At 70.9% G+C, this 52,245-nt stretch carries 47 protein-coding genes; 33 read left to right on the top strand and 14 right to left on the bottom strand.

What is annotated here, in order from left to right:
- A partial coding sequence (gene pepN, locus ABZV42_RS38445) for an aminopeptidase N (protein ID WP_356056211.1) occupies positions 1-2,663 on the bottom strand: 2,663 nt, incomplete at its 3' end.
- 112 nt (positions 2,664-2,775) lie between these two features.
- On the opposite strand from pepN, the gene ABZV42_RS38440 reads away from it, so the two are divergent.
- Positions 2,776-3,252, top strand: coding sequence for a DUF1203 domain-containing protein (locus ABZV42_RS38440; RefSeq protein ID WP_355984358.1), 477 nt, complete (start codon positions 2,776-2,778; stop codon positions 3,250-3,252).
- 86 nt (positions 3,253-3,338) lie between these two features.
- Here the strand turns inward: ABZV42_RS38440 and ABZV42_RS38435 are convergent, their stop codons facing one another.
- From ABZV42_RS38435 to ABZV42_RS38425, 3 genes are read right to left on the bottom strand one after another with little or no spacing between them, the layout of a single operon-like run.
- Positions 3,339-3,578 (bottom strand): hypothetical protein, encoded by a 240-nt coding sequence (locus ABZV42_RS38435; protein ID WP_355984357.1) that lies wholly within the window; start codon positions 3,576-3,578, stop codon positions 3,339-3,341.
- Between the two features lie 57 nt (positions 3,579-3,635).
- Entirely contained in the window at positions 3,636-5,792 is a 2,157-nt protein-coding gene (malQ, locus tag ABZV42_RS38430) for a 4-alpha-glucanotransferase (protein ID WP_355984356.1), read from the bottom strand.
- Entirely contained in the window at positions 5,792-6,061 is a 270-nt protein-coding gene (locus tag ABZV42_RS38425) for a hypothetical protein (protein WP_356056210.1), read from the bottom strand. Before ABZV42_RS38425 ends, malQ begins: the two co-directional genes overlap by 1 nt.
- A 298-nt stretch (positions 6,062-6,359) precedes the next feature.
- On the opposite strand from ABZV42_RS38425, the gene ABZV42_RS38420 reads away from it, so the two are divergent.
- The 4 genes from ABZV42_RS38420 (at position 6,360) to ABZV42_RS38405 (ending at position 12,363) form a co-directional block, all read left to right on the top strand.
- The gene (locus tag ABZV42_RS38420; protein WP_356056208.1) at positions 6,360-9,596 is read left to right on the top strand and encodes a beta-N-acetylglucosaminidase domain-containing protein; all 3,237 of its coding nucleotides are present in this window, start codon (positions 6,360-6,362) and stop codon (positions 9,594-9,596) included.
- Between the two features lie 183 nt (positions 9,597-9,779).
- Positions 9,780-10,313: a PadR family transcriptional regulator gene (locus ABZV42_RS38415; RefSeq protein WP_355984353.1), complete on the top strand. Its 534-nt coding sequence runs from the start codon at positions 9,780-9,782 to the stop codon at positions 10,311-10,313.
- Complete coding sequence (locus tag ABZV42_RS38410) at positions 10,310-11,038, top strand: ABC transporter ATP-binding protein (protein ID WP_355984352.1); 729 nt, start codon at positions 10,310-10,312, stop codon at positions 11,036-11,038. Before ABZV42_RS38415 ends, ABZV42_RS38410 begins: the two co-directional genes overlap by 4 nt.
- The gene (locus ABZV42_RS38405; protein WP_356056205.1) at positions 11,035-12,363 is read left to right on the top strand and encodes an FtsX-like permease family protein; all 1,329 of its coding nucleotides are present in this window, start codon (positions 11,035-11,037) and stop codon (positions 12,361-12,363) included. The genes ABZV42_RS38410 and ABZV42_RS38405 overlap by 4 nt, the downstream gene beginning before the upstream one ends.
- 198 nt (positions 12,364-12,561) lie before the next feature.
- Here ABZV42_RS38405 and ABZV42_RS38400 read toward each other — a convergent pair whose 3' ends face one another.
- Complete coding sequence (locus tag ABZV42_RS38400) at positions 12,562-13,098, bottom strand: HNH endonuclease (protein WP_037618871.1); 537 nt, start codon at positions 13,096-13,098, stop codon at positions 12,562-12,564.
- A 273-nt stretch (positions 13,099-13,371) separates the two neighbouring features.
- Between ABZV42_RS38400 and ABZV42_RS38395 the strand changes: the two genes are divergently transcribed.
- Positions 13,372-14,481: a mechanosensitive ion channel family protein gene (locus ABZV42_RS38395; RefSeq protein ID WP_355984350.1), complete on the top strand. Its 1,110-nt coding sequence runs from the start codon at positions 13,372-13,374 to the stop codon at positions 14,479-14,481.
- A gap of 230 nt (positions 14,482-14,711) precedes the next feature.
- Positions 14,712-14,867, top strand: a complete 156-nt coding sequence (locus ABZV42_RS38390; RefSeq protein WP_355984349.1) for a hypothetical protein — start codon at positions 14,712-14,714, stop codon at positions 14,865-14,867.
- Between the two features lie 204 nt (positions 14,868-15,071).
- On the opposite strand, the gene ABZV42_RS38385 is transcribed toward ABZV42_RS38390, so the two are convergent.
- Positions 15,072-15,197 (bottom strand): hypothetical protein, encoded by a 126-nt coding sequence (locus ABZV42_RS38385; RefSeq protein WP_355984348.1) that lies wholly within the window; start codon positions 15,195-15,197, stop codon positions 15,072-15,074.
- Between the two features lie 184 nt (positions 15,198-15,381).
- Here ABZV42_RS38385 and ABZV42_RS38380 point away from each other — a divergent pair, with 184 nt between their 5' ends.
- From ABZV42_RS38380 to ABZV42_RS38310, 15 genes are all read left to right on the top strand, one after another.
- On the top strand, positions 15,382-16,221 hold the full coding sequence (locus tag ABZV42_RS38380) for a hypothetical protein (RefSeq protein WP_355984347.1): 840 nt from the start codon (positions 15,382-15,384) through the stop codon (positions 16,219-16,221).
- 331 nt (positions 16,222-16,552) lie between these two features.
- Complete coding sequence (locus ABZV42_RS38375; RefSeq protein WP_355984346.1) at positions 16,553-16,804, top strand: hypothetical protein; 252 nt, start codon at positions 16,553-16,555, stop codon at positions 16,802-16,804.
- 341 nt (positions 16,805-17,145) lie between these two features.
- Positions 17,146-18,357 (top strand): ROK family transcriptional regulator, encoded by a 1,212-nt coding sequence (locus ABZV42_RS38370; protein WP_355984345.1) that lies wholly within the window; start codon positions 17,146-17,148, stop codon positions 18,355-18,357.
- An 86-nt stretch (positions 18,358-18,443) separates the two neighbouring features.
- The gene (locus ABZV42_RS38365; RefSeq protein ID WP_355984344.1) at positions 18,444-19,781 is read left to right on the top strand and encodes an ABC transporter substrate-binding protein; all 1,338 of its coding nucleotides are present in this window, start codon (positions 18,444-18,446) and stop codon (positions 19,779-19,781) included.
- Between the two features lie 10 nt (positions 19,782-19,791).
- Complete coding sequence (locus tag ABZV42_RS38360) at positions 19,792-20,760, top strand: sugar ABC transporter permease (RefSeq protein ID WP_355984343.1); 969 nt, start codon at positions 19,792-19,794, stop codon at positions 20,758-20,760.
- A gap of 3 nt (positions 20,761-20,763) precedes the next feature.
- A complete protein-coding gene (locus tag ABZV42_RS38355) occupies positions 20,764-21,657 on the top strand; it encodes a carbohydrate ABC transporter permease (protein ID WP_355984342.1) in 894 nt (297 codons plus the stop codon).
- 2 nt (positions 21,658-21,659) lie between these two features.
- Positions 21,660-22,925, top strand: coding sequence for a 6-phospho-beta-glucosidase (locus ABZV42_RS38350; RefSeq protein WP_355984341.1), 1,266 nt, complete (start codon positions 21,660-21,662; stop codon positions 22,923-22,925).
- On the top strand, positions 22,922-23,956 hold the full coding sequence (locus ABZV42_RS38345; RefSeq protein WP_356056203.1) for a BadF/BadG/BcrA/BcrD ATPase family protein: 1,035 nt from the start codon (positions 22,922-22,924) through the stop codon (positions 23,954-23,956). Before ABZV42_RS38350 ends, ABZV42_RS38345 begins: the two co-directional genes overlap by 4 nt.
- A gap of 286 nt (positions 23,957-24,242) precedes the next feature.
- Positions 24,243-25,736 (top strand): hypothetical protein, encoded by a 1,494-nt coding sequence (locus tag ABZV42_RS38340; RefSeq protein ID WP_356056201.1) that lies wholly within the window; start codon positions 24,243-24,245, stop codon positions 25,734-25,736.
- Positions 25,737-25,750: 14 nt separating this feature from the next.
- Positions 25,751-26,776, top strand: a complete 1,026-nt coding sequence (locus ABZV42_RS38335) for a glutamate ABC transporter substrate-binding protein (RefSeq protein WP_356056199.1) — start codon at positions 25,751-25,753, stop codon at positions 26,774-26,776.
- Between the two features lie 69 nt (positions 26,777-26,845).
- A complete protein-coding gene (locus ABZV42_RS38330) occupies positions 26,846-28,180 on the top strand; it encodes a hypothetical protein (protein ID WP_355984337.1) in 1,335 nt (444 codons plus the stop codon).
- Between the two features lie 225 nt (positions 28,181-28,405).
- Complete coding sequence (locus tag ABZV42_RS38325; protein ID WP_355984365.1) at positions 28,406-30,931, top strand: tetratricopeptide repeat protein; 2,526 nt, start codon at positions 28,406-28,408, stop codon at positions 30,929-30,931.
- Positions 30,932-32,401, top strand: a complete 1,470-nt coding sequence (locus ABZV42_RS38320; protein ID WP_356056197.1) for a protein phosphatase 2C domain-containing protein — start codon at positions 30,932-30,934, stop codon at positions 32,399-32,401. It begins immediately after the preceding gene.
- Positions 32,402-32,502: 101 nt separating this feature from the next.
- Positions 32,503-33,849, top strand: a complete 1,347-nt coding sequence (locus ABZV42_RS38315) for a VWA domain-containing protein (protein WP_356056195.1) — start codon at positions 32,503-32,505, stop codon at positions 33,847-33,849.
- A 72-nt stretch (positions 33,850-33,921) separates the two neighbouring features.
- On the top strand, positions 33,922-35,274 hold the full coding sequence (locus tag ABZV42_RS38310) for an FHA domain-containing protein (protein ID WP_356056193.1): 1,353 nt from the start codon (positions 33,922-33,924) through the stop codon (positions 35,272-35,274).
- Positions 35,275-35,334: 60 nt separating this feature from the next.
- Here the strand turns inward: ABZV42_RS38310 and ABZV42_RS38305 are convergent, their stop codons facing one another.
- Positions 35,335-36,345 carry a methyltransferase domain-containing protein gene (locus tag ABZV42_RS38305; RefSeq protein WP_355984333.1) on the bottom strand — a complete coding sequence of 337 codons (1,011 nt, stop codon included), beginning with the start codon at positions 36,343-36,345 and terminating at the stop codon, positions 35,335-35,337.
- A gap of 186 nt (positions 36,346-36,531) precedes the next feature.
- On the opposite strand from ABZV42_RS38305, the gene ABZV42_RS38300 reads away from it, so the two are divergent.
- Entirely contained in the window at positions 36,532-36,936 is a 405-nt protein-coding gene (locus ABZV42_RS38300) for a globin (protein ID WP_355984332.1), read from the top strand.
- Positions 36,937-36,996: 60 nt separating this feature from the next.
- On the opposite strand, the gene ABZV42_RS38295 is transcribed toward ABZV42_RS38300, so the two are convergent.
- Genes ABZV42_RS38295 through ettA form a run of 3 tightly spaced genes read right to left on the bottom strand, consistent with a single transcriptional unit; the run spans position 36,997 to position 39,848 of the window.
- Positions 36,997-37,770: a hypothetical protein gene (locus ABZV42_RS38295; RefSeq protein WP_355984331.1), complete on the bottom strand. Its 774-nt coding sequence runs from the start codon at positions 37,768-37,770 to the stop codon at positions 36,997-36,999.
- On the bottom strand, positions 37,767-38,177 hold the full coding sequence (locus ABZV42_RS38290) for a thioesterase family protein (RefSeq protein ID WP_355763110.1): 411 nt from the start codon (positions 38,175-38,177) through the stop codon (positions 37,767-37,769). Before ABZV42_RS38290 ends, ABZV42_RS38295 begins: the two co-directional genes overlap by 4 nt.
- A gap of 6 nt (positions 38,178-38,183) precedes the next feature.
- On the bottom strand, positions 38,184-39,848 hold the full coding sequence (gene ettA, locus ABZV42_RS38285; RefSeq protein WP_355984330.1) for an energy-dependent translational throttle protein EttA: 1,665 nt from the start codon (positions 39,846-39,848) through the stop codon (positions 38,184-38,186).
- A 707-nt stretch (positions 39,849-40,555) separates the two neighbouring features.
- Here ettA and ABZV42_RS38280 point away from each other — a divergent pair.
- The gene (locus ABZV42_RS38280; RefSeq protein WP_356056191.1) at positions 40,556-40,741 is read left to right on the top strand and encodes a hypothetical protein; all 186 of its coding nucleotides are present in this window, start codon (positions 40,556-40,558) and stop codon (positions 40,739-40,741) included.
- A gap of 278 nt (positions 40,742-41,019) precedes the next feature.
- Here ABZV42_RS38280 and ABZV42_RS38275 read toward each other — a convergent pair whose 3' ends face one another.
- Together ABZV42_RS38275 and ABZV42_RS38270 are read right to left on the bottom strand one after the other, a co-directional pair.
- Positions 41,020-41,472, bottom strand: coding sequence for a hypothetical protein (locus tag ABZV42_RS38275; RefSeq protein WP_355984329.1), 453 nt, complete (start codon positions 41,470-41,472; stop codon positions 41,020-41,022).
- Positions 41,473-41,767: 295 nt separating this feature from the next.
- Positions 41,768-42,172, bottom strand: coding sequence for a hypothetical protein (locus ABZV42_RS38270; RefSeq protein ID WP_356056189.1), 405 nt, complete (start codon positions 42,170-42,172; stop codon positions 41,768-41,770).
- Between the two features lie 492 nt (positions 42,173-42,664).
- Between ABZV42_RS38270 and ABZV42_RS38265 the strand changes: the two genes are divergently transcribed.
- The 3 genes from ABZV42_RS38265 to ABZV42_RS38255 all read left to right on the top strand — a co-directional run bounded on the left by ABZV42_RS38265 (position 42,665) and on the right by ABZV42_RS38255 (position 46,232).
- Positions 42,665-43,135 carry a VOC family protein gene (locus tag ABZV42_RS38265; RefSeq protein ID WP_356056187.1) on the top strand — a complete coding sequence of 157 codons (471 nt, stop codon included), beginning with the start codon at positions 42,665-42,667 and terminating at the stop codon, positions 43,133-43,135.
- A gap of 237 nt (positions 43,136-43,372) precedes the next feature.
- Positions 43,373-43,657: a DUF1876 domain-containing protein gene (locus tag ABZV42_RS38260; RefSeq protein WP_326790949.1), complete on the top strand. Its 285-nt coding sequence runs from the start codon at positions 43,373-43,375 to the stop codon at positions 43,655-43,657.
- Positions 43,658-44,186: 529 nt separating this feature from the next.
- The gene (locus ABZV42_RS38255; protein ID WP_356056185.1) at positions 44,187-46,232 is read left to right on the top strand and encodes a TerD family protein; all 2,046 of its coding nucleotides are present in this window, start codon (positions 44,187-44,189) and stop codon (positions 46,230-46,232) included.
- Positions 46,233-46,695: 463 nt separating this feature from the next.
- Here the strand turns inward: ABZV42_RS38255 and ABZV42_RS38250 are convergent, their stop codons facing one another.
- Positions 46,696-46,893: a hypothetical protein gene (locus ABZV42_RS38250; protein WP_355984325.1), complete on the bottom strand. Its 198-nt coding sequence runs from the start codon at positions 46,891-46,893 to the stop codon at positions 46,696-46,698.
- 939 nt (positions 46,894-47,832) lie between these two features.
- The gene (locus ABZV42_RS38245; RefSeq protein ID WP_356056183.1) at positions 47,833-48,588 is read right to left on the bottom strand and encodes a GntR family transcriptional regulator; all 756 of its coding nucleotides are present in this window, start codon (positions 48,586-48,588) and stop codon (positions 47,833-47,835) included.
- A 78-nt stretch (positions 48,589-48,666) separates the two neighbouring features.
- On the opposite strand from ABZV42_RS38245, the gene ABZV42_RS38240 reads away from it, so the two are divergent.
- From ABZV42_RS38240 to ABZV42_RS38215, 6 genes are all read left to right on the top strand, one after another.
- Positions 48,667-48,945: a hypothetical protein gene (locus ABZV42_RS38240; RefSeq protein WP_355984323.1), complete on the top strand. Its 279-nt coding sequence runs from the start codon at positions 48,667-48,669 to the stop codon at positions 48,943-48,945.
- Between the two features lie 183 nt (positions 48,946-49,128).
- The gene (locus ABZV42_RS38235; RefSeq protein ID WP_356056180.1) at positions 49,129-49,272 is read left to right on the top strand and encodes a hypothetical protein; all 144 of its coding nucleotides are present in this window, start codon (positions 49,129-49,131) and stop codon (positions 49,270-49,272) included.
- 199 nt (positions 49,273-49,471) lie between these two features.
- Positions 49,472-49,696 carry a hypothetical protein gene (locus ABZV42_RS38230; RefSeq protein ID WP_356056178.1) on the top strand — a complete coding sequence of 75 codons (225 nt, stop codon included), beginning with the start codon at positions 49,472-49,474 and terminating at the stop codon, positions 49,694-49,696.
- Positions 49,693-50,424, top strand: coding sequence for a GntR family transcriptional regulator (locus ABZV42_RS38225; RefSeq protein WP_356056176.1), 732 nt, complete (start codon positions 49,693-49,695; stop codon positions 50,422-50,424). Before ABZV42_RS38230 ends, ABZV42_RS38225 begins: the two co-directional genes overlap by 4 nt.
- 8 nt (positions 50,425-50,432) lie before the next feature.
- A complete protein-coding gene (locus ABZV42_RS38220; RefSeq protein ID WP_356056174.1) occupies positions 50,433-50,735 on the top strand; it encodes a hypothetical protein in 303 nt (100 codons plus the stop codon).
- A 1,069-nt stretch (positions 50,736-51,804) separates the two neighbouring features.
- Positions 51,805-52,215: a hypothetical protein gene (locus ABZV42_RS38215; RefSeq protein WP_356056172.1), complete on the top strand. Its 411-nt coding sequence runs from the start codon at positions 51,805-51,807 to the stop codon at positions 52,213-52,215.
- Positions 52,216-52,245 lie beyond the last annotated feature (30 nt).

Below are 52,245 nucleotides of genomic sequence, written 5' to 3'. Positions count from 1 at the left end.
CTGCTGGGCGGCCTGATCGCGTTCATCGTCTCCATCGTGATCAATGTGCCGTTCAGGTTCGCCATGCCGACCCCGCAGCCGTACACCCCCGGGGCCGACGCGGCGTCCGCCGCCTGCGCCTTCAGGGCCCGCTCGACGCCCGAGCGGGACTCCGAGACGAGCCGTCGCAGGGCGGCGTTGGGCTCGGCCTCGGCCAGCCACGCGTCCGTCTTGGCGAGGGTCTCCTCGGCGATGTGGATGCCCGGGTAGAGGCCGGTCGCGATCTGCTGCGCGATCTCGTGCGAGCGGGCGTCCCAGATCTCCTTGACCACGGAGAAGTACTTGTCCGTGTACGGGGCGAGCAGCTCACGCTGGCCGGTCTGTACGAAGCCGCCGATGACCGCTTCCTGCACGGCGTTCGGGAGCTTGTCGGACTCGACGACCGAGGCCCACGCCTCCGCCTTCGCCTCCTCGGTGGGACGGGCCGCCCGGGCGGTGGCCGCGTGCCGCTCACCGGCGGCCGTCTTGTCGCGCTCGTACTCGGCGGCGATCTCCGCGTCGTCGAAGCGTCCGACGGCCGCGAGTTGCTGGACGAACGCCCAGCGCAGCTCGGTGTCGACGGCGAGGCCCTCGATGGTCTCGCGGCCTTCGAGCAGCGCCTCCAGGAGGTCGAGCTGCTCCGGCGTGCGCGCGGTACCCGCGAAGGCGCGCGCCCAGGCCAGCTGGTGGTCGCCGCCGGCCTCGGCCGCACGCAGGTGGGCGAGCGTCGCGTCGGTCCAGCGGGTCAGCAGCGCCTCGCGGGCCGTCGGGTCGGCGTACAGCTCGATGGCGAGCTTCACCTGGCGTTGCAGCGACTGGACGACACCGATGTCGGACTCCTTGCCGATGCCGGAAAGCACCAGCGCCAGGTAGTCGCGGGTGGCGAGTTCGGCGTCGCGGGTCATGTCCCAGGCCGAGGCCCAGCACAGGGCGCGCGGCAGGGAGGACTCGAAGTCCCCGAGGTGCTCGGTGACGAAGGCCAGGGAGTCCTCGTCGAGGCGGACCTTGGCGTACGACAGGTCGTCGTCGTTGAGGAGGACGACATCGGGGCGGCGCTTGCCGACGAGCTGCGGTACGGCGGTCAGCTCCCCGTCCACGTCGAGCTCGAGCCGCTCGTCCCGGAGGAGCTTGCCGCTGCCGGCGTCGAGGTCGTAGAGGCCGACCGCGATGCGGTGCGGGCGCAGTGTCGGCTCGCCCTGGGCTCCGGCGGGCAGGGCCGGGGCCTCCTGGCGGATGGCGAAGGAGGTGATGACGCCGTCGGCGTCGGTCTCGATCTCGGGCCGCAGGATGTTGATCCCGGCAGTCTGGAGCCACTTCTGCGACCAGACGCCGAGGTCGCGTCCGGAGGTCTCCTCCAGGGCGCCGAGCAGGTCGGACAGGCGGGTGTTCCCGAACGCGTGGGCCTTGAAGTAGGCCTGGACGCCGCGGAAGAACTCGTCCATGCCGACGTAGGCGACGAGTTGCTTGAGGACGGAGGCGCCCTTGGCGTACGTGATGCCGTCGAAGTTGACGAGCACGTCGTCGAGGTCGCGGATCTCGGCCATGATCGGGTGGGTGGAGGGCAGCTGGTCCTGCCGGTACGCCCACGTCTTCATGGAGTTGGCGAAGGTGGTCCAGGAGTGCGGCCAGCGGCTGTCGGGGTGGTAGGCCTGACAGGCGATGGAGGTGTAGGTGGCGAACGACTCGTTCAGCCAGAGGTCGTTCCACCACTCCATCGTCACGAGGTCGCCGAACCACATGTGGGCGAGCTCGTGCAGGATCGTCTCGGCGCGCAGCTCGTAGGCGGCGTCGGTGACCTTGGAACGGAAGACGTACTGGTCGCGGATGGTGACCGCGCCCGCGTTCTCCATCGCGCCCGCGTTGAACTCGGGCACGAAGAGCTGGTCGTACTTCGTGAACGGGTACGCGTAGTCGAACTTCTCCTGGAACCAGTCGAAGCCCTGCCGGGTGACCTCGAAGATCGCGTCCGAGTCGAGGAACTCGGCGAGCGAGGGGCGACAGTAGATGCCGAGCGGCACGGTCCGGCCGTCCTTCTCGTACACGCTGTGCACAGAGTGGTACGGGCCGACGATCAGCGCGGTGATGTACGTCGAGATCCGCGGCGTCGGCTCGAAGACCCAGACGTCGTCCTTGGGCTCCGGGGTCGGCGAGTTGGAGATGACCGTCCAGCCGGTCGGCGCCTTCACGGTGAACTGGAAGGTGGCCTTGAGGTCGGGCTGCTCGAAGGACGCGAAGACGCGGCGTGCGTCCGGCACCTCGAACTGGGTGTACAGGTAGGCCTGCTCGTCGACGGGGTCGACGAACCGGTGCAGGCCCTCGCCGGTGTTGGTGTAGGCGCAGTCCGCGACGACGCGGACGACGTTGCGTCCCTCAAGAAGACCGGGCAGCGCGATCCGCGAGTCCTTGAAGACCTCGGCGGGGTCGAGCGGGTCGCCGTTGAGAGTGACCTCGTGGACGGCCGGGGCCACCAGGTCGATGAAGGACTCCGCGCCGGTCTCGGCGGAGTCGAAGCGCACCGTGGTCACGGACCGGTAGGTGCCGCCCTCCTGCGCGCCGGAGAGGTCGAGATCGACCTCGTACGAGTCAACGGTGAGCAGCTTCGCCCGCTGCTGCGCCTCTTCGCGGGTCAGGTTTGTGCCAGGCACGCGGTCATCTCCTCGTTATGTGTGGGTTGCGCCATCCTTCCACGGGACCCACGCACAAGGCGATGTCCGTTTCCCGCCGGTGCCCGGGCGTCGCGGGCGTGAGCCTTGAGTCATGACGACTTACACCGCACGGCCCATCGGCGCGGCCGTCCTGAAGGAGCTCCGCGACACCGACGACGCCGGCCGCCGGCCGGTCCCGGGAACCGACGAGGAGGGCGGGTCCCCGCTGCGCTGCTGCCTGCGCCGCAGTGAGCCCGGGGAGCGCGTCGCCCTGGTCTCCTACGCCCCGTTGCGCCGCTGGGCGGCACGGACCGGCGCCGAGCCGGGCCCGTACGACGAGACGGGTCCGGTCTTCATCCACGCGGACGAGTGCGCGGGCCCGGCCACGGACGCCCTGCCGTTCACGGGCGCCCACCGCACGGTCCGCCGCTACTCGGCCGGGGGACACATCCTGGGCGGGCAACTGGTCGGGGCACCGGCCGCGTTCGGCGAGGCCTTCACGGAGGCGTTCGCCGATCCGGAGGTGGCACTGGTCCACGTCCGGGCGGTTGAGTACGGCTGCTTCCTGTACGAGGTGCGCCGGGGCTGAGGGCTCCGGCAACGCGTCGAGGGAGTCCCCGCGCCGGTCGGTGCGGGGACTCCCTCGGCGGAGAGTCGGTGCGGGGCGAGCGGGGCTCAGCCCTGCTTCGGCTGCTTGTGGGACTTGTCCAGGACCATCACCAGGCCGGCGATGACCAGGAACAGCACGAGCGGCGCCACGACGTAGAGGCCGAGCGTCTCGATCACGCTCAGGCCGGAGCCGGGGTCGTCGCCGTCGTCACGGGTCAGCGCGAGCGCGGGGGACGACATGAGCAGCATCATCAGCGTCGTACCGGCCGCCAGGGCACCGGCGCGCAGAGCGTTCTTCTTGTCCACGGTGCAAACGTAGCGAACACCCGACGGGGCCGCGCGCCCGGGGGTGCCGTACGGAGGTCACGGGACGCGGCCCGGGGGTGCCGGGGGGCTCCCGGACGCACCGGCCGGGCCGCTCTCCGCCCGCACCACGTCGATCAGGGCGTGCAGCCGGGGTGAGGCGGCCAGCTCCTCCAGGGTCACCGGCCGGCCCTCGGCGTCGGCGACGGGCAGGCGCCAGTTGGGGTACTCGTCCCAGGTTCCCGGAAGGTTCTGCGGGCGCCGGTCGCCGACGGCGTCGGGGAGCCAGACGCCGATCAGACGGGCCGGGGTGCGCAGCAGGAAGCGGTGTACTGCCTGGATCTCGGCCTCCTCCACCGAAGCGGGGGCGCCGCCGCCCGGAGCGCGCAGCAGCCCGAGCCGGGAGAGCAGCGCCAGCCAGTCCCGGACGTCGGCGGCGGCGGCCGCCCGTTCCTCGGCGAGGGAGCCGGTCAACAGGCCGAGGCGGTCGCGGAGTTCGACGTGCTCGCCGGTGAACCGGGCCGCCGTGGACGGCAGGTCGTGGGTGGTGGCGGTGGCCAGGCAGTCGGCGCGCCAGCCGTCGGGCGGCAGCGGCAGGCCGTCCCCGTCCCAGTCGCGTTCGAACCACAGGACCGAGGTGCCGAGCACTCCGCGTTCCTGAAGCGTCTCGCGCACCCCGGGTTCGACCGTGCCGAGGTCCTCGCCGATCACCAGTGCTCCGGCCCGCGAGGCCTCCAGGACCAGGATCGCGAGCATCGCCTCGGCGTCGTAGCGGACGTACGAGCCCTCGGTGGGCGGCTGTCCGGCGGGGATCCACCAGAGCCGGAACAGGCCCATGACATGGTCGATGCGCAGGGCGCCCGCGTTCCGCAGGAGCGCGCGCAGCAGCCGGCGGTAGGGGGCGTAGCCGCAGGCGGCGAGCCGGTCGGGCCGCCAGGGCGGCAGGCCCCAGTCCTGGCCGCGGGCGTTGAAGGCGTCCGGGGGCGCGCCGACGGACATGCCGGCGGCGAAGTACTCCTGCTGGGCCCAGGCGTCCGCGCCGTCCGGGTGGACGCCGACGGCGAGGTCGTGCACGAGTCCGACGGTCATGCCCGCGTCGCGCGCGGAGCGCTGGGCGCGCGCGAGCTGGGCCTCGGTGAGCCAGGCGAGCCGGCTGTGGAAGTCGACGCGGTCCATCAGCTCGCCGCGTGCCCTGGCGGTGGCGGACGAGCGGGGGTCGCGCAGCGCCACGGGCCAGTTCCGCCAGTCGGATCCGTGGACCTCGGCGAGCGCGCACCAGGTGGCGTGGTCCTCGAGCGCCCGGCCCTCCTCGGCGAGGAAGTCGGCGTACGCGGCCTGCCGTCCGGGCCCGAGCGGCACCGAGCGCACCGCTTCGAGCGCCTCGCGTTTGAGAGCCCACACGGCGTCGCGGTCGATCAGCGCGCCCTTGCGCAGTACGCCGTCGCGCAGCCGTTCGGCCCGCTCCAGCACCGCGGACAGCCGGTCGCGGTCCTCGGCGTACGGGTACTCGGGGACGTCCTCGACGCGCAGGTGCACCGGGTCGGGGAAGCGACGGGACGAGGGCCGGTACGGGGAGGGGTCGGTGGGGTCGCCGGGTACGGCGGCGTGCAGGGGGTTGACCTGGACGAATCCGGCGCCCAGCGCCCGCCCGGCCCAGGCGGTCAGCTCGGCGAGGTCGCCGAGGTCGCCCATGCCCCAGGAACGGCGGGAGAGCAGGGAGTAGAGCTGGACGAGCAGGCCGTGGGCGCGTCCGGGCGGCGCGGGCAGCCGGGTGGGGGCGACGACGACGTGGGTGTCGGCGTCGCGGCCGTCGGGGGCGGTGGCGCGCAGTGTGTGGACGCCGGGCGGCAGCTGGTCGGCGGAGGTCCGGGACTCGCCCTGTTCGGTGGTGATCCGCAGGCGGGTGCCGTCCGGCAGCGCGGCGAGTTCGGCGGGGACGAGGCCGCCCCAGCACACCAGGGTCGGCGGCAGCAGCCGCTTCGCGTTCGCGGCCTCGCGCAGCGCGAGTGCGGCCCCGACGGCTTCCGGGGTGCTCGCGTCGACGCCGAGCGCCGCCAGGACCGCCACGAGCGCGCTGTCCGGGGCCGTGACCGTGCGGCCCGGGGAGGGGCTGTACTCCGGGGCGACACCGTGCAGTTCGGCGAGCCGGGACAAGGGGGGCCGCGGTGCCGGCTCCGAGGCGGTCCGCGGCGGGTCGGCCGGCCCGGTGGGTGCCATCAGACCCCCGACGCGGCGCCGGTCGAGGTGGGTTCGCTCGTCAGATGCGCGGCGTACGCGAGCGGCGGCTCGCTGGTCAGCGGCTCGGCGTCGAGCAGCGGGGGTTCGCTGGTCAGGGGCGCGGCGGAGCAGGCGCCCTCCGAACCGGCCGGACCCGGGTGGGCGCTCTCGGGCTCGGCGGACGCCCGGCTCGCGCGCGGGCCGGGGACGGACGGCTCCGCCGCGCGTTCGGACAGGGCCGTGAGGAGCAGGTGTGCCGATGCGGCCACGGGGGCCTCCTTGTCGAGGTCGGATACGGCGGCCGGGGGCATTCCGGTGGTTCGTGCCGGAAACGGATGCCCCGGGCGGTCACACGCAGCCCTACCCCGTGGGCGCGAGCGCAGACGCACACGGACGGACAACGTGCTTCTGGTCACATTCCGTCGCCGTCCCGCATGTCCGGGCCGCACCTCCAGGCTGGGGTAATCCCGGCACTTCGGCCACTCTCGTTGACACCCTCATCACTCGAATGGTGGGCTCGGGCCACACCGACGCCGCGGCCGGGGTGCCGGGCTACGAGGGGGAACCGTGCGACTCGGGCGTGGAAAAGGAGCGACCGCACTCGCGTTCGCCGTGGTCGCGAGCGCGTTCGTGACGGCCCCCGCGGCCGTGGCGGCGCCGCACGGTCCCGCGGCCTCCGCGGACGATCCCACCGGGAGCGGGGTGCCCGCCGTCTGGCCGCGCCCGCAGTCGCTGCGCGCGAACGGCACCCCGGTCTCCGTCACGGACGAGGTCGTCCTGGTCACCTCGGCGCCGGGCAGGAACTCCGGAGGCGCGCGCTCCGGCTCCGCGGCCGGCGTGTACGCCCCGGGCGTGCCCCTGACTCCGTACGCCCCCGGTGTGAGCGTCGACGCCGACACCCCGGACAGCGACCTCGACCCGTACGCCCTCGAAGCGTTGCGCGCGCTGCTGCGGCAGGCCGGCGCACGCACGATCACGACGGCGCGTGACGGTGACGCGCTCCCGGCGCACGCTCTGGTGGTGCGCCTGGGCACGGATCCGGCGAGCACCGGCGGTCGGGGCGCGGGTTCCTTCGGCGGCACGCCCGCCGCTTCGGGCTCCCTGGAGCGGGCGCTGACGGCGCTCGGTGCCGCGCCCCGCGCCGACCTCCCCTCCGGCGGGTACCGGCTGGCCGTCGGCCGCACCGACGGCCGGGACACCGTCGCCCTCGCGGGAGTCGGCGAGGACGGCCTGTTCCACGCGGTGCAGACACTGCGCCAACTCCTCGGCGCCGACCGCCGGATCGCCGGCGCCGTCGTCCGGGACTGGCCCGGCACCGCCGTGCGGGGTGTCACCGAGGGGTTCTACGGCAGCCCGTGGACCCCCGAACAGCGCCTCGCCCAGCTGGACTTCATGGGCAGGACCAAGCAGAACCGCTATGTCTACGCGCCCGGCGACGACCTGTTCCGCCAGGCCCGCTGGCGTGAGCCGTACCCGGCCGCCGAACGCGCCCGGTTCCGGGACCTCGCGGAACGGGCGCTCCGCAATCACGTCACGCCGACCTGGGCGGTGGCCCCGGGGCAGGCGATGTGCTTCTCCTCGGACGCCGACGTGAAGGCGCTGACGCGCAAGCTCGACGCCATGTGGGCGCTCGGGTTCCGGGCCTTCCAGCTCCAGTTCCAGGACGTCAGCTACACCGAGTGGCACTGCGGGGCGGACGCGGACGCGTTCGGCTCCGGCGCCGAGGCGGCGGCGAAGGCGCAGGCCCGGGTGGCGAACGCCGTGGCCCGGCATCTCGCGGCCCGTCACCCGGACGTGGCCGCGCTGTCCCTGATGCCGACGGAGTACTACGAGGACGGCTCGACCGACTACCGCCGGCGACTGGCCGGCGCGCTGGACAGGAACGTCGAGGTCGCCTGGACGGGTATCGGGGTCGTGCCGAAGACCATCACCGGAGGCGAACTGGCGCGCACCCGAGCGGTGTTCGGCAGCCACCCGCTCGTCACGATGGACAACTACCCGGTCAACGACTACGCGCAGGACCGGGTGTTCCTCGGCCCCTACCAGGGGCGCGAGCCGGCCGTCGCGACGGGTTCGGCGGCTCTGCTGGCGAACGCGATGCCCCAGGCCGAGGCCTCCCGCATCCCGCTGTTCACGGCGGCCGACTACGCGTGGAACCCGCGGGACTACCGGCCCCAGGAGTCCTGGGAGGCCGCGATCGAGGATCTCGCGGGCAAGGACGCCCGGGGCGCGGACGCCCTGCGCGCGCTGGCCGGGAACGAGGCGTCCTCCGTCCTCGGCGGCGAGGAGTCGGCGTATCTGCGCCCGCTCCTGGAGGCCTTCTGGCAGGCGCGGACGACCACGGACCGTGCCGCGGGCGACCGCGCGGCCGAGCGGCTGCGTGCGGCGTTCACGGTGATGCGCGAGACGCCGAAGCGGCTGGCCGGCCGGCCGATCGCCACCGAAGTGCAGCCCTGGACCGAGCAGTTGGCGCGCTACGGCGAGGCCGGTGAGACGGCCGTCGCGCTGCTGGACGCCCAGTCGGACGGTGACGCGACGGCGGCGTGGACGGCGTACCGCGCGCTGAACCGGCTGCGCGCCGAACTCGCGGCGAGCGAGGCGACGGTCGGCGCGGGCGTGCTCGACCCGTTCCTGACGCGGGCCCGCACGGCGTACGAGCAGTGGGCGGGCCTCGGCAACGACTCCTCCACCGGCCACGCCCCGAAGGGCCCGGGAGCGGCGGGGGACGGCGGCAAGGGGACCGGCGACGACACCACGACGGGCACGGGCGGTCCCGGGGCCGACGGCGCGGACGGCGGCGGGACCGCGCAGGGCGACCCCGCCCCGAAGGACGGCACCGGGCAGGACGGCCGCGTCGTCCTGCTCCCGCGCCCCCGCGTCCTCACCGACGTGAGCGTGCTGACCGACCCCGGCGCGACGGGCTTCGTCGAGGGGCACGTCCCGGGCGAGGGCTGGCGGTATCTCGGCGCCCTCTCCGCCGGGGGCGCGACGGAGATCGGCGCGGACCTGCTCGGCACGGCGGGCGTGCGCGTGGACGCGCTGCGGGTCGTCGGTCCCGGGCGTTCCCAGGTCCGCCATCTCGTGCCGTGGTTCGCCGACACCCCTGCCGCGGCACTGGAGCTGGCCCGCTCCACGGCGGACGTGGAGATCGGCGGCACGGAGCGGATCACGGCCCGGCTGACCTCGCTGCGTCCCACCGGTGTCAGCGGTGAACTGACCGCACAGGCCCCGAAGGGGATCCAGGTCAAGGTCTCGCGGCCCTCGCCGACCCTGTCGCGCGGCGCCGTCGTGGACAGCCTGGTCGAGGTCACGGTCCCGCCGGGGACCCCGTCGGGCACGTACGAGGTGACGGTGGCCTTCGGCTCGCAGACCCGCACCCTGACCGTCCGCGCCTTCCCGCGCACGGCGGGCCCCGACCTGGCCCGTACCGGCACGGCCTCCTCGTCCGCCGACGAGACCCCCGACTTCCCGGCCCCGGCGGCCAACGACGGTGATCCGTCGACCCGTTGGTCCTCCCCCGTCGACGACGGTGCCTGGTGGCAGGTGCGGTTCGCCGAGCCGGTACGTCTCGGCCGGCTCGTGCTGAGCTGGCAGGACGCGCACCCGTCGGCCTACCGCGTACAGGTCTCCGCCGACGGTCGCGTCTGGCGCACCGCGACGACCGTGAACGACAGCCGCGGCGGTCGGGAATCCGTCCGCTTCGACGAACGCGACGTCCGCTACGTGCGCGTCCAGGGGGTGCGGCGGGCCACGGCGTACGGGTACTCGCTGTGGTCGGTCGAGGCGTACGCGGTCGCGGACTGACACCCGCCTCGGGTCGGCAGGGTCCAACAGGGCCGCACGGCACGGCTGTTCCGCCGCGGTCCTCGGCGGTCCTCCGCGATTCGCCGCACCCCGGGGCGATTCGCCGCAGCCCTGGGCGATCTTCGGCGGTCGGTCGTCGTCAGCTATTCACTCAGTACATATCTTGAGTGCATACTGATCTCCATGAGCACCCGTCACATCCTGTTGGGGCTGCTCGCCGGAGGGCCCAGCCATGGGTACGACCTCAAGCGACGGCACGACGAACGCTTCCCGCAGGCCCGCCCGCTGGCCTACGGGCAGGTGTACACGACCTTGCAACGGCTGGTCCGCGACGATCTCGCCGCGATCGACGGCACCGACTCGGACGGCGGTCCCGAGCGGACCCTGTACCGCTCGACCGACGAGGGATCGCGTGAACTGACCCGATGGGCGGGCGAGATCGCACCGCCGGCCCCCTTCGTGACGAACGAGATCTTCGCCAAGGTCGTCGTATCGATCCTCGCCTCGGCGGACCCGGCCGGCTATCTGCGGGCGCAGCGCGACGCTCACATGGCACGGATGCGTGAGCTCACGGCGGTGAAGACGGCATCCGGTGCCGGCCTCGCGACCGTCCTGTCGGCCGACTACGCCCTCAACCACCTCGACGCCGACCTCCGCTGGATGACGACCACGGCGGCCCGGCTCACCCCCCTGACCGCGGAGGTCGACACAGCATGAGCACCCCCCTTCTGACCGCCAGGGATCTGGTCAAGGCCCACGGTCCGACCCCGGCACTGCGCGGCGCCTCGCTGGACCTGGCCGCGGGCGAGGTCCTCGCCGTCACCGGAGCCAGCGGCAGCGGTAAATCCACCCTGCTCCACTGCCTGGCGGGCATCGTCAGACCCGACGGCGGAACGGTGGAGTACGCGGGCGAGCGCCTCGACCTGCTCCCCGAGAAGCGGCTCGGCGAGCTGCGCCGCACGGACTTCGGAGTGGTCTTCCAGTTCGGGCAGCTGATCCCCGAACTGACCGCCGCCGACAACGTGGCACTGCCCCTGCTGCTCGCGGGTGTCTCCCGGGCGGCGGCGCGGGAACGGGCGGGCGAGTGGCTCGAACGGTTCGGCGTGCGGGGTCAGGAGGCGCTGCGGCCCGGCGAGATGAGCGGCGGCCAGGCCCAGCGGGTGGCGCTGGCGCGAGCCCTGGTGACCGATCCGAAGGCCGTCTTCGCCGACGAGCCGACCGGCGCGCTCGACTCCCTCGCAGGCGAACAGGTGATGAGCGCCCTGATACACACCGCCAGGGAGGCCGGCACCGCGGTCCTGCTGATCACGCACGACGCCCAGGTGGCGGCGTACGCGGACCGTGAGGTCTCGCTGCGGGACGGGGTCGTGACCGGCTCCGGCATCCTGCCTGCGGCCCCGGCCGTCTCGGCCTCCCCGGCCGCCGGGGAGGTGTCCCGATGAGGACCGACCTTCGGATCGCCCTGCTCCTCACCCGTGGCTCGGACCGGCGCGAGTGGTGGCGCGTCGCGCTCACAGCGGTGGGGGCGGCCCCAGCCACCGGGCTCTGCCTGGCCGCCATCGCCGTCGCCTCGCTCCAAGGGCAGTACTCCATACCCCTGGCCCACGGGCTGCTCGCACAGCCCGGCGAGCGGGCGGGTGTGGTCCTCACCCTGCTGCTCCTGCTGGTGCCCGTGCTCGGGTTCCTCGGGCAGTGCGCCCGGGTCGGAGCCGTGCACCGCGACCGGCGGATGGCCGGACTGCGCCTCACGGGAGCCACCCCGGCGCAGGTACGGCGGATCGCCGCGCTGGAGTCGGGCCTCGCGTGCCTGATCGGCTCGGCCGTCGCCACGGCGCTCTCCGCGCCGGTCCTGCTGCGCCAGTGGCAGAGCCCGCCGGCCGTCGTCTGGGCCGGCTGCGCGGGGGTCGCGCTCGCCGTGCCCGTACTGGGTGCGCTGGTGAGCATGCTGGCCCTGCGCCGGGTGGTCGCCTCGCCGCTCGGCCGGGTGCGCCGGGTGCGCCCGGCTCGCTGGCGGCGCCCGGGCCTCGCCGTCCTCGCGACGGCTCTCGTGACACTTCTCACCGGGCTCGCCCTCGCTCCGCGCGACCAAGACGGGTTCGGGACGGCGCCGATGCTCGTCTTCGGTGTGGTGGTCGTCACCGGGCTCGGGGCCGTCTGGGCCGTGGGCGCGAGCGCCCGGCTGACGGGCCGCGTCCTCGCTGAGCGGACCGGGAACCCGGCGGTCCTGATCGCGGCCGAGCGGCTGCGGGACGACCCGTGGGCGGGCGCCCGCACCCATGCGGCGGTCCTGCTGGTGACCGTCGTCGGGACGGGCTTCGTCGGCGTACGGCGGGTACTGCTCGACGTGCTCACCCAGCGTGACCACGGCAACCTGTCCTTCTACACCACCGGTATCGACCTCACGGGCGCCGCGATCCTGCTCGCCCTCGCGATCACCCTGTCCGGGCTGGCCGTCGGGACCGCCGAATCGCTCGCCACCCGCCGCCGCGGCCTCGTCGCCCAGGCCGCCGCCGGGGTGCCGGTCTCCGTGCTCGGCCGGGCGCTGATCCTGGAGACGGCCCTGCCGCTCGCCCCGGCGGTCGCGCTGGCCGGTGCCGGGGGCGTGGCCATCGGTGGCTGGTACGGGCAGCTCGCGGACAGGGGGTTCATACCAGTGCTGCCGCTGGTCGTGCCCGTCATCGTGTACGCGGCCTGCCTGCTGGCCGCCGCCACCTCGCTGCCCCTGCTGCGCCGCTCGGCGCGCCCCGCGGAGCTGCGTCACCCGTGACCTGCTGCTGTGACCGGCTGCCGTGACGAGCCGGGTCACCTGTGACCGCCCCGGTCCGTGACGCGGTCAGGACCGGGGTGCCCACCCGGGAAGCGCGCGGGCAGGGCGTGGCGGCTGCCGGGAGGTACGGGGGTCCTCCCGGGCAGCCGGAAACGGCGGCTGCCGAGGCCGGCGCCGCCGAAGCGAAAGCCCGGATCGTCAGGCTGAAATGCCGTCGATCCGGGCCATGGCGTCGTCCGCGCCGTACGGTTGCAGGTAGGGCATCCAGCGTGGGTCCCTGTGCCCGGTTCCGATGATGCGCCACGCGAGCCCCGTCGGCGGGGCGGGTTTGTGGCGCAGGCGCCAGCCGATCTCGACCAGGTGGCGGTCGGCCTTGGTGTGGTTGCAGCGGCGGCAGGACGCCACCACGTTGTCCCAGGCGTGCTGACCCCCGCGTGAGCGCGGGATGACGTGGTCGACGCTGGTTGCGACGCCACCGCAGTACATGCACCGGCCGCCGTCGCGGGCGAACAGAGCTCGCCTGGTCAGCGGGACGGGCCCTCGGTAGGGAACCCGTACGAACCTCTTCAGCCGGACCACGCTGGGTGCGGGGACAGTAACGGTCGCGCTGTGCATGAAGGCGCCGGATTCCTCGAGGCAGACTGCCTTGTTCTCGAGGACGAGGACGAGCGCGCGGTGGAGCGGTACGACGCCGAGCGGCTCGTACGACGCGTTGAGGACCAGGACGTGCGGCACGGATGCCTCCTTGTACGCCGGCGGCGCGTGGCTCGCGCCGGGACGATCTGCAGTCAGTCTCCCCTCATGCCTGGTGGTGGCGCCACCATGTCCCGGTAACGGGCTGGGAGTGTTTTCGACCACATCCCCTACATCCCCAGGTGAGCACGGTCTCTCCCCTCAGCATGACAACGATCCACACACGATGCCCCGTTAGTGTGGTGGTTCTGCCCGGACGGCACCCCCTGCTGTGTCCCCGCCGCGGGCAGACCGTTACGCCTGGAGGTACCTGCTGTGTCCTTGCCCGTCCTATCGGCCCTGGCCGCCGGTGCGGAACCGTCGCCGTCTCCCTCGACGTCGACCGGTCCGCTTCCGGTGACCCCCACGCTCCAGGACGCCCAGGAGAAGGCGACCCACGCCGCCAGCTGGGTCGAGGAGAACTGGTCGACCTGGCTGGCCATAGGTCTGCGCGTACTGCTGATCCTGGTGATAGCCGCCGTACTGAGAGTGGCCGTGCGGCGGGCCATCACCAAGCTCATCGACCGGATGAGCCGCACCGCCGAGGGCGTCGACGGCACGACGCTCGGTGGTCTGCTGGTCAACGTGGAGCGCCGCCGTCAGCGCTCCCAGGCCATCGGGTCGGTCCTGCGCTCGGTCGCGTCCTTCCTGATCATGGGCACGGCCGCGCTGATGATCCTCGGCACGTTCGAGATCAATCTGGCCCCGCTGCTCGCCTCGGCGGGTGTGGCCGGTGTCGCGATCGGTTTCGGCGCCCGCAACCTGGTCACCGACTTCCTCTCCGGCGTCTTCATGATCCTCGAGGACCAGTACGGCGTCGGTGACGTGATCGACGCGGGCGTGGCCTCCGGCGAGGTCATAGAGGTGGGCCTGCGCGTGACCAAGCTGCGCGGCGACAACGGCGAGATCTGGTATGTACGCAACGGCGAGGTCAAGCGCATCGGCAACCTCTCCCAGGGCTGGGCCACCGCCGGGGTGGACGTCACGGTCCGTGCCTCGGAGAACCTGGACCACGTCCGGTCCGTCATCGGCGAGGTCGCCGAGACCATCAGCAAGGAAGAGCCCTGGAGCGAGCGGCTGTGGGGCCCGGTCGAGATCCTGGGCCTGGACAGCGTCCTCCTCGACTCCGTGGTGGTCCGGGTCTCGGCCAGGACGATGCCGGGCAAGGCCAGCTCCGTGGAGCGCGAACTCCGCTGGCGGATCAAGCACGCCTTCGACGCCGCCGACATCCGCATCGTGGGCGGCCCGACGGCGCCCGCGGAGGAGGCTCCCCTCGACCCTGCGGCCGTGGTGGCGGCCCCGTCGGCCTTCGCCAACGCCGACTCTCCCCAGTCGGTGGCGACGGCCCCGATCGCCCAGCCCCGGTCGGCGCCTTCGCCGAAGTAGTCCGGAAGTAGTCCGTACGAAGGAGGCGGCACCCCAAAAGCGTTGGGGTGCCGCCTCCTTCGTATGTGCGAGAAGAAACCCGATGGACGCATCGGAAGCGACGGAACGGTTCAGCACGCTCGTTCGAGTGAACGGTCGGGGCATTCCGGCGCCGGAGGTTCCGGGTACCCGATCGTTCTGCCGGGGCACCCGGGCTTGGCCTGGCATCAGCGGGACAAGGAGACCGAGCGATGACCGCCGAACCGACCATGGAGCCGGTGATGACGCGCGTGGACCCCATCGACCTGTTGATTGCGATCGAAGAGGCGTCGCCGATGCCGATTCGACCGGAGTACGTCGAGGAGACGGTCATCGTGCCGCCGCCGGAGTCCCCGTCCACGTACTGATCGACCGCCACACGGGGACGGCCCACTGCTACCCGAACCCCGTTCTGCCCGGCGACGACCCCACCGAGGCCTACTACGACGCCGACACCAAGGTCTCCCTCGGCGCCCCGCTCCCGCTCCCGGCCCCCTACCCCCCCCTGGACACCGCCCCGTTCCTCGACGACCGACCGGGAGCGGACCGCACCGACGACGCGTGACGCCGCGTCAGTCGGCCCGTTCGATCGCCTCGCCCAGGGACCGTGCCCGCCAGAGGGTGACCCGCTCCTCGTGGACCCCGAGCGCGTCGTGCCGGAAGACGCAGCGGAGGCCGTACCAGGAAGGCCCGCTCACCGCGCCGCTCCGGAGGTCTCGCCGAAGGTCACCCGATCCCGCACGGGACGCGGCGGGCGTCCAGATCTTCTTCACAAGGGGGCCGCGTCACCTCCACACTTCGTGATCACTTACTGTCCGCTTCACGAGGGGCCCTCGTTCTGGAGCGCAACGCCCAGGGGCCCGCTCCGAAGATGGGGAATCCATGCGCAAGCTCGCCATAGGCGCCATCGCCTCCGGCACCCTGGCCCTGTCCGCCCTGGCCGTGCCGTCCGCCTCGGCCGCCACGCCGGACTTCACCTTCTCCAAGGTGGTCGTCAACGGCGGCAAGGCGATCGTCGTCGGCACCACCAACACGGTGAAGGTCCCGGTCACGTACACCCTGACCCGCCCCGCCGACGTCGTGATCGACAACGAGACGAAGGCCGCCGGCGTCCTCCTGTACCGGGGCTCGCTCTCCAAGCCCCAGAACGAGGTCGGGAACGGCGAGGCCCCGACCTGCGCCACCACCGCCACGTCCGCCACCATGGTGACCGAGTCGTGCAAGGAGACGATCGAGCTCGATCCGTTCTTCCTGTTCGAGGCCGCGGACGCCACCACCTGGCACGCCGCCGGCTACTACGGGCGCCTCGACTCGGACGACGACGACTCCGACGGCCACGTCAGCCTCAACTACGCCGACGACATGTGGGGCCCCCTGGCTTCCGCGCAGATCAAGCGCGCCGCCAAGCTCACCGTGAACGCCGGCCCGGAGCCGGTCGCCAAGGGCAAGACCCTCACCGTCACCGGCAGCCTGACCCGCGCCAGTTGGTACAGCTACAAGGACGCGAACTACACGGGTTACAAGGGCCAGCCGGTCGCCCTCCAGTTCAAGGCGAAGGGCGCCACCGCCTACAAGACCGTCAAGACGGTGACGTCCGGGACCGCGGGCGCCCTGAGGACCACGGTCAAGGCCTCGGCCGACGGCACCTACCGCTACTCGTTCGCGGGTACGACCACCACGGGCACCGCCGCCGCCACGGGCGACTACGTCGACGTGAAGTAACCGGGACCGGGACCGGGGTCACCTCCGACCCCGGCCGGAGCCGGGCCGCCCTCCCCGGGCCGCCCCGAGCCGCCCCGAGCCGCCCCCGCGACGGACGAACTCGTCCCCCGCGGGGGCGGCTTCGCTTCGACCGATCTTCGCGGCCGCTCGGCCGCACGGACCGCCGTCGCTACGATGCCGCTCGATGATCAGTGATTGACGGGGGCATGCCGAAAGCCGAGGTCCCCGCGGAGCGGGCGCGGTCCGCGCGCGGACAGAGCGGGCCGGTCCGCGCGCGGGCGCAGTCGCAGCGAAGAGGCCCTCGCCGCATGACGACGAGAGGGGCTCGCACATGACGCCGTACCACCTGGGCTCGATGTTCGGGGAGTGGACGGTCTACATCGCCATAGCGCTGGCACTGGCCTGGGTGGCGACGGGCCGATGGCGGGACTATCCGCCCGCCGAGGGCAGGAGCCCGGAGCAGCTCGCCGTCGTGGTCGAGCGCCGGACGCGACTCGTCAGGCGTTCGGTCCTCGGCCTCGCCGCGGCATGGGTCCTGGCGGACATCGCCGTCACCGTCTGGCTCGACCAGACGTATCACTAGCGCCGGAGCGGGCACCGCCAAGAGCACCGGCACCGGCACCGGCACCAAGCGGGCTTTCGGGCCTTGTCGTCCAGGCCGTGGGACGAGGCCTGGACGGTCGAAGATCCCCCGCCCAGCCCTCGCACCGCACCTCCGGGCCGGCCCATCGGCTCCACCCGGCACGCGCCGTCCAGGTAACGACTCCGTCGCCCGGGCGGCGCTTTCTCTTGACGCCCGCACCCCCTCCGGCCTACTTTCCTCGCACCAGCAATAGGAAACTTTCCTAACAATGATCACGCGGTGGACTTTCCGAAGGCACCTCGGGGAAACTGGTCGGCCAAGAAGGGCAGGTGGCGACAGACATGGCAGGATCCGCCGGCACGCCGGGCACCCCCCGCGTCCTGCGCGCGATGAACGACCGCGCCGCCCTCGATCTGCTGCTCGCCCACGGACCGCTCTCACGGACCCGGATCGGCAAGCTCACCGGGCTGTCCAAGCCCACCGCCTCCCAGCTCCTGGCCCGCCTGGAAGCGGCGGGCCTGGTGCTCGCCACCGGCACCAGCGAGGGCAGGCCGGGCCCCAGCGCCCAGTTGTACGAGGTCAATCCGGGCGCCGCCCACGCGGCGGGCCTGGACGTCACCCCCGAGCGGGTCCTGGCCGCCGTCGCCGACATCACCGGCCGCACGGTCGGCGAGTACGAACTGCCCACCCCCGGCCGCCGCCCGGCCCGGCCCGTCGTCCGTCAGGTCACCGACGCCCTGGACGGCGCGGTGAAGGCCGCCGGGCTCGCCAGGGACGACGTCCGCCGCCTGGTCATCGGCACCCCCGGCGCCTTCGACCCCAACACGGGACGGCTGCGCTACGCCTCCCACCTGCCGGGCTGGCACTCCCCCACCCTCCTCGACGAACTCGCGGCCGCGCTGCCGATGCCCGTCGAGTACGAGAACGACGTCAACCTCGTCGCCATCGCGGAGCAGCGGCTCGGCGCCGCCCGGGGGCACGAGGACTTCGTCCTGCTCTGGAACGAGGGCGGTCTCGGCGCGGCCCTCGTCCTCGGCGGCCGGCTGCACCGCGGCTGGACCGGCGGCGCCGGCGAGGTCGGCTTCCTGCCGGTGCCCGGCGCGCCCCTGGTCCGCCAGGTGACCCGGGCCAACAGCGGCGGCTACCAGCAGCTGGCCGGCTCCCAGGCCATCCCCGAACTGGCCCGCGCGCTCGGCATCACGGACCTGCCCACGGGCCCGTACACCGAGGTCGCGGCCACCGCCGTCGAACGGGCCGCCGCCGTCGACACCGGCCCCTACCGGCGGCTCCTGGAGAGGTACGCGACCGGCCTCGCCACCGGTCTGGCCTCCCTCGTCTCCGTGCTCGACCCCGAACTGGTCGTCCTCAGCGGAGCCTCGCTCACCGCGGGCGGCGAACCACTGCGCGCCCTGGTCCAGGCCGAACTGGAGGAGCTGGCCGCGTCCCGGCCGCGCCTCGTCGTCGGCGACGTACACGAACACCCCGTGCTACGCGGCGCGTTGGAGAGCGCCCTGGCAGCCACCCGCGACGAGGTCTTCGACACCTCCCGCTGAAACCGCCCCGAACCCCGACTCCTTCGTCCCACCCCGAGCCAGCACCTTCCCGTGTCCCGCCACGAACCACGCAGGGAGATCTCGCCATGCCCAGAATGCCCCGGAAGACGGCCGTCGCGCTCGCCGCCTCCGCCTCGATAGCCCTCCTCGCCACCGCCTGTACCGGCCAGTCCGACAGCGGCGGAGGCGACGACGCGTCCAAGGAACAGACGATCAACTTCTGGCACGCCTGGAGCGCGCCGAACGAGGTCAACGCCGTGAAGTCGCTGGTCGCGGGCTTCGAGAAGGCGCACCCCCACATCCACGTGAACATCGTCGGCAACATGACCGACGACAAGATCAACCAGGCGCTGCGCGCGGGCGGCGACAAAGCCCCCGACGTGGTCTCGTCCTTCACCACCAACAACGTGGGCAAGTTCTGCTCGTCCGGCGCCTTCATCGATCTGAACCCCTTCTTCAAGAAGGCGGGCATCGACCCGGAGACGACGTTCCCGAAGGCGATGAACGAGTACACCCAGTTCGACGGCAACCGCTGCACGGCGCCGCTCCTCGGTGACGCGTACGGGCTCTACTACAACAAGGACGCGTTCCAGAAGGCCGGGATCGCCTCCCCTCCGAAGACCTGGTCGGAGTTCGAGAAGGACGCCAAGAAGCTCACGATCAGCAAGGGCGACTCCTACTCCCAGCTCGGCTTCATGCCGGACTACCACGGCTGGGAGTCCACCACCGAGCACTACTTCGGGCAGTTCTCGCCGACGTACTTCGACAGCAGCGGCAAGTCCAACGTCGCCAAGGACCCCGCGTTCACCGCCGGGTTCACCCTCCAGAAGAAGCTCGTCGACGAACTCGGCGGCTTCAAGAAGCTGGAGACCTACCGCTCCAAGCTCGGCGACGAGTGGGGTCCCAAGCACCCGTTCCACACCGGTCAGGTCGCCATGCAGCTGGACGGCGAGTGGCGGCTCGGCATGGCCGAGGAGGCCAAGCCCGGCTTCGAGATCGGCGTCGCCCCGCTGCCCGTCCCCGACGATCAGGCGGACCAGTACGGCAAGGGCTACATCACCGGCACGATCGCGGGCATCGCGGCCACCAGCCACAAGCGGAACGCGGCCTGGGAGCTGGTGAAGTACATGACCACGAACACGGACGCGGTGGTCGGCTTCGCCAACGACATCCACAACGTGCCGTCCACGCTCACGGCCCTCAAGTCGCCGAAGCTGACGTACGACCCGCGCTTCAAGACGTTCCTGGACATCGCCTCGAACCCGAACTCGACGACGACTCCGGCGTCCATCAACGGAGGCACCTACCTCGTGACGCTCCAGCAGTTCGGATACGACTACGAGAGCGGCAAGGCCAAGGATCTGAAGGCGGGCCTGGCGGCCACGGCCCAGCAGATCGACACCGACATCGCGCAGGCGAAGTAGCGGCGCCGGCATGAGTACAGTCACGCTCGCTTCCGAGCGCCGGAATTCCGCCCTCGCGGCGAAGCGCCGCAGGCAGGCACTGCGGACCCTCGCCTTCATGTCGCCCTGGCTGATCGGCTTCGCGGTCTTCTTCGCCTATCCGCTGATCTCGACCGTCTACTTCTCCTTCATGCACTACGACGGCTTCAAGCCGCCGACGTGGAGCGGGACGAAGAACTGGCGTTACGTCTTCGAGAACTACCCACTGTTCTGGCCCGCGTTGCGCAACACCCTGTGGCTGGTCCTCGTCATGGTGACCCTGCGGGTGCTGTTCGGGCTCGGCGTCGGACTGCTGATCACGAAGATCAAAACGGGCACGGGTGTCTTCCGCACCCTCTTCTACCTGCCCTACCTCGCCCCGCCGGTCGCGGCCACCATGGCCTTCGCCTTCCTCCTCAACCCCGGTACGGGACCCGTCAACTCACTCCTGGAGAAGGCCGGCATCTCGGCTCCCGGCTGGTTCAACGACCCCTCCTGGTCCAAGCCGGCCCTCACCCTGCTGGCCCTGTGGGGCATCGGCGACCTGATGGTCATCTTCATGGCCGCGCTGCTCGACGTACCGACGGAGCAGTACGAGGCCGCCGAGCTGGACGGGGCCTCGGCCTGGCAGCGCTTCCGGTACGTCACCCTGCCGAACATCTCGCCCATCGTGATGTTCGCCGTGGTCACCGGGGTCATCCAGACCATGCAGTACTACACACAGCCGCTGATCGCGGGGAAGGTCGCCTCGGGTGTCATCCAGGGCGCCGGAACGCAGTTCGAGCCCGGCTATCCCGACAAGTCGACGCTCACCCTGCCCCAGCTCGTCTACAACCTCGGCTTCCAGCGCTTCGACTACGGCTCCGCCTGTGTGGTCGCGCTCGTGCTGTTCGCCCTGTCCATGGTGTTCACCGCGTTCCTGATGCGGCGCCGGGGCGGTCTCATCCAGGCAGGTGACTGACCGATGACGCAAGTACTCGACAAACCGGTGAAGTTGGCGGCGGCCGTGTCCCCCGCCGAGCGCACCGCCCGCCGCAGGGCCCTCCTGGAGTGGGTCGCGATCCACTCCCTCGGCGTCGCGACCGCCCTCTTCTTCGTGCTGCCCTTCGTGTTCGTGTTCCTGACCTCGCTGATGAGCGACAGCCAGGCACTCAGCCGCGATCTGATCCCGCACACCTGGGAGTGGGGCAACTACAAGAAGGTCTTCGACACCCCGGGCTTCCTCACCTGGTGGAAGAACACGCTGCTGTACGCCGGCTTCGGCACGGTGCTCACCGTCGTCTCCTCGATCCCGGTCGCCTACGCGCTGGCCAAGTTCCGCTTCCGGGGCCGGAATCTGTCGCTCATGCTGGTCATCTCGATGATGATGCTGCCGCCGCAGGTCGTGATCATCCCCATGTACCTGTTCTGGGCGAAGCAGCTGGACCTGTCCGGCACACTGTGGCCGCTGATCATCCCGATGGCGTTCGGGGACGCGTTCTCCATCTTCCTGCTGCGCCAGTTCCTGATGACCATCCCGAACGAGTACCTGGACGCGGCCAGGGTGGACGGGTGCGGGGATCTGCGGACCTTGCTGAAGGTCGTCCTGCCGATGGCGAAACCGGGCATCGCGGCCGTCGCGCTCTTCCAGTTCTTCTACGCCTGGAACGACTACTTCGGACCCCAGATCTACGCGTCCGAGAACTCGGGCGCCTGGACGCTGAGTTACGGCCTGGAGTCGTTCAAGGGCGCGCACCACACCGACTGGAATCTCACCATGGCCGCGACCGTCCTGGTCATGGCCCCTGTGATCCTCGTGTTCTTCTTCGCGCAGAAGGCGTTCGTCGAGGGCGTCACGCTCACCGGAGTGAAGGGTTAACCATGAAACTCACCGTGGTCGGCGGAGGGTCGACCTACACCCCCGAACTCATCGACGGCTTCGCGCGGCTCAGGGACACCCTGCCCGTCGAGGAGCTGGTCCTCGTCGACCCGGCCGCCGAGCGTCTGGAGCTGGTGGGCGGCCTGGCCCGCCGGATCTTCGCGCGGCAGGGTCACCCGGGCCGGATCGTCACGACCTCCGACCTCGACGCCGGCGTGGAGGGCGCCGACGCGGTGCTCCTCCAGCTGCGCGTCGGCGGCCAGGCGGCCCGCGAGCAGGACGAGACCTGGCCGCTGGAGTGCGGCTGCGTCGGACAGGAGACGACCGGCGCGGGCGGCCTGGCCAAGGCACTGCGCACGGTCCCGGTGGTGCTGGACATCGCCGAACGGGTCCGCCGCGCCAACCCGGACGCGTGGATCATCGACTTCACCAACCCGGTCGGCATCGTGACGCGCGCCCTGCTCCAGGCGGGCCACAGGACGGTCGGCCTGTGCAACGTGGCGATCGGCTTCCAGCGGAAGTTCGCCGGACTGCTCGGGGTCTCCCCCACCGAGGTGCATCTCGACCATGTGGGCCTGAACCACCTCACCTGGGAGACGGGTGTGCGCCTGGGCGGCCCCGAGGGCGAGGACGTGCTGCCGGGCCTGCTCGCCGGGCACGGCGACACGATCGCCGGGGACCTGCGTCTGCCCCGCACCCTGGTCGAGCGCCTCGGCGTGGTCCCCTCGTACTACCTGCGCTACTTCTACGCACACGACGAGGTGGTCCGGGAGCTGCGCACCAAGCCGTCCCGCGCGGCCGAAGTGGCGCAGATGGAGCGGCAGTTGCTGACCATGTACGGCGACCCGGCGCTCGACGAGAAGCCGGAGCTGCTGGCGAAGCGGGGCGGCGCCTACTACTCCGAGGCGGCCGTCGACCTCGCCGCCGCGCTGCTCGGCGGGGGCGGCAGCCCCTACCAGGTGGTGAACACGTACAACAGGGGAACCCTGCCGTTCCTGCCGGACGACGCGGTGATCGAGGTGCAGGCCGCGGTCAACGCCAAGGGGCCCGCCCCGCTGCCGGTACCGGCCGTGGATCCGCTCTTCGCGGGTCTCATGGCGAACGTGACCGCGTACGAGGATCTGGCCCTGGACGCCGCCCTGCGCGGCGGACGCGACCGCGTCTTCCGGGCGCTGCTCGCCCACCCCCTGGTCGGCCAGCACGCCCTGGCGGACACCCTGACCGACCAGCTCATCTCGCACAACCGGGAGCACCTCGCGTGGGCATGACGTCGACGGAAACCGGTGCCGGGACGGCCGCCGGGTCCGCCCCCGCGACCGCCGGATCCGGCCCCGCGGGCCTCGTACTGGCCATCGACGCGGGAAACAGCAAGACCGACGTCGCCGTGGTGGCCGCGGACGGCACGGTGGCCGGCACCGCGCGCGGAGGCGGCTTCCGGCCCCCGGCGGTCGGCGTCGAGACGGCGGTGGACGTCGTCGCCGACGCGGTCGGGCGGGCCTTCGCCGAGGCGGGGGTCACCTCGGTCGGCCATGTCTCCGCCTGCCTCGCCAACGCCGATCTGCCCGTGGAGGAGGAGCAGTTGGCGGCCGCGCTGCACGCGCGCGCGTGGGGCGCGGGGGTGGAGGTGCGCAACGACACCTTCGCGATCCTGCGGGCCGGGATCGCCGAGCCGCGCGGTGTCGCCGTCGTCTGCGGGGCCGGCATCAACTGCGTCGGCATGCGCCCCGACGGCCGCACCGCCCGCTTCCCCGCCATCGGCCGTATCTCCGGTGACTGGGGCGGCGGCTGGGGTCTGTCGGAGGAGGCCCTGTGGCACGCGGCGCGGGCCGAGGACGGCCGGGGCGGGGAGACCGCCCTCGCCCGTACCCTGCCCGCGCACTTCGGCCTGGACTCCATGTACGCGCTCATCGAGGCACTGCACCTGGAGCACATCCCGGGCGCGCGGCGCCACGAGCTGACCCCGGTCCTGTTCGCCACGGCGGCGGACGGCGACCCGGTGGCCCGCGCGATCGTCGACCGGCTCGCGGAGGAGGTGGTCGCGATGGCGACGGTGGCGCTCGACCGCCTCGGCCTGCTCGCCGAGGAGACCCCGGTCCTTCTCGGCGGCAGCATCCTGGCCGCCCGCCACCCCCGGCTCGACGACCGCGTCAGGGAACTCCTGGCCGCCCGCGCGCCCAAGGCGGTCCCCCGGGTGGTCACCGCCCCGCCGGTGCTCGGTGCCGCGCTCCTGGGCCTGGACCACGTCCGGGCCGCGGGCGAGATCCACGCACGGGTGCGGGCGTTCTACGAAGGGGGCTGAGGACACCGGGGGCGCCGGCGCCGGTGGCTGCGCCCCCTGGTGCCCGGAGCGCCGGTGACCTGGCGTGAAGGGGCGGGAACCAAACGGATCCGGAACACGTGTTCATGAGAAGGGGGGTGGCACGGGGGAATCGTGCTGCGCCGTGATCCGAACAAGATCCAGGCAAGGCCTGTGCGGATGCCGGTACAGGCGGCGATACTTGCCGCCGTGCACGTACGCCGGCCGGCCGCGCTTCCCGCGTCCGCGGTGGGCGTGACCGAGCGGATGACCATGGGGGAGGTCAACAGTGACACACCCGCCGAAGGGCAGCCCGGCGCCACCGGGGCGGGGCGCGCCCGCGATACCGGCCGTGCCGGCCCAGTCCGGACCTCCCCGGCCGCCGGGCGGATCCCCGTCGCCCCAGGGCGAATCCGGCGTCCCGCAGGGCGCTCCGCCGGCTCCCGGCGCGGCACCGCGGCGCACGGCGTGGGCGGAGGGCGTGGACCGGCTGCGCGCCGCGGCGACGACGGAGCCGGGGCGGCTGAGGATCATCGGCGCCGTCCTCGCCCTGATCGTCGTCGCGTTCGGCGCGGTCACCGCCTGGCAGATGACGGAACGTTCGGCCGCCGCGGACAACGTGCTGCACAGCAGCCAGCCGCTGAGCGCGAGCGCCGCCGACATCTACCGCTCGCTCGCCGACGCCAACACCGCGGCCTCCAGCGGCTTCCTCGCGGGCGGCCAGGAGACGAAGGCCTCCCGAGACCGCTACGAAGAGGACATCAGGACGGCCGCCGCGAAGCTGATCACCGCGGCCAACAACTCGGAGCCGGGCTCCCCTTCGGCCAGGACCATCACCCAGCTGAACGAGCTGCTGCCCGAGTACAAGGGCCTGATCGAGCGGGCCCGCGCCAACAACCGGCAGGGCTACCCGCTGGGCGGCGCGTATCTGCGGTACGCGAACGACAAGATGCAGAACGAGATGCTCCCGAAGGCCAAGAGCCTCTACAACCGGGAGAACCAGCGTCTGAGCGCCGACTACGCCGACGCGAAGCCATATCCGTGGGCCGCGATCGCCCTCGGTCTCGTCGCGCTCGGCGCGCTCACCTGGGCCCAGCGGCGCAACTACCGCCGTACGAACCGGGTGTTGAACCAGGGCATGGCAGCCGCCACCGCCGCGTCCCTGGTCGTGCTGCTGTGGCTCACCGTCGGGCACACGCTGGCCCGCTCCGGGCTCGAGGAGTCCTACGACCACGGGGTCCGTTCCCTGAACGTGCTGCACGCCGCGCAGATCGCGTCCCTGAAGGCGCGGGGCAACGAGAACCTCACCCTGGTCAGCCGGGGCGCGGAGATCAAGACACTGGCCGACGGCAAGACGACCAAAGACCTGTACGACTACAACTTCGACCAGGACATGAAGACGCTCACCCAGGGCCTCGCCGTGGCGGCCCGTCTCGCGGACGACCGCTCGGGCGAGAAGCCCGTCCAGGCCGCGACCGCCAACATGAAGGTCTGGAAGCAGCGCCACGCGGAGGCCCGCAGGGCCGACAACGACGGCGAGTACCAGCTCGCGCTCGACCGGGTCATCGGCTCCCCCGACAAGAAGCCCACGGGCGAGTGCTTCGACGGCGTCGACAAGAACCTCGGGATCGCGCTGACGCACGAGGAGAGCGAGTTCCAGCGGGCGGCGGGCGACGGCCTGGGCGCCATGACCGGCCTCCCGGCCGGGGCGGCGGTCCTCGGCGTGCTGGCCGCCGCGGGCGCGGTGCTCGGCATCGGCCGCAGGCTTTCGGAGTACCGGTGAGAGGGGGAGCGGCGATGACCGCACGACGGCTGAGGGCGAGCCTGCGGGGCTGGGGCGGCGTGGGCGCGATGGCGCTCGCCTGTGCCACGGCTCTGATCCTCGCGCTGATGCTGCCGGACTCCGCGCGCGGGAACGGCGACACGGGCACCGGCGGGCCGGGCCTGGCCCGGGGCACCCAGGCCAGGGCCGCCGGGTGCACCGACCCGCAGAACCGGAGCCTCACCCCGTCGAGCGCGGACGGGACGACGATCGAGGCCATCAAGAACCGCAAGGACCGGCGGCTGATCGTCGGCGTCGACCAGAACAGCTACCACTGGGGCTACCGCGACCCGAACGACCCGGCGGCCGGCAGCGACCTGGAGGGCTTCGACATCGATCTGGTCCACGCGATAGCCAAGGCCATCCTGGGCGACGCGAACGCCGTCCAGTTCCGGGCGATACCGACCAGCCAGCGCATCCCCGCGATCCAGGGCGGCAAGGTCGACATGGTGGTGCGCACCATGTCGATCACCTGTGACCGTCTCCGGCAGGTCGCGTTCTCCGCGCCCTACTTCAAGACCGGGCAGCAGGTGCTGGCCCCGGTGAAGTCCGGCATCACGGGGTACGACAAGTCCCTGGCCGGGAAGACGATCTGCTCGGCGGCGAAGTCCACCGCCTACGAACGGCTCGCGGCGGACCGGGACGCGGGCAAGCTCGCCCCCGGGGCCGCCGTCGCCCCTCCCGTACCGAACCAGCTGGACTGTCTGGTGCGCCTCCAGCTCGGGGAGGCCGACGCGGTGGTGACCGACGGCGCGCTCGCCGCGAGCCAGGCCGCCCAGGACCCGACGGTCGAGCTCAAGGGCGGCACCTTCACCACCGAGTACTACGGCGTGGCGATGAAACAGGGCTCGGACGATCTGGTACGCCGGGTCAACCGGGTCCTGGCCGACTACCGCAAGGACGGCTGGCAGCAGTCGTACGACAAATGGCTCGCCCCGACCCTCGGGCCCGACTCCCCCTCGGGGAACCTGCCCGTCGCCCAGTACAGGCAACCGGCCTGATACGACTGGAGAGTTGCCCGGCCGCACATACCGAGCGCGCGGGGACCGCACGAGAACGAGAGGTGATCGATGGGCGTCACGGGACCCCCCGGGCCGGTGATGGACCGGGACGAGGCGGACCGTGCGCTGGCGCGCCTCGGCGCGGAGCACGAGGCCATCGAGACCTCGCTCCTCGCCCTCCAGGACCACGCGGGCCGAAGACTCCTGGAGGGCGCCGAACTCACCGGCTCGACCAAGGAGCGCTGGGCCGCGGCGGACGCGTCGATCACCCTGCTGTGGGCGTACTTCGACGCGTACGCGGACGCGTTGCGCTCCGCGCGCGAGATCCGCTCCCGCAGACGCTGGTCGAGCCGTGAGGACCTGGTCGAGCTGACCGAGCTGCTGCGCGGTACGGGCATCACGGTCGCCGGTTCCACGACGGCCACCGCGAACGCGCCGACCCTCGCCGGCACCGGCAAGCTCAGCGAGCGGTTCTCGCTGGCCGCCCTGGTGGACCGGATGAACGGGCTGTACGCGGCCTCGCTCGACATGGTCGTGACCGCGGACGCCGTCTGGTCCGCGCTGCCCGCCCGGATAGATTTACTGGCCGCGGAGCTCCAGCGCACCCGCGCGCTCGCGCACTCCGTGGGCGTGCGCCCCGGCGAGCACCCCTCGGGCGACGACCTGGAGCGGATCACCCGGACCCTGACCGTTCTGCGCGAGCGGGTGGTCTCCGATCCGCTCGCCTTCTGGGTTCCCGCGCAGGGGAGTTCGGCTCCCGGCGGCGGGCGTCCGGACACCACCGCGTACGACCGCGAGGCGCGCGCCCTGGAGGACGTGCGCCGCGAGATCGACGCGGTCCTGACGGTGCGCCAGGACGCCGAGGCGCGCCTGGTGAAGCTGCGGGACGTGCTCAGCCGCGCCGACCGCACGCTCGCCGAGGCGCGCAGTGCCCGCGGCGAGGTCCTCGCGAAGATCGCCGCGTCCGAGGTGCCGGCCGTCAGCGGTCCGCCGACGGCGCTCCAGGAGCAGCTGGCGACGGCCGCGGACTACCGCAGGCACGCGCAGTGGCACCGGCTCTCGCCGCTCCTGGAGGCGCTGGAGGAGAGGGCGGAGGACGAACTCCTGCGTGCCCGTGAGTCGTTGTCGGCGGTCACCCAGCCGCTGGCGGTCCGGGCCGAGCTGCGCGGCCGTCTCGACGCGTACAAGGCGAAGGTCGCCCGGCACGGCTTCGCCGAGGACCCGTTCCTGGTGGAGCGCTACGACGCGGCCCGGCGCATGCTGTGGAGCGCTCCCTGTGACCTGCGGGTGGCGGAGGACGCGGTGCTGCGCTACCAGCGGGCGGCGGCCGAGCTGCTGAGCCCGCCGGTGCCCGGGCAGGGCGGGCCCCATGACCGTACGGACCGTAGGGGGCCGGACGCGTGAGCGTTGAGGGGATGCGGTGTGAGCGAGCAGCCGGTGAATGAGCGGCGGAAGTGCGGCAGGCCAGGTTGCGAGGGCTCGTACGAGGACATGGGCGGCGGCGAGCTGTACTGCGACACGTGCGGCCTCGCCCCGGCCGTCGCGGCACCGGAGTCAGGTGCGAGCGGCCGGCCGGTGGACGAGCGGCACGCGTGCGACCGTCCCGGCTGCGAGGGCTCGTACGAGGACATGGGCGGCGGCGAGCTGTACTGCGACACGTGCGGACTGGCCCCGGCCGTCGGGGCACCGGGGTCCTCCCGGTCCGGGAGGACCGGCCCGGAATCCGGTGCGGGCGCGACGGGTGCCGCGTCGGCCGGTGCCGCGGGAAGCGGCCGTGGCTCGCGTGGCTCCGACAGCAGCAGCGTGCGCGGCGGTTCACCCGCCAGCTCGCGTACGTCGTCGCGCTCCTCCCAGTCGCGGCGCTCGGTCTCCGGCCGGCTTTCGCGGTCGCTGTCGGGCCGGTCGACGGGCCGGTCGGTGTCGGTGCGCAGCTCCGGTTCGACGGCCTCCTCCTCCGGACGGGGCCGGCTCGGCGCCGGGCTCGTCGAGGTCCCCGGGGTGCCGCGGCCCGACCCGCGCGAGATGGTCCTGGAGAACCCGGAGGTGCCCGAGCGCAAACGGTTCTGTTCGCGCTCCGACTGCGGTGCCCCGGTGGGGCGTTCACGCGGTGAGCGGTCCGGCCGCACCGAGGGTTTCTGCACCAAGTGCGGCCACCCGTACTCCTTCGTGCCCAAGCTGCGCACCGGCGACATCGTGCACGGCCAGTACGAGGTGATGGGCTGTCTGGCGCACGGCGGGCTCGGCTGGGTGTATCTCGCCGTCGACCGCGCGGTGTCCGACCGCTGGGTGGTCCTCAAGGGTCTGCTCGACACGGGCGACCAGGACGCGATGGCGGCCGCGATCTCCGAACGCCGCTTCCTCGCGGAGATCGAGCACGCCAACATCGTGCGGATCTACAACTTCGTCGAGCACCTCGACCAGCGGACGGGTTCCCTGGACGGGTACATCGTCATGGAGTACGTGGGCGGCAAGTCGCTGAAGGAGCTCGCCAACGACCGCCGTACGACGGACGGCAAGCGCGACCCGCTGCCGGTGGAGCAGGCCTGCGCGTACGGCATCGAGGCCTTGGAGGCGCTCGGTCATCTGCACAGCCGCAACCTGCTGTACTGCGACTTCAAGGTCGACAACGCGATCCAGACCGAGGACCAGCTCAAGCTGATCGACATGGGCGCGGTGCGCAGGATGGACGACGACGAGTCGGCCATCTACGGCACGGTGGGCTACCAGGCGCCCGAGGTGGCCGAGGTGGGCCCCTCCGTCGCCTCCGACCTCTACACCGTCGCCCGTACGCTCGCCGTCCTCGCCTTCGACTTCCAGGGCTACACGAACGTCTTCGTCGACTCCCTGCCCGACCCGGACAACATCGAGGTCTTCCGCCAGTACGAGTCGTTCTACCGGCTTCTCGTGCGGGCCACCGACCCCGACCCGGCGCGCCGGTTCGCCTCGGCGCAGGAGATGTCCGAGCAGCTGACGGGCGTGCTGCGCGAGGTGGTCTCGCTCCAGACGGGGCGTGCCCGGCCCGCCCTGTCGACGCTGTTCGGGCCCGAGACCAAGGTGACCGACACCGAGCTGTTCGGGAGGGCGGCCGAGGCGGTGTCGCGGCTGGGGGCCCGCGCGGTCCCCGTACGGGCGAGGAAGGGCGTGCCCCCGCTGCCCGCGGGGGTGAACGGGTCCGGACCGCTGCCGCCGGGCCCGCCTGCCACCGCGGCCCTGGTCAGACCCGTCCTGGCGGCGGCCACCGCGCTGGCCCTGCCCGTGCCGCGGGTGGACCCGGGCGACCCGAACGCCGGTTTCCTCGCGGGGCTCATCGCGTCCGCGCCCGCGGAGCTGATCGCCGTGCTGCGGGCGGCACCGGCCCCTTCGCCCGAGCTGCGGCTGCGGGAGCTGCGGGCGCGCCTGGAGATGGGCGAGCCGAGCGCCGCCGGTTCGGCCGTCGACGCTCTGGAGGCCGATCACCCGGACGACTGGCGGGTGGTCTGGTACCGCGGTGTCACGGCGCTCGCGACCGGTGAGAACGAGATCGCGGCGCTGTCCTTCGACGCGGTCTACGACGCCTTCCCCGGCGAGCCCGCGCCGAAGCTGGCCCTCGGCGTGTGCGCGGAGGTGCTCGGCCAGCTGGACAACGCCGCCGAGTACTACCGCCTGGTGTGGACGACCGACCCCAGCTATGTGAGCGCGGCGTTCGGGCTGGCCCGGGTGCAGCTCGCGGCGGGGGACCGCCGTGGCGCCGTACGTACCCTGGAATCCGTGCCGGAGTCGTCGATCCACTACACGGCGGCCCGGGTCGCCGCCGTGCGGGCTCGGCTGCGGCGGCGGCCGGTCACGGAGGCGGCGCCGCCGTTCCTGAACGATCTGACGGCGGCGGCCGGGCAGGTCGAGGCGCTCGACGGATTCGGTCTGGACGCGGTGCGCCGCGAGCAGTTGTCGACGGAGGTCCTCGGCTGCGCGCTGGACTGGGTACTCTCCGGTAGCCAGGGTTCCGCTCCGGCTTCCGGAGATGGAACCGCGCTGCTCGGCAGCGAGTTGGACGAGCGTGGCCTCCGTTTCGGCCTCGAACGTTCGTACCGGACGCTGGCCCGGCTCGCGCGGGGCGGCGAGGAGAGGATCGACCTGGTGGAACGCGCAAACCGTTACCGCCCCCGGACGTGGGTGTGATTGATGTCCCAGATGCCCCAGCCGACGGCCCTTTCGCGGTGCCCCAGTTGCGAGGAGCCGCTGGACGCGGCCGACCGTTTCTGCGGTGCGTGCGGCTACGACCTGTCGACGGTGTCCGCACCGCCTGACCACCCCACGATCGCCATGAACGGCGCCTCGGCCGGCCTTCCGCCGGCCGCCCCGTCCGTGGACTGGCCCCTGGCGCAGCAGGCCGCCGGCACGGCCACACCCGCGCCGGTGCACCGTGCCGCCGACATCCAGGGCACCGATTCGGGTGGTTCCGAACTCCCGCATCCCGAGCACACGGAGCACTCGGAGCACGCCGAGCACCCCGAGCATCCCGAGCACGCCGAGCAGGCTGAGCACGCGCAGGGCGGCGATCCGGCGGGCATCCGGCCCCCCGCCGCCAGGCGGACCGCCGGGCAGCCCTCGGGCGTACGGTTCGACAGGCCGTCCGAGCCCGACGAGTACCCGCTCGCCCCGCCTGCCGGCGGAGCAGACCGGGAGGCCCTCGCCGATCCCCGGACCGGCGACCTCCCGGCTCCCCCCGCGGGCGCCAAGGTGTGTGTGGCCTGCCGTTCGGGCCAGGTGGACACCGACGGCTACTGCGAGAACTGCGGTCACGCGCAGCCACGGGAACGGGACCACATGGAACAGGAGTTGGACGCGGTCGCCGCGGTCAGCGACCGGGGTCTGCGCCACCACCGCAACGAGGACGCGTTCGCGGTCTCCTCGACCGCGCTGCCCGACGGCTCCCCCGCGGTCGTCGCCATCGTCTGCGACGGGGTCTCCTCCGCGACCCGTCCGGACGAGGCGTCGCTCGCCGCCTCCCACGCGGCGAACGAGTCGCTTCTCGCGGCCCTTCCGCTGGGCACGCATCCGCAGCAGGCCATGCACGAGGCGATCGTCGCGGCCTCGGAGGCCGTCAACGCGCTGGCCGGTCCGTCCACCGCGCAGGGCGAGCACGCGCCGCACGCGAACGCGCCCGCCTGCACCATCGTCGGCGCCCTCGTGACATCCACCCTGCTGATCGTCGGCTGGGTCGGCGACAGCCGCGTCTACTGGATTCCCGTCGACCGTTCCTCGCTGCCGGCCCGGCTCACCGAGGACGACTCGTGGGCCGCCCAGATGGTCGCCGCGGGCCTGATGAACGAGGCGGAGGCGTACGCGGACGAGCGCGCCCACGCGATCACCGGCTGGCTCGGCGCCGACGCCTACGAACTGGAGCCGCACACCGTCTCGTTCAAGCCGGACCGGCCGGGTGTGGTCGTGGTGTGCACCGACGGACTGTGGAACTACGCGGAGACGGCGGAGGAGATGGCCGAGATCGTCCCCCTCGACGCCGCCGAGAGGCCGCTGCACGCCGCTCAGGTTCTGGTCGGCCACGCCCTGGACGGCGGGGGCCACGACAACGTAACAGTGACCGTCATGCCGTTCCCCGCACCCTCGCAGGGGGCAGTATCGGCCTGAGGCCGCGAACGAACGGGGGCGGCCGCGGACCGGAGGGGACCGGTCCGCACTCAGTCAGCACCTCCGCCGGGGGGCGGGGGCCCGAGGGGGACGAAAAGGGCATGGCCAATTTCTCGAAGTCGAACGTGCCGCAGTTCTCGGTCGACGTGTACCAGAACGAATACCTGCCCGAGGGCGGCCGTGAGGTCAACGCGATCGTCACGGTGAGCGCGACCGGCGGCGGCACCGTCGGAAGCGCGGTCGCCGCGCCGCACCTGTACACGGCGGGCCAGGGACCTGACGCCGCCGTGGCGATCATGGTCGACTGCTCGGGCTCGATGGACTACCCGCCCACCAAGATGCGCAACGCCCGCGACGCGACGGCCGCCGCGATCGACACGGTGCGCGACGGGGTCCACTTCGCGGTGATCGGCGGCACGCACGTCGCCAAGGAGGTCTATCCGGGCAACGGACGGCTCGCCGTGGCGGACGCGGCCACCCGCGACCAGGCCAAGCAGGCGCTGCGCAAGCTGAACGCGGGCGGCGGGACGGCCATCGGCACCTGGCTGCGGCTCGCCGACCGGCTGCTGTCCTCGGCGGAGGTCTCGATCCGGCACGGCATCGTCCTCACCGACGGCCGCAACGAACACGAGTCGCCCGAGGAACTGAAGGCCGCGCTCGACTCCTGTGCCGGACACTTCACCTGTGACACGCGTGGGGTCGGCACCGACTGGGAGGTCAAGGAGGTCACCTCGATCGCCTCGGCGCTTCTCGGCACCGCGGACATCGTCGCCGACCCCGCCGCCCTCTCCGCCGACTTCACCCACATGATGGAGACGGCCATGGGCAAGGAGGTCGCCGACGTGGCCCTGCGGGTGTGGACGCCGGTCGGCACCGAGATCAAGTTCGTCAAGCAAGTGGCGCCCACTGTCGAGGAACTGACGGACCGCCGTACCGTGGCCGGACCCCGCGCGGGCGACTATCCGACCGGCTCCTGGGGCGACGAGTCCCGCGACTACCACGTGTGCGTCCAGGTGCCCACGGCCGGGATCGGCCAGGAGATGCTCGCCGCCCGGGTCTCGCTGGTGATCCCGCGGAGCGACGGCTCCGTGCAGAACCTCGGCGCGCAGGGGCTCGTACGGGCCGTGTGGACCGACGACATGAGCGCCTCGACGTCCATCAACCCGCAGGTCGCGCACTACACGGGTCAGGCCGAACTGGCACAAGTCATCCAACAGGGGCTCGATCTTCGCAAAGCGGGAGATGTCGATGGAGCAACGGCCAAGCTGGGACGGGCCGTTCAACTCGCCGGGGCCTCCGGAAACGCCGATACTGCGAAACTGCTCGCGAAGGTGGTGGACGTCGTCGACGTCGCGGCAGGTACTGTGCGATTGAAAGCGCGTGTCGCGGAGGCCGACGAGATGACCCTCGAGACACGGTCCACAAAGACTGTTCGTGTAAAGAAGTAGCGAGCCCGGCTCCCGCGGGGATCCGGAGAAACCCGGTCATGACGACCGGAAAAGGAAGGGGGAAGGACCGACATGCCGACATGCCCGAACGGACACCAGTCGGGTTCCGACGATTGGTGCGAGGTCTGCGGTCACCGCATGGCCGGTGTACCCCCGCTCCCCCCACCGCCGCCGCCCGGCGCCGGCTACGGCTACCCGGCGCCCGGTTCGCCGCCGCCCGGCCCCGGCGGCCGGTCCGGCGTCCCGGACCCCAACGCCGAGCTCTGCCCGCAGTGCCGTACGCCCCGTGAGGGCGCCGCGCCGTTCTGCGAGGAGTGCCGGTGGAACTTCCTGACCAACACCGCGACGTCGTACACGCCGGCGGCACCGCGTCCGTCGGCCGGTGCACCGAGTGGTCCGCCCGGTCCGGGCGGTTCCGGCATTCCCGGTGTTCCCGGTGTTCCCGGCGGGCAGTCGCCGTACGGTCCTCCCGGCGGTCATGGTGGCCAGAATCCCGCGCCCCGGTACCCGCAGCCCGGGCCGGGACAGCAGGGCGGGCCGGGTGCCGGTGGCCCCGGTCACGACCCGTTCGAGTACCAGAGCTCGCGGCCCTCGCAGATGAACCGGCCCGCCGAACCGATCCCGCCGGGCCCGGGGGCACAGCCGTACGGCGGCCCCCAGGGCTTCGGCGGCGATCCTTCGCGGCAGGCCGCGCCGCCCGTCTCCGGCGGTCACGGCGCCCCGCAGCAGGCATACACCCAGCAGCCCTCTCCGCCGCCCTTCACGCAGGGCGGCCCGCAACACGGCGGTCCGCAGCACGGTGGCCCGCAGCACGGCGGTCCGCAGCACGGCGGTCCGGCCTTCGGCAGCGGTGACGACGACTGGGTGATCCCCCCGCCGTCGTCCGGTTCGCCCGGCGGTCAGGGCGGCCCGGGCCAGGGCGGCGACTACGGCTACCCGCAGCCCGGCGCCACCCAGGCCCCGCCCGGCCCCGGTTACCAGCAGCAGCCGCAGCCGCAGCAACAACAGCAGCAGCAGTCGCTGTCCTGGAGCGCGACCATCGCACCGGACCGCGAGTACTTCATGGCGATGATGCAGCGCTCCGGGCCCGAGGCCGCGGGTCTGAACCTGCCCGCGTACTCGCCGGAGCTCCAGCGCCCGCTCCTGGGCAACCAGATCACCATCGGCCGTCGCCGGCACTCCACCGGCGAATCCCCGGACATCGACCTGTCGGTGCCGCCGGAGGACCCGGGCGTCTCGCACCAGCACGCGGTCCTGGTCCAGCAGCCGGACAGCACCTGGGCGGTCGTCGACCAGAACTCGACGAACGGGACCACGGTCAACGGCGGCGAGGAGCCCATCCAGCCGTTCGTGCCGGTGCCGCTCCAGGACGGCGACCGGGTGCACGTGGGCGCGTGGACGACGATCACGATCCGACGGGGCTGAGCACTCTCCCGGACGTCCAGGGATTCCTGGGCGTCCCGGGGGCCAGGCGCACGGCCCCTCTCACGGCAGTGGCCAGGTGTACGGCCCCTCGGGGTCGTCCAGCCAGGACCAGGCACGTTCACCGCGGACCGTGATCCCGTACCGCTCCCGCTGCGGCTGCCCCTCGCGCTCCCACAGCGCGTAGGCGTCGTACGGGTCCAGGCCGCCCGCGGTCAGGGCCAGCAGGAACCGGAACAGATCATGGCCGCGGGCCCGGCGCGGCACCCCTACGAGCCCCGCCGGCTCCGGCTGCTCCCGCCGCTGCGACTCCGGCACGGACCGGGTGGCGCCGCGCAGCGGCACGAAGAAGGCGGACGTGTGCAGGAAGCGTCCCTCGGCCCGATCCGGGCCCTCGGCGTCCAGCGCGATCAGGCCGGTGGCCAGCGGCGCGAGAATGCGGGCGCCCGGCCCGCACTGGGACAGCCAGGGGCGCGGGATCGTCGCCAGCGTGCAGGTGGCGACGATCCGGTCGAAGGGAGCGCGTCCGGGGACGCCCCGGGCGCCGTCGCCGGTGACGACGGTCGGCCGGTAGCCGGCGACGGCCAGATGCCGGCGCGCGGCCTCGGTGATCTCCACATCGAGGTCGACCGTGGTCACCAGGTCGTCGCCGAGGCGGTACGCGAGCAGGGCCGCGTTGTAGCCGGTCCCCGCGCCGATCTCCAGGACGGCGTCCCCGTCCCGTACCTCCAGCTCCGCCAGCATCGTCGCCATCAGCGAAGGCTGGCTGCTGGAGGAGACCAGTGTCCCGTCCCGCACCCGGGTCGCCAGCGGGGAGTCCGCGTACGCGCCGCGCAGCCAGCGGTCCCGGATCCGCGGGTCCGGGTCCTCGCCCCACAGACGCTCGTAGCCGCCGTCGGCACCGATGTAGTAGTACGGCACGAAGAGATGACGCGGAACGGCCGTGAAGGCCTCCCGCCAGACCGGATCGCCCTCCCAGGCCCCGCTCCGGTCGATCTCGCGCACCAGGGACGCCCTCGCCAGATCGGCCGGATCGGCGGGGCCGGGGCCGGTTTCGAGAGCGTGCGCGCCCATACCTCCACTGTGCTGCCGAACGGGCCCCGGGGCGAGCGCCGGACCGGCCGGTCCGCAGCCCCCGCGTCCGCCCCCGCGCGGGCCTGACCCGGACCTGGCCCGGACCTGGCGTGATCCTCGCCCGGTCCTCGCGTGGGTGGACCTAAGCCTTGAGTCCTCGGCCGCGCCGTCTGAGAACATGGGGGCGTGAAAGAGATTCGGCGCGGCACGCTTCAGGAGCAGACCTTCTACGAGCAGGTCGGCGGCGAGGAGACCTTCCGGCGCCTCGTGCACCGTTTCTACGAGGGTGTCGCCGAGGACCCGCTGCTGAAGCCCATGTATCCCGAGGAGGACCTGGGCCCGGCCGAGGAACGCCTCACGCTGTTCCTGATCCAGTACTGGGGCGGCCCGACGACGTACAGCGAGAACCGCGGCCACCCCCGGCTGCGGATGCGGCACGCGCCCTTCAAGGTCGACCAGGCCGCGCACGACGCCTGGCTGAAGCACATGCGGGTGGCCGTCGACGAACTCGGCCTCTCCGAGGAGCACGAGCACACGCTGTGGAACTACCTGACGTACGCGGCCGCCTCGATGGTGAACACGGCGGGCTGACCGCCGCTTCCGGTGACCGGCACCACGCGCCGCCGGTCACCGAGGTGCGGCGCGCGGGGGTCAGTGGACGCTGACGCCCAGCGCGCCGAGTCCCGCCCGGCGGACGGCGACCGAGCCGAACGGCGTCCGCAGCCGCAGCCAGGCGCCCGACGAGTACAGCGCCAACGGGCTGTCACCCGGGGCGGCTTGGCCCGAAGGGCGCTCGCCGGAGGAACCGTGGCCTTCGGGACGCCCGCCCGAGGAAACCTGCCCCTTGACGGAGAGGGCCGCGGGCGGCACGGGCCGCAGGAAGCCCAGGGACTGCGCGGCATGCGCGGCCCGGACGGGAAGTCCGGTGTCGCCGATCGGCCGGGACCATATCTCCCGCCCGACCCGGTCGAGTTCGGCACGGGTCCGCAGCTCGGGCGTCAACTCCTCGGTGCGCGACCGGAATTCGGCCACCGCCGCGGCGACCTTCGCCCGAACGACTTCCGGGCCCGGCAGCCCCGGCTCCGGCCGCCAGCCGCCCTGGGGCGGCAGGACACCGGCCCACGGGGGCCCGGTGACGGCCGCCGGGACGGCGAGGGTCGCCGCCGACTCCTCGACGGACTCGAGGAGTTCACCGGCGGAGACGGTCACGTCGAGAGTGACGTCGAGCCCGTTCTCGTACGGCTTGGCGAGCCGCGCCGTACGGATCGCTAGGACCTCGAACGACGGCGGCCGGCCGAAGACCGCGAGCGTGGTGCCGTGTGCCTTGAGGCGCACGGCCGCCGCGCGGTCGTAGTGGATGAGCCGGGAGAGGAAGGCGGCCAGATCGGCCGCCTCCCCCGCGTCGGCGAGGTGCAGGACGGTCATGCCGCGACGGCCTCGTCCTCGTCGTCGCGGTACGACTCCAGGAAGTCGCGTTCCTCGGCCGTGATCCGGCGCGGGCGCTGCCGCTCGAAGTCGAACGGCACGATCACCGTCGACGCCGTGACGTAGACCTGGTCGGGGTCCTTGACCTCGTAGGTGATCGTGAAGGACGCCGCCCGGATCTGCGTCACCCAGAGCTCGATGTCAACCGGCGCGTGCCGGTGGACGAGCTGACGCTTGTAGTCGATCTCGTGGCGCGCCACCACGGACCCCTGCTTGAAGTCCTTCTCCGGGCGGAACAGGAAGTCGATACGGGCTTCCTCCAGATACCGGAGGAACACCACGTTGTTGACGTGGCCGTACGCGTCCATGTCCGCCCAGCGCAGCGGGCAGTGGTAGATGTGCCGCAAGATCGATCAGCCCCGGGTCAGCTTCTTGTAGGTGGCGCGGTGCGGGCGCGCGGCGTCCGCGCCGAGACGCTCGATCTTGTTCTTCTCGTACGACTCGAAGTTGCCCTCGAACCAGTACCAGTTCGACTCACCCTCGTACGCGAGGATGTGCGTCGCGACCCGGTCCAGGAACCAGCGGTCGTGGGAGATGACCACGGCCGCGCCGGGGAACTCCAGCAGCGCGTTCTCGAGCGAGGACAGCGTCTCCACGTCGAGGTCGTTGGTGGGCTCGTCGAGGAGCAGCAGGTTGCCGCCCTCCTTGAGGGTCAGCGCCAGGTTCAGCCGGTTGCGCTCACCACCGGAGAGGACACCCGCGGGCTTCTGCTGGTCCGGGCCCTTGAAGCCGAAGGCGGACACGTAGGCCCGCGACGGCATCTCGACCTGACCGACGTTGATGTAGTCGAGCTCGTCGGAGACGACGGCCCACAGCGTCTTCTTGGGATCGATGTTGGCGCGGCTCTGGTCGACGTAACTGATCTTGACCGTGTCGCCGACCTTGATCGCGCCGGAGTCCGGCGTCTCCAGGCCCTGGATCATCTTGAACAGCGTGGTCTTGCCCGCGCCGTTCGGGCCGATGACGCCCACGATGCCGTTGCGCGGCAGGGTGAAGGACAGGTCGTCGATGAGGACCTTGTCGCCGAACGCCTTGGAGAGGTTCTTGACCTCGACGACGATGGAGCCCAGCCGCGGGCCCGGCGGGATCTGGATCTCCTCGAAGTCCAGCTTCCGCATCTTGTCGGCCTCGGCCGCCATCTCCTCGTAACGGGCGAGGCGGGCCTTGGACTTGGTCTGACGGCCCTTGGCGTTGGACCGGACCCACTCCAGCTCTTCCTTGAGGCGCTTCTGGCGCTTCTCGTCCTTGCGGCCCTCGACCTTGAGGCGGGTGGACTTCTTGTCGAGGTACGTGGAGTAGTTGCCCTCGTAGGGAATGGCGCGGCCGCGGTCCAGCTCGAGGATCCACTCGGCGACGTTGTTCAGGAAGTACCGGTCGTGAGTGACGGCGACGACGGCTCCCGCGTACTTCGTGAGGTGCTGCTCCAGCCAGTTCACCGACTCGGCGTCGAGATGGTTGGTGGGCTCGTCGAGGAGGAGCAGGTCCGGAGCCTCGATCAGCAGCTTGCAGAGCGCGACACGGCGCTTCTCGCCACCGGAGAGGTTGGTGACCGGCCAGTCGCCGGGCGGGCAGCCCAGCGCGTCCATGGCCTGCTCGAGCTGCGCGTCGAGGTCCCAGGCGTTGGAGTGGTCCAGGTCGTCCTGGAGCTTCCCCATCTCCTCCATGAGCGCGTCCGAGTAGTCGGTCGCCATCAGCTCGGCGACCTCGTTGAAGCGGTTGAGCTTGCCCATCAGCTCGGCGGCACCGTCCTGGACGTTCTCCAGCACCGTCTTGGACTCGTCCAGCTTCGGCTCCTGCATGAGGATGCCGACGCTGAAGCCGGGCGACAGGAACGCGTCACCGTTGGAGGGCTGCTCGAGGCCCGCCATGATCTTGAGAACGGTGGACTTACCGGCACCGTTCGGACCGACCACACCGATCTTCGCACCCGGGAGGAAGCTCAGGGTGACGTCGTCGAGGATCACCTTGTCGCCGTGCGCCTTGCGCGTCTTGCGCATGGTGTAAATGAACTCAGCCAAGAGAAACCGTCCGGACGCTTGAAATCGGCAGTGGGCAGATACACCCCATCTTGCCTGACGGCTACCCCTCGGGGGAAACCCGTTTGACCGGGGGGCTGTGACCTGGGGTTCCACCGCTGACGTCGGTAGATCGTCTGTCACTGCCGGTCGCCGCCGGTCGGCCTCGGCCACCCTTGGACGGCCCAGAGACGGCCCGACCGGGCCCCCGGGCTTCGTCACCTCGCGTTGTCAGTGGTGACGGCTACGGTGCGCCCGCCAGCGAGGGCAACACCCTGGGGAGGGGCTTCGGGAGCCAAGACGGGCTTTCTGGTGTACGCCGACGGCGGCGTGCCGGGGCTGCTGCGAGAAGTGGGCACAGCGGACCTCGAACGCACGGCCTGCATGATGCGGCGGCTCTATCCGGGCTGGGAGACAGAGGAGAGCGAGGGCTCGACTCTCCGGGATGGCGTGTGCCCCCGGAGGGGACGGCGTACGCGGCGAGCCGGCCCGGCGTCGAGGTCATCGGCGAGCCAACGGATACTGGGGAGACCACAACGTCTTCTCCCAGACGGCCACCGTCCACTGCCCGTAGCTAAGGGCTGTCCAAGTAGAGACAACTTGCGGTCGTTGCAACTGACCTGAATCGATCGGCATCGGTTGAAGTGGGTAGCGCACGTCAGCTATTGACGAGCCGTACCGAACAGACCCAGCCGATGAATGGAGAACGGGTGGAGAACGAGCGGCGCCGCCCTGATTCGGCGGACATGGCCGTGGCCGGATGCGGATGGCTGTTGATCGTAGGCATCATCGCCTCGCCCGGCCTTGCCCTCAACGATGGGCCCCTGACGGCATACCTGATGATCGTGGGCGGTGTGATCGGGTTCCTGTGGGCGCGTAGAAGATTGCGCCACTGACCGTCCCGCCATGGGGCGCCTGCTTCGAACCGAACCGCCGATCGGGCCGGGAAGCCTAGTTTCTCTAGCGGCGGTTGCCGTACTGACCTGCGGCTGAGCAGCATCGAAGACCTGAGCACACGTGTGGCTAGTCCCCCAACCCCCGTGAGTCCCCGCACGATCTGGCACGACCTCCTCGTCCCGAACCATGGGCGGGGCGGTCGTTGAGGTCTCCTCGGCTGGGCAGCCGGGGGCTGAGGCAGGTGACGGTCAGCTACGGTTGGGCTGGTTGCTGTACTTCACTGCTGTACAGCGGTTGGGGCATTGACTGCCGTTTTCGAGTGTCTGCTCAGGATGCACCAGTTCATACTGTCGGGGTCCCCTACGGTCAGAGCCACCAGCAAACGCCCCTTGTCCCGGTAAAGGTCGAACGTGATGAGTTCATAGCCCATGAGCACATCGAGTTGCTGCTCACCGCTGAACTCACCGATCTTCCAGGTGCCATCCCCGCTGACCTCCTGCGTGACCGTGCCGTGGATGGGGTCCATCTCGGTAGGGATGCCGGTGGCGGACGCCGATCCGTCCCGATTCAAGGTCACCGTGGTGCCGCACTTCCGGGCGTGCCAGGTGCCTATGAGCTGAGACTCGTGGACGTTCTTCGCCGGCGGATAGCCGCCCCATCCCACGCACGCGGAGACCGACAGCACTACCGGGACCGAAATCAGCGCCCACTTCCACGATCGGCTGTTCAACGCCCGCCCCTTCGTACTGATGGCCTGATCTTAGGCTTCTGGCCAGCCGGAACAACATGCGGTCTGCGCGCGACGATGCGGTCGGTGGAGTCTCAATGGGCGAGTCAAGCCGCACACGGTCTCGAACCTGTCGCGGCGCAAGTAGCCGTGGGTTCAAAACCCACACCCACCGCCGGCAGAAACGGACCCTGCCCAGGTACATCGGTCGGGGTCCGTTCTGGTGCCGGGCGTCCGCCGGCGCCCGTGACTCCCCGCTGTTTCCCGACTGAACGGGCACGGTAGGGGCACGTCGCCTTCAGCCGACCGCGATCGTGCAGTACTCGGAGGGGACGGCGGCAAGTTCACACGCGGCAGCGTCCTGCTCGCCCTCAGTTCGGTGTTGCTGAAGATACGCCGCTGTCGCACGCGTCCCGGCACCGAAACAGGTCGGATTCTGCACCACGATCAGGCTGAGGATCTTCAACTTGGTCGACTCCATCGCCCAACTTGCGGAAACGGAGTCGGAGTACTCGGCATCACGGGACTCCCGTTGCTTGTGCTTCCGGAACTGGCCAGCCCTCTTCTCGAAGTCCTGGTTGGCCTGCTCGCACGTCGCTGACCGCTCGGACGCGCCGTCGTGTCGCATCGCCCCGACGGCATAGCCGCCCGAGGCGAGTGTGATTGCTCCTGCGCTGACCAGCGCGATCATCGAACGCTTCATGGCCGGGGATCGTATACGCCCAGGTGAGACGACTTGCCACCGGCGCCCGCCGGCCTGCGGTCGACGACATTGAGAGGTCGGTTCGGAGCCGACCGGCCCATCAGCGGGTTCACCGTTCTCGACGCGGGCGCGCATTCGCTGCGGCCCAGGGCTTGGCCTCGGCGCCGAAGGCACAGAGGGGCCAAGCCCATGGGCCAGCCCGCTCGCGCGCGGGCACTTGAACCAGAAGAGAAGGTGGTAACTCACTGGCTCGCTGTGGGCTGTTGGGTCGTGGGTGCTGTTCGATGCGGCTGCTGGACGTCGTGAGCCGTAGCGCGGAACTGGTCCCAGAACTCGAAAGGGGCTGGTGCGCGCTTCTTCACCATGCCGGCCCCGACGGCTCACTGATTCGAGCGTGGCTGCCCTCAGTCGGGATCGACCGATGAGTTCCGCCGGTCGGTCCGGTCTACCAGGACGTACGCCATCGAGCCACTTACCGACCGGAGACCCGCCATGACCACTCCCGCACACGCCGGACGCATGCTGTTCGTGAACCTCCCCGTCGCGGACCTCGAGCGCAGCAAGGCGTTCTTCGCCGCTCTCGGATTCGGCTTCAACCCGAAGTTCACCGACGAGACCGCCGCCTGCATGCCGGTCGGCGAGGACGCCTTCGTCATGCTGCTCACCCGCGAGAAGTTCGCGCAGTTCTCGAAACTGCCGATGGCCGACCCCACCACGCACGCGCTGGCGCTGTACTGCTTCAGCGTGTCCTCGCGCGACGAGGTCGATACCGTCAGCGCCGCCGCACTCGCGGCGGGAGCCTCCGAGGCGGACGAGGCCGAGGACTACGGGTTCATGTACTCACGCAGCTTCTTCGACCTCGACGGCCACGGCTGGCAGGTCATGTGGATGGCCCCGGCGGCGGTGGAGCAGGGCCCCGAGGCGTTCGCGGCCTCCATGCAGGACGCCGACTCCCCGTCCTGACCCACCACCGCGCGACGTACGCACGTGCGCCGTCGACCGACCCGACACCGGCTGTCACCGTCGGCGCCACCCGCCGGCGTCGGCTCACCACGAGGAGTGACCCTTGCACCCCCGGCCCCGCTCCCTCGCCTCGTGCCCGGCCTGCCTGAGGAGGACACTTCTTCTAGGGGCTCAACCGGTCTCCGCAGGTCTTCACCGGTGGGGGCAGCGGCTTCGGAGGTGATCGCGATGACACAGATGACAGCGATGCAGGCACGGACCACGGTCGGCTGGCACGTCGAGATGGAGTTCCAGGAGGACGACCACCGCACCCGCGCGGCCGCCCTGCTGCGCCTCCCCGACGGAAGCGAGGTACGCGCCCACGGATACGCCAGCCGCCACCCCTCCGACTCGAACCAGCCCAGGGTCGGCGAGGAGGTCGCGGGCGCGAGGGCGCTCAACGAACTAGCCATGCAACTGCTCACCAAGGCCCACGACGAGATCGACGCGGCATCGGGCAGGACGTCACACACGCTGAGGTGACCGGAGGCGTCATAGGGCACCGCCGGACCGCACTGCTGCGCGAGCAGGCTGCCCTGTCGCGCAAGCAGGTGCTCTGTCGCGCGAGCAGAGCTGATCCGTGGCACGGACGCGGCTGATCAGTGGCAAAGCGGCCGATCCGTCGCGCAGGCGCGGCCTGCCTGCCTGCCTGCCACGCGAGCACAGCCAGTTTGTAGCGCGAGCACGGCCGATCGCGAGCTGTTCGCTTCAGGCCCCCGGACTCGTCCGGGGGCCTTGGGCACGGCCGGGAGCCTTGCGCGCGGCAGTCGGGAGCCTTGGCCGCAGCCAGGTGGCCGTTACCCAGGCAGGCGGTTTTCGCCACGGCCGGACCGACCAGGCCGAACAGTTTAAGGACTCTTCCACGCATCCCGCACAGATTCTGCGCGACTCCCACAGATTCACTCGGTGCGCACTACAGTCACCCCGCGCACCGATCACCGCACGACGCGGGGCGTCAGGCAGCCGGGCGGAGGCGTCGGAGCAGCCGAGTCGCATCGTTCTGGGGGGCTTCATGCGGGAAATGGTCAAAGGGTCGAATGTCTCTCTCGCGACGTTGAGCGAGAGCATCGATTCGGTGATCGTCAGTCTGGGCTGGGGAAGCCCGACCGGCGAAGGGGACGCCGATGTGTCCGTCCTCCTTCTGGATGCGAACGGCAAGGTCCGCAGCGACGCCGACTTCTGCTTCTACAACAACCCGGTGGCCGCTGACGGGAGCGTGCAGCTCCTGGGCAAGACGCCGACGGCGGACGGCAACGAGGACCGGATCAGCTTCGACCTGACCGCGGTGTCCCCCGACATCGATCGCATCGTCCTGGCCGCCAGCCGTTACGAGGGCGCCCGCTTCGGCGAACTGGATTGCGTGAGGCTGGCGTTGGCGGACGGTGGCGGCGAGGAGCTCCTCCGCTTCGCCATCGACGACGCCGATTCGGTGAGCGCGATCATCTTCGGCGAGCTGTACAGGCGTGCGGATGAGTGGAAGTTCCGCGCCGTCGGCCAGGGTTACGACGCGGGTCTCGCAGGTCTGGCCACGGACTTCGGGGTCGACATCGACGACGACCCGGCGGCCGAGGAGGCACTGGACGACGAGGCCTCCGGTGTCGGCCCGACGGGCACTACGGGCACTGCGCCGGCCGAGGAACCCGAGCCGCCGGGGGATCTGGCGGCGGTCCCCTCCCCTCGCCGGCCCGAGGACGAGACCCTGCCGGGCAAGCCGTCCGGGAGGCCTCGTACGGCCAAGAAGCGGGTCACCCTGCCCAAGGCGGCCAGGAAGACGCTGGCGGAGAACGAGTCGTGGAGGGACGCTCGGCTCTTCCCGGCATCGGCGCTCAAGAGCGACCGGGAGCGCGAAACGCGCGCCACCTCGGTACTGCTGTCCGTGATGGCCCAGGTTCCCGAGTTCGGCAGGAGACTCACCGCCGCGTTCGGAGCACCGGCGGGCCGCATGGAGACCTTCACCGAGGTCACCCTGCCGCACGGCGACACCCCGCGTCGCCCCGACGGGGTGATCCGCGTCGAACGGGCCGGCAAGCTGTGGACAGCACTCGTCGAGACGAAGACCAACGGCAGCGCGCTCAGGGCCGAACAGGTGCAGGCGTACATGGACATCGCCGCGCGCCGTGGCTACGAAGCCGTGATCACACTGTCGAACGACGTGGCGCTGGAGGGCAGCCCGCTCGTCGAGGTCAAGATCGACAAGAGACGCAAGCACAAGGTGACCCTGTGGCACCTGTCGTGGGCGGAAGTCGCCCACCAGGCGCAGCTGTTGATCAGGCACGAGGGCGTCGGCAACGCGGCGCACGCCTGGCTCCTCCAGGAACTGCTGCACTACTTGCGGCACGAGAACTCCGGCTGCCACGGCTTCCAGAACATGGGACCGGCCTGGGTACCGGTACGCAACGGAATCGACGACGAAACCCTGTGCCAGGGGGACCCGCGCGCGCTGGAGGTCGTCGAGAGCTGGGAGCGCCTCGTCCGCCAGGTCTGCCTACGACTGGGCGGCGAGCTGGGGCAGAAGGTGCTGCCCGTCCAGCGCACCAGGCGCGGAGCCGATCCGAAGGCGCTCCGCGGCCGCCTCGCGGAACAGCTGTGTCTCGACGGAAGACTTCGGTCGGAGCTGCGCATCGAGGGGACGCCCGGCGTCCTGGCGATCAGCGCGGACCTGCGGACCGGCAAGCTCCGCACCTCGATCGAGATCCCGGCGCCCGAGCAGGGCTACCCCCTGTCATGGGCGAAGCGGCTGATCCGGTGCCTGGCCGAGGCCCCGGCGGATCTCCACGTCGAAACCCTCGTCGAAGGGGAGGTCGCCGGCCCCCGGGGAACACTCGAACGCCTCCGCCCCGAGCCGGCCGACATGCTGCCCAAGGACCCCGCCTCCCAGATCGTCGGCTTCCGCCTGTCCCTCCTCAAGGGAGCGGGAAGCACCCGCGGGAACGCGGAGTCGGGCTTCATCCGAAGCGTCGACGACGCGGTGCACCGCTTCTACACCGGCGTGGTGGTCCATCTGGACGGAGCGGCCCCTCGCCGAACCTCCTCCAGAGAAACGGCGACGACGGGCTGAGACCCAGCGATCACCCCGGGCCGACGAACCACCCACGCAGCCGCCGCGATCAACAGACAACCACCTGGCCTGAAACCACGCCCCGAAGCCACCAGGACTCCCCCCGAGCCCTCGGCCCCCAGCTACCCCTCCTCGCCGAGAACTTGGCCGCCCTGCGGAACGCCTTCGACAGGGCCACCCGCGAAAACCCGGTGCCGACCGGACAGCCCCGGACCCTTCCCTTGATCATCGGGGAAATGTTCGGGGCTTCGCTGCATCGAGTGAAACGTACTCCGACCAGCAAAAAGCCCTCCCGGACGGGAGGGCGGAGACTGGCGCCCCCGGCAGGACTCGAACCTGCGGCCAAGCGCTTAGAAGGCGCTTGGCGCGTCACATGAGGCACTCCCTCTGACCTGCGACGCTCCCGCGCCCCGACGCTCCGTCGACTGACCCTCGACACGCATTCGACGCGGCCCGTGGTTCGCTACGGCCGCCGGTAGGCCTCGGGGTCGACTCCCACCTCGGGCGTCCTGGAGAAGCTCACATAGACGGGGTCCTCAGAATCGCCCACCTGCATAAGGGCGAAGAGATCGAGATCGTGGTTGGCGAACCGGTGCAGATACTGGAGGAACAACTCCAGCTCCGCTTTGGACAGTGGCTCGTCGTGCCGCTCATTGCGCATGCGTGCACGATACGAGCAGAGCTCGAAGGGGCGTCGTGAAGCCGCCCACTTGCAGCGTCATGTACCCATGGCGCTGGCTTCGGGGAGCACCGCATTGGGAGTTCGATCTACACCTGCCTCTGGGGCCGTCGACGGCTGGTCCGACGGTTGCTCAGGGGTGCTGTCGTATGCCGCTGTCCGGGCTCGTTGATGTCAGCGCTGGATGTCATCGAAACAGCTCCGGAACTGGGCAGACCTCCAACGGTCCCTCCGGCCGGTCGGCCCACCGCCACCACGTGTGCCGCTCGGCACACCGCCACAGAGACCGGCAAGCCCTCTGACCGTCGCCGTCCCGGCCGGACAGCACGAGGCCCCCCGATCTCAGGGGCTGGTCGCACTCGGGACAGGACAGGGCCTCACCGCTCATATCGCGCCCCTATTCGAGAGATCAGCTCGCCTCGCACCGGTGTGACGGCTGGCCAACCCGGAGCGCGTGCGTGGGCGGATTGGCCACCGATGACGTCTGCTCAAGGGGCACGCGGCGGGCGCGACCATGAATGCTGGCGTCTGCACCTCAGTCGCCCGCGAACCACACGTAGCTGCCCGGGGTGGCCGCGCACTGACTCAGTACGGCCGCGAGATCATCCAGCGCTGCGCGCTGCTGCTCGTCCGCGCACTTCTCCTTCAAGCCGGGCACTCGACAAGGGCTGCTGCGGCCTCTTGCTCATTCATCACCGTGTCCCCGTACAGGTCGACGGCGGTAAGCCGACCGGGGATGCCGAGATAGTGCAGCGACCCCAGCGCATCGGCCAACGCCTCGCCATGGCCAGAGCACCGTCGAAGGAACGTCGCACGCGACTTCTTCCGGGTACGGGCCGGTCGAGCGGAGTGCAGTTTTACATCGATTCCCACGCACGTCATGATGCCCGCCGCGGAGCGTTCCGTTCTGGGGGTGACCGATCAGCGATTGACCGGGACTTCGTAGACGATCTCGCACAGCGCGGCCGGCACCACGATGTCCGCCGTCTCGACCGGCCGCCCCAGGTCGCTGTAGTACGTCCGCCGGATGTGCGTGACCAGCGCCGCCTTCTGGATACCCAGGAGTGAGGCTTCCTCTGCGGTGGCCGTTCTCGGCTCGGGCTGCTCGACGGCGTGGCTGACGGTGACGCCGATCTCGGCCATCCGGTTCACGACTCCGGCCCCGGCGTGCGGCCCTCCCTCGGGGAGGACGACGAGAGTGCCGGCGGTGAGGTCGTAAGGCTCCCAGCTCGTCGACAGCTGTACGGGCTTGCCGTCCGCCAGGAACTCGTACGCCGTCCGGACGCACAGCTCGCCCTCGGCGATCCCGAGCCGCGCGGCAATGTCGGCGGGCGCCAGCACCTTGGCATCCGTCCGGCTCTCCCAGTCGCCCTGCTTGCCCACGGCCCTCATGTCCGTCCGGAAGGGCGACTCGCTGGGATGCTCCCGCACCGACGATCGCACGACCCGCACTCGCCGTCGAGGCTCGGCGACGTACGTACCCGACCCGGCGCGACCCTCCAGCACTCCGCGGGAGATCAGCAGCTCCTGCGCCCGGCGGACCACGTTCTCACCCACTCCGCACTCCTGGCCGATCTGGGCGCGGGAGGGCAGGCGATCGCCCGGCTCCCACACGTGCTCCGCGATCCGGCGCCGGAGTTCGTCGGCGATGCGGAGATAGGGCGGCTGCTCAGGCATATGGAAAATCTAGTCCACTAGCTCTAATCTAGTTAACTAGCTTCACTGAAAGTGATCGCTCGTGACGGAGGCTGCCCTGTGCCCGCTTCGGGAGTAAGCGCGGCGGCCATCGCCGCCCGGCTGTCCGCCTTCGGGCTCACCGCGCGCCTGGAGGAGCACAACCGGTTCATGTCGGTCGAAGCGGAGGTGCCTGAATCGCTCTCCGCAGAGTCATGGCGGGAGGTCCTGCAAGTGGTGGCCGAGGCCGATCGGTTCGGACTCCTAGCCACCAGCCTGAACGGCCGCACCCTCTGGGCGGTCGTACGCAAAACGGTCCCCACGACGGGCGATGTCGGGGGACCGAGCCATCAGCGATAGGAGCTGAGCAGCGTGCTCAACCGTATCCGCCGCGCCGTGTCGCTCACCAGAGAGCGACACTCCCCCAAGGGCAGGCACCGCCGCCCGTTAACCCCCACTGGGCCGTCACCGTCCTACCCCCGCCCGGCACTCACCACCGGGTCGACAGCCGCCCTGGGGCAGCGCCGGGACCGCCCGTACCGCGTGGACTCATCAGTGGGCGAGGACATCGCGCTCGTTCGACCGTACGTGCTGACCCGGGCGGAGTGCGGGCGGCCTCGGCGCTCGATGGTCGTGGCGTCCCATCTGCCGCCGGAGGCCTGGTCGTTCCTCGCGGGAGGCAACTGATGCCTGCTCGCCAACAACCCGGCGTCACGGCCATCTCGTCCACCCCCTACCGCTCGACCGCATGCCGGCTCGGCACGCACCACGCCTGCTCGGAATCCTCCCCCGCCGCAGCGCCGGTCGACCTACCGGTGGTGTACGAGGCGTGCGCCTGCCCGTGCCATTCGGCGCCCGAACAGACCGCGCCCGCGGAGGTGCAGCGGTGAGGGAATGGACGCCCAGCGGCGCGCTGGTATCCCAGGTCGAGATCACGTCGACGACGGTTCAGCGCGGCGACATCATCCAAGTCGGCGGCCGGGCATGCAGGGTGAGAGACCTCTTCCAGCTACCGCAAGGCGCCAAGCAACTGCTTTTCGAGTCTGGCGAGTTGCTGACCATCCACCCGCGAACCCAACTCGTCGCCGTACGCATGTCGAGAAGGCGGTGAGGCGGACCGTGCCTTCCCGCCACCACGACATCGCCGACGACCTCCGGCGTCAGATCACGACCGGCCGCATCAAGCCTGGCGAACGCCTCCCATCCGAATCCGGACTCGCCGACCGATACAAGGTCAGCACGGCGACACTGCGAAGCGCTCTCGGGGCGCTGCAAGGGGAAGGCCTCATCGAGAAGATCCATGGCCGGGGCAACTTCGTCCGCCACCGCCCCCGCAAAATCATGTACGTCGGGGGCTGGGGAACGCTGGACCCGTGGACAGCGGCCGAAACGGCTCTGCGTGTCACGGACCAGGCCACCGCGATCGAGGCGCGCGGACATCTGGCATCCCTGCTGCGCGTCCCAACCGGCAGCCCGCTAACGGAGTTCCTCAGCATCAGCTACGAGGGAGAGTCCCCGCACAGTCTGGCCCGCATCTACGTCCCTGACGAACCGGAGCCCACCGAACCACTCGGCACCGACCCGTCATACGTACGCACAGAAGCCAGCTTCGCCGTGCTGAGCGCACTGTCGGCCGAGGTCCGCGAAACGGTCTCCGCCCGCCTCCCCACGCCAGATGAGGCGACCACCCTCCGGATCAACCCGGGCCTGGCGGTCCTCGCGATCACACGCGTTGCCGCCGACATCGCCGGCCGAGTCCTGGAAGCGGCGCTTCTGGTGTTCCCAGGAGATCGCGTTGAGGCGGTCTTCACCACCCACCACGTGACCGACGAGAGGTAGCCGCAGGAATGACGGCACACGACGAACTACGGCTTCTCCCGTGGACGGGGCCAGGGGGCAACCCCTGCTACCTGAGCACCGACGACCGGGACGGCTTCATGTCCCGTCTGGCGGACAACATCGAGGCGGTGCAGCTCGGGACAGCGGCCGAACTGCTGAAGCATGCAGCAGAAACCCTGGGAGGAGAACTGGCGGCCCCGGAGGAGGTGCGCCTCCTTGCGAAGGAACTGACCGGAGCTCTACGAGACGTGCTCCGCGTGGCAACCAGCCGCGGTCACCTCTTGGCGGTGGGCGAAATCCACTCAGTCTGAGGACGGCGATTGAAGGTGCCGCGTTCCACACGGGGAGGGAGCCCAGGCGTTGGCCTGGGCTCCCTCCCCTACTGCTTCGAGGCGCGGCCACGACCTCTTCGTCCCGAACTCTCGGCCGCGGGGTCATTGAGGTCCGCTGGGCCAGCTACTCGGCCGGTGATGGTTCATAGCGGTCGGCTGTGGTCGCAGTGGTTGCTGTATTTCGTTGCTGTACTGCTGTGCACACAGCAGCAGCTCCGCCTGGTCGTTTTCGGATGCTCGGAAGGTGGGCCAGTAGGTGACTTCAGGCTGGGATCGGTCGATCATCGCCCGCAGACCCCAGTTCGCTAATGGATCAGGCCACCGTCGATTTGCCGCGCTCGATTCGGCGAAGCCCTGTGCGGCGGCGCACACCAGCGGTAATCTCAGACGATCCCTGGGGTGTCGCGGGGTTTGATCAAGGGGGCGGCGATCCGAAGGCAAATGGAGCTATCGCTATTGGTCAAGACAATACCTCGACCGGGAAGGCGCCTGCTTCTCACTGGTGGCGCTAGCGTCCTGTACTTATCGCTGTTGATAGCCGCTCTCCTGTGGGATTGGGACATTCAGAGAGTTACGTCCAATCCGCTCATCATTGCATTGACGATTGGGCTAGTTGGGGTCGTCTGCTGCACCCTCCCAATCAATTTCCGCTCCGGCGCCCTCGTAGATGGGCGCGGTGATAGACGGTGGGAATTTCTTTCGGAGTTGTTGACGTCTCAAAATCCGAGCGATCAAATACGGTCAGACTATGAACGATCGATCCTGTTAGACCCCACAGGTTATGAAGAACGGTTGCGAGAAGCTGGCGCCGAGCTCGACAGTGAGGAAGCAGCTTCGGGCATTGAGGAACTGAGCGTCATGCTGGGCGGGTCGTCGTTGCTGCCAAACCCCGAATCGGAGTCGTCACAGCGTGCCATGAGCTACGCCGGCATGAGTGTGCTGGAGGTCTTCCGCCTCCTTGGCCCTCCGCCTCCTGGAACTCGAGGTCCGCGTGACGACGGAGGGGGAGGAGTCGGCCCGGGTGCCGGCGTTCCGAGTGGGGGACGCCGTGGCTGAGCCCGAACGAGACGACCTGCTGCGTGGCTCCGGAGAAGACGTAGTAGCAGCAATGAACGCGTGGAAGGATCTTCCTGCCGCGCACCTCAAGGTTGCTTTGAATTTCTGGAACGAACGTATGACTGCAGATCATGAACTCAGAATGACGAAAGAGCGGAATCGTAACCGGCTTGACATTATGGGCATGATCGCTGCTTTCGTCATCTCCATATCCTCGGTGGGTAGCGCTGTCGTTTTCGGTGCCATTGAAAATTATGTGATGGCAGGCGTTATGCTCGGTCCAAGCGTGTTCGCTATCATGAAGCTATTCGTTACACGCAAAGCGGACAAGGTTGATCTCAGCCTCGATCCACCGCGTAATGGCCGGGCTGTGGACAGGGAAATGAGAAGAGGTGCCCGCTGACCTGGGATAATGGGAGTTCTCTACGCTTCC

Origin of the sequence: Streptomyces sp. NPDC005281, assembly GCF_040607495.1 — a bacterium.
Lineage (GTDB): Bacteria > Actinomycetota > Actinomycetes > Streptomycetales > Streptomycetaceae > Streptomyces.
This window is presented reverse-complemented; position numbering and strand designations above follow the sequence as displayed.

Excerpts from the sequence above, each read along its gene's own strand:
- ABZV42_RS38440 (WP_355984358.1), top strand. The coding sequence starts at position 2,776 with ATGACGACTTACACCGCACGGCCCATCGGCGCGGCCGTCCTGAAGGAG.
- malQ (WP_355984356.1), bottom strand. The coding sequence starts at position 5,792 with ATGGCACCCACCGGGCCGGCCGACCCGCCGCGGACCGCCTCGGAGCCG.
- ABZV42_RS38415 (WP_355984353.1), top strand. The coding sequence starts at position 9,780 with ATGAGCACCCGTCACATCCTGTTGGGGCTGCTCGCCGGAGGGCCCAGC.
- ABZV42_RS38410 (WP_355984352.1), top strand. The coding sequence starts at position 10,310 with ATGAGCACCCCCCTTCTGACCGCCAGGGATCTGGTCAAGGCCCACGGT.
- ABZV42_RS38405 (WP_356056205.1), top strand. The coding sequence starts at position 11,035 with ATGAGGACCGACCTTCGGATCGCCCTGCTCCTCACCCGTGGCTCGGAC.
- ABZV42_RS38390 (WP_355984349.1), top strand. The coding sequence starts at position 14,712 with ATGACCGCCGAACCGACCATGGAGCCGGTGATGACGCGCGTGGACCCC.
- ABZV42_RS38380 (WP_355984347.1), top strand. The coding sequence starts at position 15,382 with ATGCGCAAGCTCGCCATAGGCGCCATCGCCTCCGGCACCCTGGCCCTG.
- ABZV42_RS38375 (WP_355984346.1), top strand. The coding sequence starts at position 16,553 with ATGACGCCGTACCACCTGGGCTCGATGTTCGGGGAGTGGACGGTCTAC.
- ABZV42_RS38370 (WP_355984345.1), top strand. The coding sequence starts at position 17,146 with ATGGCAGGATCCGCCGGCACGCCGGGCACCCCCCGCGTCCTGCGCGCG.
- ABZV42_RS38365 (WP_355984344.1), top strand. The coding sequence starts at position 18,444 with ATGCCCAGAATGCCCCGGAAGACGGCCGTCGCGCTCGCCGCCTCCGCC.
- ABZV42_RS38360 (WP_355984343.1), top strand. The coding sequence starts at position 19,792 with ATGAGTACAGTCACGCTCGCTTCCGAGCGCCGGAATTCCGCCCTCGCG.
- ABZV42_RS38355 (WP_355984342.1), top strand. The coding sequence starts at position 20,764 with ATGACGCAAGTACTCGACAAACCGGTGAAGTTGGCGGCGGCCGTGTCC.
- ABZV42_RS38350 (WP_355984341.1), top strand. The coding sequence starts at position 21,660 with ATGAAACTCACCGTGGTCGGCGGAGGGTCGACCTACACCCCCGAACTC.
- ABZV42_RS38345 (WP_356056203.1), top strand. The coding sequence starts at position 22,922 with ATGACGTCGACGGAAACCGGTGCCGGGACGGCCGCCGGGTCCGCCCCC.
- ABZV42_RS38335 (WP_356056199.1), top strand. The coding sequence starts at position 25,751 with ATGACCGCACGACGGCTGAGGGCGAGCCTGCGGGGCTGGGGCGGCGTG.
- ABZV42_RS38330 (WP_355984337.1), top strand. The coding sequence starts at position 26,846 with ATGGGCGTCACGGGACCCCCCGGGCCGGTGATGGACCGGGACGAGGCG.
- ABZV42_RS38325 (WP_355984365.1), top strand. The coding sequence starts at position 28,406 with ATGGGCGGCGGCGAGCTGTACTGCGACACGTGCGGACTGGCCCCGGCC.
- ABZV42_RS38315 (WP_356056195.1), top strand. The coding sequence starts at position 32,503 with ATGGCCAATTTCTCGAAGTCGAACGTGCCGCAGTTCTCGGTCGACGTG.
- ABZV42_RS38310 (WP_356056193.1), top strand. The coding sequence starts at position 33,922 with ATGCCGACATGCCCGAACGGACACCAGTCGGGTTCCGACGATTGGTGC.
- ABZV42_RS38305 (WP_355984333.1), bottom strand. The coding sequence starts at position 36,345 with ATGGGCGCGCACGCTCTCGAAACCGGCCCCGGCCCCGCCGATCCGGCC.
- ABZV42_RS38295 (WP_355984331.1), bottom strand. The coding sequence starts at position 37,770 with ATGACCGTCCTGCACCTCGCCGACGCGGGGGAGGCGGCCGATCTGGCC.
- ABZV42_RS38270 (WP_356056189.1), bottom strand. The coding sequence starts at position 42,172 with ATGAAGCGTTCGATGATCGCGCTGGTCAGCGCAGGAGCAATCACACTC.
- ABZV42_RS38265 (WP_356056187.1), top strand. The coding sequence starts at position 42,665 with ATGACCACTCCCGCACACGCCGGACGCATGCTGTTCGTGAACCTCCCC.
- ABZV42_RS38260 (WP_326790949.1), top strand. The coding sequence starts at position 43,373 with ATGACAGCGATGCAGGCACGGACCACGGTCGGCTGGCACGTCGAGATG.
- ABZV42_RS38255 (WP_356056185.1), top strand. The coding sequence starts at position 44,187 with ATGCGGGAAATGGTCAAAGGGTCGAATGTCTCTCTCGCGACGTTGAGC.
- ABZV42_RS38250 (WP_355984325.1), bottom strand. The coding sequence starts at position 46,893 with ATGCGCAATGAGCGGCACGACGAGCCACTGTCCAAAGCGGAGCTGGAG.
- ABZV42_RS38245 (WP_356056183.1), bottom strand. The coding sequence starts at position 48,588 with ATGCCTGAGCAGCCGCCCTATCTCCGCATCGCCGACGAACTCCGGCGC.
- ABZV42_RS38220 (WP_356056174.1), top strand. The coding sequence starts at position 50,433 with ATGACGGCACACGACGAACTACGGCTTCTCCCGTGGACGGGGCCAGGG.